Consider the following 57671-nt stretch of genomic DNA (forward strand, 5'->3'; position numbering starts at 1 on the left):
CAGACAGGAAAGGAAATCTCTACCCTGACTGGTCATAACGACTCGGTAAATGCAGTAGCGATCGCCCCAGATGGTCAAACAGCCATTTCTGGTTCATCTGACAACACCCTGAAACTGTGGGATTTGCAGACAGAAAAGGAAATCTCTACCCTGATAGGTCATAACAAAGCAGTAATAGCAGTAGCGATCACACCAGATGGTAAAAAAGCCGTTTCTGGTTCTTGGGACAACACCCTGAAGTTATGGGATTTGCAGACAGAAAAGGAAATCTCTACCCTGACTGGTCATAACTTCTCGGTAAATGCAGTAGCGATCGCACCAGATGGTAAAAAAGCCCTTTCTGCTTCTGATGACAAGACTCTGAAGCTGTGGGATTTGGAGACAGGAAAAGAAATCTCTACCCTGATAGGTCATAACGAATCGGTAAATGCAGTAGCGATGCCTAGGTTGGGCGATGCCAACACCGCAGGTGGTCAAAAAGCCATTTCTGGTTCATCTGACAACACCCTGAAACTGTGGGATTTGCAGACAGAAAGGGAAATCTCTACCCTGAGAGGTCATAACAGCCGAGTAGAAGCAGTAGCGATGCTTGCGGCGGACGGAGCGATACCTAGGTTGGGCGATGCCAACGGCCTAGATGGTCAAAAAGCTATTTCTGGTTCATCTGACAACACCCTGAAACTGTGGGATTTGCAGACAGGAAAGGCAATCTCTACTTTTACTGGTGACAGTCCTATAAATTGTTGTGCTATTTCCCCAGATGGATTCACGATTGTAGCAGGAGACACATCAGGGCGTGTTCATTTTCTACGGTTGGAAGGGGGTTCAAAAAATGAATAACATCACCCAAAATCCAATCAATATTCCCAGATATACCCTAGAATTTCAGCAAATCATTACGGCTAAAAATCACAACTTTGTCGGTCGTGAATTTGTCTTTGCTGCTATCAACAACTTTATCGATCAATATGATCGGGGCTACTTTACTATTATCGGTGAACCTGGGATTGGTAAAAGTGCTATTCTTGCCCATTATGTCAGCCAAAATCCCGGAGTTGCCTATTACAATGTGGAAATTGCGGGTAAAAATCACGTTGAGGAATTTCTAACGACGATTTGCACTCAATTAATAGAAATTGCCCAAAATCAAGGTAGTAAAAATTTAACCATTAATTTTCCTGATTCTAGCACAGAGAACAGTGGCTTTTTATCGTTGTTACTGCAACAAATCAGCGATAGATTGCATCCTGATGAACGGTTAATTATTACAATCGATGGCTGTGATAGGATTGATATCAACAATCAACCACGCGGCTCAAATATTTTCTATTTACCTCGTTATCTGCCGGAAAAAGTTTATTTTATCCTTACTCGTCGTCCTTTTTTGGCAGATAAATCAGGTTTATTAATTGAAAACCCAGTCCAATCTTTAGATTTATCAGCCTACTCGGAACAAAATCGCGCTGATATCCAGGAATATATTAAATATTATTTAAATGAATCATGTCATTCGGAGCGTAGCCTTAGCAAAGAGAAGAATCCCGGAGATGTTTGGCTCAACATGACAGAGCAAAGTTTTGATGATGATGAAACCAATTTTATGTATGTTAGGGAAATCTTAGCAGCTATTAGTGAGGATATTTACCCGCCAAATTTACAACTTTATTACCAAAATCATTTAGAAAAGATGAATTTAGCAACCAGTAAACAGCAAGCAATGGCTTTACAGGTGTTAAATATCTTAGTTCAAGAACAATCAATATCAATAGAAATAATAGCAGAAAGATTAGATGAAGATGAATATGAAATCAAGGTAATTTTAGACAAGTGGCGAGAGTTTTTACATTTAGAATCAATAGCAGCCGAAAATGCATTATAGTCTTTATCATGCTAGTTTTCGTGATTGGTTGAGGCAACAAAGTGAGTCTAAATTATGAGCTTGGCATAGTCAATACCTTTTTTTATAAATTAACCAGTAGGAGTAACAAGCAATTATGCCTAAATATGTAGTCTGGGGAAGTTACTGCGAAGACGTTCTCGAAAAACGCACCCCCCACCGTCAAGCTCATTTAGACGGATTAGCAAAGCAAAAAGAATCCGGTGTGCTGATTACCATTGGCCCCACCAAAGATGTTACAAAAGTTTTTGGGATTTACGAAGCCGAAGACGAAGCCACTGTGCGCCAGTTGATTGAAAATGATCCTTACTGGAAAAATGGCATCTGGACTGAATATTCTGTCAAAGAGTGGATTCAGGCTTTTTGAAGAAGAATTCAGAATTCAGAATTTAGGAATCAGAATCGAATAAAGCCTAAGGGCTTGTATCGCCTCGTTCCCAGTATTAAGACTGGGGATGTATTTCGAGAGGGCTGCTACCTCTGGTCAACAGGACTTATGATCACAATACGCTTGGGTTAAGGCTAAAAACTAAAACTGGCGTAGGTTGGGTTGAGGAACGAAACCCAACATTATCAAGGCTTTCTTCGGTTAGACTCGCTCTAAGCGTACCCCTTTCGAGCGCGGACAAGCCTCTCTAAGAGTTGGCTTTACGCTGCGCTATCCGTCAGTCATCAGAATTTATGCTGAATTCTGATGACTGATGCCAATATTTATGTTTTGATAAATCATTTACAGCTTCTGCCAGCAATGCTTGACTATTTCGGTCTTTATCAAGTGCAAATTCATCCCGCCTTTATACAATCTTAAAGATTGAGCGAAGGTTAAATAAAGCACAATTTTTCTCTTTAATATCAAGCACACTTGTATTTGTTAAGACAACCTATTAATAAGTGCTAGCATTTACAAGCAATGTTAAAAATAAATCGTAAGTACGTAATAGTTTTGGCAATCGTGGCATTCTCCAGTTTTCAAGCTCCAGCAAAAGCCGGTTCTCTGCTGGGAACGGCGAATGACTTCGGGGTCTTGGGTGGCTCGACGGTGACTAATACTGGCCCGTCCGTCATCATGCAATCTCTGGGTGTCAACGCAGGTTCTTCAGCCACTGGCTTTTCTCCAGGGATCGTGAACGGAACGATATTCACATCTGATGCAGTTGCGGCTCAGGCTCAACTGGATAATGCAAGTGCGTACAATTATTTAGCAAAATTGAGTCCCACTAAGGAGTTGACTGGTGTGGATCTGGGTGGACTCACGCTCACACCTGGCGTCTATTCTTTTAGCTCATCGGCTCAGTTGACAGGAAAACTCACGCTCGACAATCTAGGCGACCCCAATGCGCTCTTCGTTTTCCAGATAGCCAGCACGCTCACCACGGCAAGCAACTCGTCTGTTGTCACGACCAACGGTGAAGCTCCCAATGTGTTTTTCCAGATCGGCAGCTCCGCGACTCTCGGTACTGGCACTCAGTTCATGGGAAATATTTTAGCGCTCACGAGCATCACCCTGACTACTGGCGTAAACATTGAGTGCGGTAGAGCCTTGGCGCAAAATGGTGCCGTGACGATGGATACCAACAAGGTCTCCAGCACCTGCTATACAAAGCCACAGGAAGTAGCAGTAGAGGTTCCAGAACCTGACTTATCACTTGGTGTTATCGGCTCCGGGATGGTGGGTCTGTTGTTCGCCTTCAGAAAAAGATTTACAAAAGGGTGGTAGGTTGCAAATAGTTTTTTGAAATACTTGATTGGCAAAGAGCGTAGCAATCTATGGTAGAAAAAGATAGGCCCCGAATTGTCAATAAGACTTATCTGTTTAAAATGTTACCAGTATTTTACCAAAAGCATAATAATAATTAAATAGAGGGGGATGAGGCGAGCGACTTTGCCTTATCCCCCTCTCCTCATACCCGATTATCATTCTTATTAAGACTGTTTTAAGTATTTTAACTGATTGATAAAATGCACTTTATCTTAACCTCTCACGAATGCCCCACTCCCCTCCTATGAAAATTTGGCAGGCTGATTTTTATCGTCGTCCGTTACCAGATGCATCTGGACAAATTTTATGGGAGTTATTGATTTGTGACGCAACTCGCAGCTTTAAATATGAAGCTACCTGTCTCCAGTCAGCAGCAAATTCTAATTGGGTTGCGGCTCAATTTGAGTTAGCATCTGGCGACAAATTGCCAGATGTGGTTCAGGTATTTCGTCCTCAGTCACTAAGTTTAATTGAGGCGGCTGGACGCAATTTGGGTATTAATGTCGAACCTACGCGCCACACTTTGGCACTGAGGCAGTGGTTACAAGAAAAGCAATATCCCTCAACCCTGGATAAACCGCCCCCAGCACCATTATCAGAAAACCTCTGGGGAGAAGAATGGCGTTTTGCGACTCTAGCTGCTAGTGATGTGGAAACGAGATTTAGCGATCGCCCCATTCCCATTTTGCACATACCAGAACATCTCAAACCCATCAATTTCGGTTTGGCGTCAACAGTATCCATCCCTGGTGTGGTAATTTATGGTGGACGGCGATCGATGCTTTTAGCACGGTGGTTGCAGCAAGTTCGTCCTGTGGCGTTAAACTACATATCTGGCGCACCAGATGGCTTAATATTAGAAGCTGGCTTGGTGGATAGGTGGATTGTTGCCACTTTTGAAGATCTAGAAGTTACAACAGCAGCCCAAGCTTTTGAACAACGGAAACAGCAAAGCCGAGGATTGCATTTTTTGTTAGTCCAACCAGATGATTCTGGTATGACTTATAGCGGCTTTTGGTTGTTGCGGGCAGAAGACTGATATTGATTGCCAAAAATATTGTTCTGTTTATTCCCGCTTATTTACTTAGTTTGTTCATATTACTTTTAGCCAACAGATAAACCTCATCTATGTTGAGAACCGTAGTTTTTGCCCTCACCCTAAATCCCTTTCCCAAGTAGGGAGAGGGACTTCTTTCCGGCTCCCCTTCTCCCAAATTTGGCAGAAGGGGCTGGGGGATGAGGGTTTTTTCTTTTCATGCGGAAAGAACTACAGTTTTCAAGATGGACGCGGTTTAATACCGATTATCTATGAGGTTCCTCCCGAACAAGGGGCTTAAGCCCCTTGTTATAGTAAGATGATAAAATCATACTAAATAGTGATACTAAAGTGATACTAAAAACTAATCATAAAAATGCTCAAAGTCACAATTACTTTAGAAGAAGATATTCTGCGATTTGTAGATCAGTATGCAGAGGGAAATCGTAGTGCATATATTAATACGCTGCTGGGAGAACACCGCCGCCGAATTTTGGCAGCAGAAATGATTGCAGCCCTCAAGCAAGATGCTGAAGATCCAGAATATCAAGCTGAAATTGCTGCTTGGGATAGTGTTGTTGGGGATGGCATAAATGCCAGGGAGTAATTTAACTTATCGTCGGGGAGAAATACGTTGGGTGAATGTTGAACCAACAGTGGGGCTGAAGCAAAAAAAATCCGCGCTTGCTTAATTGTGCAAAATGACATCATGAATCAGTATGGGTTGCTAACAATTGTGATGCCATTTCGACCTGGAAGTAAACAAGCTCCCTACGTTCTGAATGTGAAGGCAACACCAAATAATGGACTAGATCAAGACCGTTTTATAGATATCGGACAAATTCGTGCTGTTGACCATAGTCGTATTTTGGGTTTAGTCGGTGTGCTGGAGTCAGAGTACTGGGAATTTATTCGTACAGGTTTAAATGTAGTTCTCGGATTTGTGGTTTAAGGGTGTTAGGGAATAAAGTAATGGCCCAGATTTATCTTTTCTTTCTTGAGTAGAATATAAGGTTTTTATAATCACTTCCTGAGCCACAGCTTTGACTACATTAATACTCACAGAATTTCCTAGTTGATGATAAGCCTTATCATCATTGGGATGAAGTATAAAGCTATCAGGAAAACCTTGCAGCCTTGCAGCTTCTCGCGGAGTTAGTCGCCGTACTCTCTGATTGTGATAAACTCCCAATCTATTAGCATCACTAGCAACCAATGTTACCGAAATCTTATTTGGATCTACAAACTTATAAACTTCAAAAGAAAAGTTACCCGACAGAGGTTTATATTTATCATTAACAATTTTTAAATATTTTTTTGTAACTAGCGAATTCAAAACTTTCCCTAAGTTTGGATGTTCAAAAAAACTAGCTATTTGCTCCTGAGTTAATAGTTTGCCATCTTGTTCTTGTCCAAATTCTTTATTCCGTCTCTTTAATATGAAACGGTTCATTAGTTCAATTTCCTCGGCACTACATTCCCCACGTAATCCTAAATCCCAGGAATGAATAGAGTTTCCACCCCGATAATCAATCAGCCTTATCCCATGTAAGCGATTTAAATCATTATTAAATATTCGTTTTAAAGCATTGACAAACTTTGGTGAGCAATTATATTTTTCATCTGGACTACTTTCCAAAATGTCGGCAACAGTCACATATTTTTGTGGTGAAGAAAACAAAGATAACTGCTGAGGATTATATGAATGCGAATCTTTAGGCCCTACGTCAGAAATCAATTTAAAAGTGGGAGAAGCATCTAAAATTCCGACTAGATAAATGCGGACACGATTTTGCGGTAAACCAAAGTTTGCACTGTTGAGTAAAAAAGCATGAAAACTATAACCTCTTTTTTGAATTTCATGCTTAATTGTTGCTAAGGTTCGTCCTTGATCATGACTATAAAGCCCCCGGACATTTTCAAAAATAAAAGCTTGTGGTTTATAGGTATCGAGTAATCTTGTTATTTCAAAAAATAGCGTGCCTCGTGTATCAATAAAGCCTTCTTTTTTGCCAGCATGAGAAAAAGACTGGCAAGGAAACCCAGCTAATAAAAATTCATGTTCTGGTAGTTGATCAATTAATCGAATGTCACCTAAAGCTTTTTGACCAAAGTTTTTTTCATAAACTAATTGAGCATCTGAATTGATTTCGCTGCTGAAAACACATTCACTTTCTATATTTAAAGAATCAGCCGCCTGTTCAAAGGCTAATCTAATTCCTCCTATTCCTGAAAATAAATCCACAAACCGAATTTTATGCATAGATAATAAGTTACTTTTATCCCAAAGTTTAATAGATTAGGTAGGCTTATATCATCTCCGCTTGATTGCTTATTAAACCCGAAGAACCCCTGCCGAAGAGCGGGGAGGGGACCCCAAGTGGAGCATCTGGCGTGTGGGGTGCAGTGACTGTGGAAATCGTAACTAATTATGCGGACATGATATTACTTGTTTTTATAAAAATATTCCTTTAAAGAACTACAAAATTCAGTATGAATTGTGTACGAGTGGGTGATAGCGGAGCGGTAGCAAGTCTGCGAGCGTCTGAATATTGCTTAAAACCTTACTTCGCCCCGCTACGCGCTTTCGTTCCTGGTTGGCGAAACTAGTATTACAGCTATTTTCAGGTAAATAAACCACGCAGTAAGGGCACAGCATTGCTGTGCCCCTACGACAGATATGGTTCAAATACTTGAATTCTGCTGTAAATATTCTTCGTGATTAAAACTCTATCCCTTTATGGGTGGAGTATTCACTAATTCTGAATTCTGACTCCTAATTTATTTTATTTGACGCGATCGCCCCATGCACAGTAGCTTCGCGCAGTTTACTGCTGGAATGCTTGTATAGCAATACTTTTAGGCTAGCGTGGCTTTGGTGTCACGAACTATCAGATTACCCGGGCGATCGCTTCCACAGTGGCATAACCGATCACATTCTTAGAAAAAAGGGTTAGGTAATAAATTATTTACTGTTCTATCAAATTAACGTTGTTAAGTGACTCAGCAGGTGTAGTTCTCACCTTCAGGCTGTGTTAGATATTGTGACGCAAAATAGGAGTATAAATACGTTGCGAAGGCTTTCTCCAGAATCTCCTCTATTTATTCTGTTAATCATTATTAGTTTTCTAGTAGTAACTTTGTCAACTTGGTTATCATCTAAACCATTCGTTTTAAAACCATTTGGGGTTAACGATATTATCCAGCTACTAACATTGCAGTTATTTATTTCTTTGTTATTAGAGCGTTCTTTAGAAGTTTTTATAACTACTTGGCGGGGTCCATTTATCGAGCAATTAGATATTAGTCTTCAGCAAGAAAAAGCTCTAATATCTGAGAAGATAAAACTTCTAGAAATCCAACAAAAACAGGTTCCCTCTTTGGAATCAAATCAAGTCAGTGGACTACCGCCTGAAGGAATGAGTTTAGAACAGCAAATCATCCAAAATTTTACACAAAATCAACAAGATTCATTAAAAATGTTCAAGCCACAAACTGATGATATAAATGAAAAAGAGCGCCAAAGAACAGCCTATAAATCTGATACGCGAACAATTGCTCTATGGACATCCCTTTTATTCGGTCTTTTAATTAGCGCAATAGGTGTTCGCTCAATAGAGCCACTTCTAGTTATTGATTTAGATAATCCCATACAAGTAGTTCTTTTCCGTTGTTTAGATGTATTTCTGACAGGAGGTTTAATTGCAGGAGGTAGCGAGGGAATCCATAAGCTCATAAAAGTTTTTCTCGACTTTATGGAAGCTACATCTAAACAAATCAAAAATCAGGGATGATCTTGATTTCAAAATCTTGAGAATTGTGACTCGATCAGCAATTTTGATCGCGATCGCACAAACAATAGCCATAAGATTAATAGCGCTAGGATCTCTCCCGAATGTCCAAGCAACGCTTAAATTTAGGTTGTACTGAAGTGCTAGGAGTAAATTTAAATTCCTGCTTTGGATAAATCACACTTAGGAAGCTGGATTAAATAAAATGCAAAACTTCATCCTGTCTCACCATCCCTCTCCAATAGCTAATTTTCATTAACTATATCTTGCGAGGGGTGACTAATCATTTTAGATATGTAATATCTGGTGAAGACTCTTGATTAAAAATTGCAATCAATTAATTACCTATAGCGGTTCTCAATTGTATGGAATACAGACCACTCGTAGGGGTACAGCAATGCTGTGCCCCTACCATGTGTTGCATCCATAGACTGCTATAGAAGTAGCTAAACACAACATTGAGTAGAAGCATCAAATAACAAAATCATACATATTATTGTAATGACAGTGTTCTCTAATGTTTTTACTGGGATTAATTATTTCAATTGGTATTAAGAATTTTACTAAGATGCTCTCTCAAAAATAGGGTGTAAAGAAATGATTTCAGCAGGAGTCGAAGTAAAGATAAATCGCTTAGAATCTATTGTTGAGCAAATTGGGGAAGCAGTACTCTCTACCACTGAGACAATTGAACGTCTTGCAGAAAGATTGGAGACTCTCAGCATTCAAGTCGAAGCACAGGGACAGCAGGTGCAACAGCAAGGCTATCAAATTGTCGCATTGTGTGATGCTGTACAGACTCTTACTGAATCTCAGCATGATTCACTGCAAAAACTCAACCAACTGACACAAAATGTAGCTCGGTTTATATCTTTAATTCAAGCATTAGATGACTAAAATAATTCGTAATTCGTAATTAATATCATGTCCGCTTGATTGCTTATTAAACCCGAAGAACCCCACCCCGCCAAAGCTACGCTTTGTCTCCCTGCCCCTAATCCCCAGAGGGGGCATCGAGTTCCCCGCAAGCAAGGAGGGGATTAAGAGGAGCCAGCGCGGTGCTTGGGGGTTTCCCCCATGAGCGACTGGCGTGTGGGGTGTAATAACTGGGGTTAGCATAACTAATTATACGGACATGATATAAGTAATGTATAGGGGATTTAGACCCCGCCACAAAACTTGCCGCTTGTTAGAAGCTCTTTACTTAAACCTCCAGAATTTGTTAACAATTCAAAATTCAAAATTCAAAAATAAATAACTCTCTACTTAGGCGTTGTCTCTTGCGTCGGTGTCGGTTCAGGTGTGGTGCTTTCTGTAGGAGTTGGTGTAGAAATTGGCGTTGGCGTGGGAGTTAGTGTAAGTGTGGGTGTTTCCGTGGGCGTTGGTGTAGGAGTTGGCGTTGGTGTGGGCGTTGGTGTTGCCAATGGGGGAGGAGTGGGGTTTTCTACTGTAATGCTGAGTTGATAATCTACTGGTTTCGATGCTGTGGAAACCAGGACAAATTCGTAAAATCCCTTTTCTGGTAATTTACTTGACAAAGTACGCTGGGTAGAATCTTCTAAAAATTGAATTTTGCCAGAAGGTGAATAGACTGATAACAAAACTTGGAAATTTGCTTCTAGTTTCAATTCTAGAGATTGCTCTTTGGCAAGTCCAGCAATAAATACTTTACCACCACCAGGTTGGAGAGTACCACTAACTGTTTTACCAGTAGCGCCAGGATCAAAGACAAGTTTCTCGAAAGCGCTACCGCCGACGATCGCACTGAGTTGATCGCTAACAAAACCGTACCAAACTTGTCCAATAATGGGCTGATCTCGGAAATTTTTACCACGCTGTTCGGGGAATACATTTAAGAAAGCAGCATCTCCCAAATCATACAAAGAACGCCTACCAACATTGATTTTGTTGACGTCTACTTTCCAGCGATCGCGTTCAGCAGTTGTGTAAGTTCCTAGTTTTTGACGTGTATTTGAACTCAGTGGCGCTAGCTTTTCCAGCAATTCTGAGGCTGTTTTATCCCATTTTGCCCGCGAATTCTCATCTTCGCTACCGTTGCTGAGAGTGCGTCCCCGTAAACTGGGATTTCTCTCCCAAAAAACTTGATTCACCAAGTTAATGTAGAACTTCTCATCAATACCCAATTGTTGACGGCGATCGCTTAATCTTTCTTTACGTTCACGTTCTGCTGGCGAGTATTGCGCTAAAGGATCAGTCGGTTGTTCACTGGTAGGAATTGGGCTGGCTGTGGAAGTAGGTTTGACTTCCCCGACATCGCGCCTACTATTCATTCCCCACCAAATTAATCCAACACTACCAGCTACTGCCGCCGCCACTAGGAAGGTTTTTATTGGTGTCCACCAGGAGGGAGGGGGAGAAGATGAGTGGGATGGCGGAGGTGGAGAGATGGCGAAGGTGGCAGATGTGGGTTGTGGTGGTGTGGGGTATTGAGTTGGGGTATAGTTAGCTGGGGGTGAGTTGATGGCTTGGAGTACTTGACGGGCTGATTGATAGCGATCGCCTGGTCTGGGAGATAACATTTTATCTAATACCTGTGCCAAAATTTGACTCAGGCTAACTTCCCGTTGCCACTGCCAGCTGAGAGTGTAGGCATCAATTAATTCTTGGGGTTGTTTTCCTGTCAGTAAAACCACCATTGTTGCGGCCATTGCATACAAGTCGCTGTGGGGAGATACTAACCCAGTTTGCATCTGTTCTGGGGGGGCAAATCCGATTTTACCTAATAGGGTTGGTGCTGGGAGAGGTGCAACTACACCGGGTTGATAATATTGGGAAGCAACGGTTGCTACTACTTGTTTGACGCCACCAAAATCAATTAATACTGGTAGTTGGTCAACAGTGCGAAGCATTAAGTTATCTGGAGAAATATCTCGGTGAATTACTCCTAGTGAGTGGATGTATTCCAACACTGGTAAAATTTGCTGCAACAATTGGCGTATTTCTACTTCTGTAAAGCGTAAACCCCGTTGTATCCGGGCATTTAACAAAGAATTGTAAGTTTCCCCTTCTACATAATCTTGCACCAAAAATAGATATTCTTTGCCCCCTAAGTTCAGGCGAAGCAGTTCCCGGAAGCGGGGAATTTGGGGATGTTGCAGTTTATAAAGAACACTCGCTTCTCTCTCAAACAGTTCTTCAGCTTTTTGGACAACGTAAGCAGTTTGAACTTGGGGGGAAAATTCTTTTAAAACACAAAGTTCGCGGAAACGGTTGACATCTTCAGCTAAATAAGTGCGTCCAAAGCCACCTTGACCAATTTGACGCACAATTAGATAGCGATCGCCTAAAGTTAGTCCCGGTTGGATACTATAACTCATGTTTGTCGTTTGTCATTTGTCATTTGTTATTAATGATTCTTCCCCAGTCCTTAGTTTCTTTACTTGTCAGATTCGACTTTACTGAGTTGATCGGCTGCGATCGCATACCAAATTTGACCAAAAGTCTGCTGATTCAGTTTCCCACGCTGCTGACCAGGAAACAACCGATCAAATTTTTCATTTGTGTCTTTATTCAGTTGATCAATTGTATAATTCCCAAACTGCCCCGATCGCGCTTGTCGTCTCCATGTTTCGTAATTTTGTGCAGTATATTTACCCAGTTTCCGACGAGCTGCTGTACTGAGATCAGCCTGTTCTAGTTTATTCAATAAATCGTCAGCGACACCAGACCATTCATCTCGTAAACCAGCATCTTCAGGTTTAGATGTCAAGCTACGTCCCTTTAATTCCGGTTTTTTTGTATAAAATAAATTATCTACCAAAGGAATAAAAAATCCTTCAGTAATTTCTAGCTGTTGACGACGACTGTTAATTTCATGGAGATCACTATTTTTTCCTTTGTCACTGACTGGTTTACCAAGCGGATTTGGAAACTGGGGAATTTGTGGTAATGAAATTGATGGGATAGTGATTGAAGATACGCTCCGAATAACTGCATTTCCCATAGCTAAAGTTAATCCAACTAAAGCTGTTCCCCCTAGACTCATCACAAAAGGGCGAATCCAAACAGGCCAAGATATCGGTTTAGCGATCGCTTGCGTTTTGCTCTGGAATCTACTCACAATAGCACTGGCGCGTTGTCTTCCTGGAGCAACTACCATCGTCTTGATCTTGGTGGTAATATAATTACCTGTGGATTTACTCGCAGTTGGCGATGGTAAATCTTTGAGGATTTGCTCGGCTCGTTGGTAGCGATCGCTCGGTTTATAAGCCAGCATCTTTTTTAACACCGCTTCCAGTTGGGGACTAACTCGGATTTCCTTTCCCCATGCCCAAATTCCCTGATAGCTGTCGTATAATTTTTGCGGTTCTTTAGCTGTGAGCAACACTAATGTCGTCACCGCTAGAGAATATAAATCACTACTTAAAAATACTTTACCCTGGCGTAGCTGTTCTTCTGGGGCGTAGCCTTTTTTACCCAGCAAAGTGTTATTTCCAACCAGCTTAGTCCGCCAAAAACCTTGAGAAGCTGGCAATTGCTTGACACCACCAAAATCAATCAGCACTGGTAGATTATCAGAACGTCGCCAAATCAAATTGTCAGGAGTGATATCACGGTGAACTACATCTCGTGAGTGGATGTAGGATAACACGGGTAAAATCTGTTGCAGTAGGGTGATTACTTCCTCTTCACTGAAAGTCTTTCCTTGACTCTCGCGTTGTTCTAATAATTGGTAGTAATTGTCACCATCCACATAATCTTGCACGAGAAAGAAAAAATCTTTAGTGCCTATCTTCACTTGTAGCGATGCGTGAAAACGCGGAATTTGTGGATGCTGGAGTGTTTTCAGAACATTTGCTTCTCGCTCAAATAACTCTTTAGCTTTTTGTAAATCTTGTTGTTCTTGTACTTGGGGTGCAAATTCCTTCAGCACACATATTTGATGGGATTTATTTATATCCTCCGCCAAATAGGTGCGTCCAAAGCCGCCCTGCCCCAGATGACGGATAATTTGATAGCGATTATCCACAACCTGCCCCACAGCAAGAGGTAATGGCTCACCGCAATGGGTACAAAAGCGGCTACTACCATTATTTGTGTGTTGTTTACTGCAATAGAGCTGCATGGTGGCCAAGGATAAATTAAGGTTTTATTGAGTAACTACGACGCGCATACCCTCATTTTCGGATATCCTACGAATTACGAATTACGAATTACGAATTATTTTAACGGTGTTGGTTCTACTTCAGGATAAAGAGCAAGCGTCATGAACTGCAAACCACGACAGCAGCGAGCAATTAAAGCATTTGAAGATTTTTTGTCTACCCCCCTAGAAACGATATTGCAACGGCATCTTAACACTCAAACTTCGGCAGCTTTGAGTTTATTTCACGATGTTGCGGCTAATGTACCTGCTTATAAGGCTTTTTTAGCAGAAAGGGAAATTAATCCCGCGACTATTCAAAGCTTAGAGGAGTTTCAGAAGTTACCAGCGATCGCTAAACAAAATTATATACTGCGTTATCCTTTAGCTGACTTGTGCCGCAACGGGCAATTAGAAGCGTGCGATATGATAGCTGCTTCTTCAGGTTCCAGTGGTAAACCGACATTTTGGCCTCGTTTTTTCACAGATGAACTTCAAATAGCCACACGCTTTGAACAGATTTTTCATGATAGTTTTCATACAGATACCAGACGTACCCTAGCAGTGATTTGTTTCACTTTAGGCACTTGGGTAGGTGGAATATTCACTACTAATTGCTGTCGTTATCTTGCTAGCAAAGGTTATCCCATCACTGTAATTACTCCTGGTAACAACAAAGAAGAAATTTTGCGAGTTGTTGAGGAACTTGGTTCAGCGTTTGAGCAAGTGGTGTTATTGGGATATCCGCCATTTTTAAAAGATGTGATTGATACTGGTATCGCTTGTGGTGTGGAGTGGCAGCAATATCAGATTAAATTAGTGATGGCGGGAGAAGTATTTAGTGAAGAATGGCGGAGTTTAGTTGGCGAAAGAGTTGGTTCACAAAATCCTTGCTATGATTTTGCATCACTTTACGGCACTGCGGATGCAGGAGTTTTGGGTAATGAAACACCGTTAAGTATCTGCATTCGCCGTTTTCTGGCAGAAAATCCCGATGCAGCTAGAGCTTTATTTGGGGAATCGCGTTTACCCACGCTAGTACAATATGATCCTTGCAGTCGCTTTTTTGAAGTTGAAGATGGCGGATTGCTGTTTTCGGGAGATAACGGTATTCCCTTAGTACGTTATGACATCTTGGATACTGGCGGGATAATTAATTATGATGCCATGCTGCAATTTTTAGCAGAATGGGGATTTAATCCGCTCGAAAATCTCCGTTCTGACACTCAACAATCACCTAGGGGTATTCATCAGCTACCTTTCGTTTATGTCTTTGGCCGTTCTAATTTTACAGTTTCCTACTTTGGTGCAAATATATATCCAGAAAATGTGACGGTGGGATTAGAACAACCAATAATTCAAGAATGGGTGACGGGTAAATTCGTATTGCAGGTACAGGAAGATGCAGATAAGAATCGATTTTTATCTGTGGTTGTGGAGTTAGCACCAGGAGTAGAGGGTAGTGAAGATCAAAGACTTGCGATCGCATCTTCTATTCTTTCACAACTGCTACGCCTCAATAGCGAGTTTGCTAATTATGTTCCCGTAGAATATCAAACACCACAAGTTACATTAGCCCCAATGGGTGATTTTGAATATTTCCCCATTGGGGTGAAACATCGTTATACGCGTCAATAGTACTAAGCGCGATGAATCCACGAACACAGGAAGACGCGATGAATCGCGTCTCTACAAGGGGTGATGGGGTGGTTGTTCGCGATCGCGTTCCCAATTGATTGGGTTATTGATAATATATTGTCTAATTTTGTCGAGGGCGAATTCATTACGAATTATATTGTCATGAAACCTTCCTTGCCATCCAAAACCTTCATATATTTGATTAATTTCAAATGTACATCGTCCTTTGTACCACCTAACAATTTTAGAAAGCGAATTTTTAGACAACATCGGATTAAATAACCCAGTAACCCCACCCCGTTCACCATCCCCCCTTGTAGAGACGCGATTCATCGCGTCTTCTTCCTGTGTTCGTGGATTCATCGCGTCTTCTTCCTGTATTCGTGGATTCATCGCGTCTCCTTCTTGTATTTGATTAATAACCAAAATTCCATGAATATGATTAGGCATGACGCAAAACGAATCTATCTGGCAATTAGAAAAATGATTAGGAATCTCATCCCACAATTTCTGAGCAATTTCTCCAATTGGCGATCGCTGCATTTCACCCTGCACAACCTTACCAAAAAAGCATTTCTTACCATCCGTGCAAATAGTAACGAAATATCCGGCTTTGCTAGCATAACTCCATGCTGGCAACCGTGTTGAATCAATTCGATATTTACCTTTGTATTTAGGTTTGTTGTTTTGTGGTTGAGGCTCATCATTATTCATAATTACATCTTTGATTGATACAAAAATTTATGCAATTATTGCTTTGCATTGATGTAATTGCCAACCCAAAAAACTCGGAATTATTCTCACGATGTAAATGATGGGAAGGAAAAAGACGCGATGAATCGCGTCTCTACAAGGGTTGCACCGATATTTTTGTTTTCTATTTTCGATTTTTCACTTTCTCTTGTTGATGCCAAACTTGATAAAAATCTGGGTAGTCCATACTTTGGGCGCACTTCCAGATAACCATGTAGCACTTATCAAATCGCTCAAAGTTATTTTTATAAGTTTCAGGTGATAAGTAATCCTTTAACCCACTGACAACACTCGGCATCTGTTCCTCTAACATAATTTTCCCTAAGCTTTCTGCCGCTTGCCATCGGGTAGAATCATGCAGTTGTAGTTTGCCGATTAACTCCACCAAAGCAGCAATCGCTTTTTGGTTGCTAGAGCCAATTTGCCCTAAACTTTCTGCCGCTTGCCATTGGGTATGATCATCCAGTTGTGGTTTGCCGATTAACTCCACCAAAGCAGCAATCGCTTTTTGGTTGCCAGAGCCAATTTTCCCTAAGCTATATGCCGCTACGATTCGGGTATAATCATCCAGTTGTGGTTTGCCGATTAACTCCACCAATGCATCAATCGCTTTTTGATTGCCAGAGTCAATTTGCCCTAAGCTAGATGCCGCTAAGAATCGGGTATAATCATCCAGTTGTGGTTTGCCGATTAACTCCACCAATGCATCAATCGCTTTTTGATTGCCAGAGCCAATTTGCCCTAAGCTTTCTGCCACTAGCAATCGGGTATCTTCATCCAGTTGTGCATTGCCGATTAACTCCACCAAAGCATCAATCGCTTTTTGATTGCCAGAGCCAATTTACCCTAAGCTTTCTGCCACTAGCAATCGGGTATCTTCATCCAGTTGTGGTTTGCCGATTAACTCCATCAAGGCATCAATCGGTTTTTGGTTGCCAGAGCCAATTTTCCCTAAGCTATCTGCCGCTAGCCTTCGGGTATAATCATCCAGTTGTGCTTTGCCAATTAACTCCACCAAAGCATCAATCGCTTTTTGGTTGCCAGAGCCAATTTTCCCTAAGCTATCTGCCGCTAGCCTTCGGGTAGAATTATCCAGTTGTGGTTTGCTGATTAACTCCACCAAAGCATCAATCGCTTTTTGATTGCCAGAGCTAATTTGTCCTAAGCTTTCTGCCGCTCGCCTTCGGGTAGAATCATCCAGTTGTGGATTGCCGATTAACTCTACCAAAGCATCAATCGCTTTTTGGTCGCCAGAGCCAATTTCCCCTAAACTATATGCCGCTTGGCTTCGGGTATAATCATCCAGTTGTGGTTTGTTGATTAACTCTACCAAAGCATCAATCGCTTTTAAGCGATTTGTCTGAGGCAGTGCTGTTTCTGCTCCTTCTGAGATTGGTGTGAGAAATTCTACCCACTCGTTTTGTTCAACTTTAAACTCGCCAAAGCGCCATTTAACGATTTCCGCCACAATAGCATCTGCGTTGTCAGAATTTTTCCACTCATCAACCCCCGCAGCAGCGAGAAAATAAGCGCGAAACTCGTAAAATCCCCTTGTAACTCTATCAATAGCTCTGAATTCTCCGCACCCATCATCAAATTTCATTAACGCCTGAATAAACTCTTCCTTCTCTTCCCTCTCCACATCTTCACGTCCCAACCACAGCAAAATTACCTCTTTCCACTGCGATGCAAAAATACGATAAACACCTAGCGCGGGGTTGTCGGGAACATTATTCAGAAACTCGTACCAATCATTGATCGCCAACGCTGCAAAATATTCCTCAAATGTGGGATGTTAGAAAGCGTAAACTTTCTCTTTCGTTGCTGATTCCGCAGCTAGTCCAACTTCATTTAGCCATCCCAACTTTAACGCTAACCAAAATAAAGAATTTTCCTGTTTTGGATCGCCTAATTCCTCACGCACTAATTTATGTCGTAGCCGAAACCGTGACGTTTCTTGATCAATTGCCCGTTTTGCCAAACGTCCCAAGGCAGCGTTTAATTCCTCTTGCTGCTGTTCAGTGGTAGGGAAGTGCTTTTCTTTCCACTTGTAAACCTCTTCCACAAACTGCTGATAAAGTCCGGCTTTAGTTTCCGGTAAACCTTGCTCAGAACCTTGCCAAGTGCTACACAACAGCGCTAACCGCAAAGGATTTTTAACTAAATCTTGGATGCGCTGACGTTCAGCTTGATTTAACTCCCTCCATAATTGTTCCCCATTGTTACTCTCCCTCTCCTTAATAAGGAGAGGGGGCTGGGGGGTGAGGTTCCGAGGTTGAAACCACTTCTCAATAAACTTTTGCACTTGTTGCGGATATTCAAAATTGAGTAACCGATACGTCTCGAAATTTTCTAAAGCGTTGGCGTTTGCTTCCCAAACATTCACCCGACAAGTCAGCACAACCCGCGCATTTTTCACCCATCCCGTCAACTGCTGGGAAATCTCAGTTAATGGTTGGGGTGAAGACATTTCATCTGCTGCATCCAACAACAACCACACACGATTATTCTTGAATAAATCTACAAAAGCCTTTTTCTGTTCTTCTGTTGCATCTTCTACTGGTTCTAAAGCATCCTCCAGCCAACAAGTCTGTTAGTTCAGAACACAAGTCTGTTGGTTCAGAACACAAGTCCGTTGGTTCAGAAAACAAGTCCGTTGGTTCAGAACACAAGTCTGTTGGTTCAGAACACAAGTCTGTTGGTTCAGAACACAAGTCTGTTGGTTCACAATACAAGTCTGTTGGTTCAGAACACAAGTCTGTTGGTTCAGAACACAAGTCTGTTCTCAACGATTTGTTGTCTAGCGAAGAACCCCTCCCCGCTCTTCGAGAGGGGGCTATGATGTATGTTATGTGATTAGAAAACGCTATAATTACTGAGCTAGCAATGCAATCTTATTAAAAAAAATATGTTTTTTGCAAGATTTACTGAACCACTATATTGTCACTTTAAGACACTCTAGAAAGATAAAGTTTAGTAAAAACTCTGCATTGATGACACGCAAAAAAAGAAGCTCTCCCGTGCTAGAAAAAACCGAAGAGAAAGTAATCGGATTTAAATCAATTAATTCCAACCTCGATTTTGGTGATTCAATCAGTTTAAACCATTTAACCCAGTTAACCGGGCAACTCCGCAACGAAATCGACGATTATAATATGATGCTAACTGCCCTTGACTCGGCAAAGGCAGAAATAGAAACCCTTGAAAAGACCATTCGGGAAACTTCAGAACGCTTAGTCAGTGGTGTGGCTTTCAAGTATGGCAAAGACAGCCGAGAATACGAAATGACGGGCGGAGTACGCAAAAGCGATCGCATCCGTAAAGCCACTATCACCCGATTAAAATCAAGCGCAGACTCAAAAGCGGCCTCTACACAGACGGCGTAACAAGCAATAATTAGGCATCATTAAGTAAGTGGGTCAAATTAAATATAAAACCTCACCCTGCCTCCGGCTTCCCTCTCCTTAATAAGGAGAGGGATTGAGGGTGAGGCTTGATCTTATATTTAATTACGCCTACCTACTTACACCGTGAATGATGCCCATTGCTTTGCGTAGGTGTAGCCCGTCGTAGACATCGCATAATTGTACCTTAGTAGTTAAGCTCGCCAACAAACAGAATGCAACGCCGAGTAGCCCGTCGTAGACATCGCGGCTCGTCTCTTTTTCGCCTAATAAGTCGCAAAGTCTAACACTATAAATCTTTGCGACACATCAATTATTCGTAAATTTCTCCGTTTTTGTATTCATTTTTATATTCAGCCTTCTCTTCTAATTCCAAATATTCTTCTGGGGTGTAGTAGCGCTTTTCTGTTTGTAAAACCATATTAATTAACTCACAAAATGGGGGATGGTTCTGTTATCAATAGCGTAACGTACCCTAAAGATAGCTAAAATAAATAGTTTTGTTATGAAAAGACGGTTGCAGACAATGTAACAATAGCGATCGCAAATACTTTTAACTATACCCACCAGTGAACGCCCCCACCAATATCTCTGCACAAACTCAGAATCGCAAAGCCGATCACATTCGGATCTGTTTAGAGGAAGATGTTCAGTGTGATCAAATCACCAATGGACTAGAACGTTATCGTTTCACCCATTCTTGTTTACCCGAACTAAACTACAACGATATTGATATCAGCACAACTTTTCTGGGGAAACACCTTAGCGCACCCTTGTTAATTTCTTCCATGACGGGCGGAACAGAACAAGCCGGAATCATTAACCAACGTTTAGCCCAAGTCGCGCAACACTACAAAATTGCAATGGGTGTCGGTTCCCAGCGAGTAGCGGTGGAAAAACCCCAGGTGGCTGATACTTTTGCTGTCCGCAAGTATGCGCCCGATGTTCTGCTATTTGCGAACTTGGGCGCTGTGCAACTTAACTATAAGTACGGCTTAGATGAATGTCTGCGGGTAGTTGATATCTTAGAGGCTGATGCCCTAATTTTACACATTAATCCTCTACAAGAGTGCATTCAATCCAAAGGTGATACTAATTTTCATGGGTTACTTGACAAGATATCTAACTTATGCATTAAGCTACCAGTGCCAGTGATTGCGAAGGAAGTTGGTAACGGCATTTCAGCAGCGATCGCCGAGAAACTCATAGCTGCTGGGGTAGCAGCAATTGATGTCGCGGGTGCGGGGGGTACTTCTTGGGCAAAAGTAGAAAGTGAACGGGCAGAAAATCCCTTGCAACGTCGCTTAGGAAGAACTTTTGCCAATTGGGGTTTACCGACAGCAGAGTGTATTACAACTATTAGAGCGATGTCTACGACGGGCTACGCCTACGCAAAAGATGTACCCTTAATTGCTTCAGGAGGTTTGCGTCATGGATTGGATGTCGCAGCTGCGATCGCCTTGGGAGCAGATATAGCCGGTTTAGCAATGCCTTTTTTGCAAGCAGCAGCAACATCAGAGACAGCAGTTTCCGAACTGGCTGAGGTATTAATCGCTGAAATCACCACAGTTTTATTTTGCACTGGCAACACCACCTTGTATCAGTTAAAGCACTCTGGCAGTTTACAGCGCATAGAATAAATTAAGTAGGTCATTAGTCATTAGTCATTTGTCATTTGTCAATGCCCCATGCCCAATTCCCAATGCCCAATGCCCAATTCCCAATACCTAATAACTAATGCGTAATTTTATCAAACAAACTTTTGCTAGTTTAGTTGGCACCTTACTAGGACTAATTATTTTCGGTGGTTTGGGAACCACTGGACTGTTCTTGCTGATATTGGCTGCTACCTCCTCTAAAGATATTGGGCCAAACGTGAAAGATAAGTCAGTGCTGGTTTTTGACTTGTCAACGAAAATTACTGATAGCGAACCTAGTTCCGGCGAACTGTTTCAAAGCACAATCTCAGGTGTGGATGACGACAGAATGGCACTCCACAAAGTTGTGGAAACTTTAGAAAAGGCGCGGCGCGATCCGCGAATTGTCGGGATCTACCTGGATGCAACCAGCACAAGCCAAGTTAGTAACGTCGGTTATGCCTCCCTGAAAGAAATTCGGAAAGCGCTGGAGGAGTTTCGCGCTTCTGGAAAAAAGATTGTGGCCTATGGCAGTGATTGGAGTAAAAAGGAATATTACCTTTGTTCAGTGGCAGATTCCATTAGAGTTAATCCTCTGGGAATGATGGAAGTCAACGGTTTGAGTTCACAACCGATGTTCTACGCGGGAGCATTGCAGAAATATGGCATTGGTGTTCAAGTCGTGCGAGTAGGGAAATTCAAAGGAGCTGTTGAACCGTTTATCCTCACAAAGTTGAGTCCAGAAAACCGCGAACAAACTCAGAAATTGTTGGATGATGTTTGGGGAGAGTGGCGCACTGCTGTGGGCGCAAGTCGGAAAATTGAACCTGGACAGTTGCAAGCGATCGCAGATAATCAGGCGCTACTAGAAGCCACACAAGCCAAAACTAGCGGTTTAATTGATCAAATACAATACCCCGATGAAGTGGTAACTGACCTCAAAAAGTTAACAGATAGCGATCAAGACGACAAAACATTCCGACAAATTAGCCTGAATAGTTACGCCCAAGTTTCCGGCAAATCTTTGGGTGTAGAACGTAACTCAAAAAATCAAATTGCCGTTGTTTATGCTGAGGGCGAAATTGTCGATGGCAAAGGAGTAGATGGACAAGTAGGAGGCGATCGCTTTGCGAAAATCTTCAGCAAACTACGACAAGATAAAGATGTGAAGGCTGTTGTATTACGGATTAATAGTCCTGGTGGTAGTGCTACCGCAGCCGAAGTCATGCAGCGAGAAATAAAATTAACTCGTGAGGTGAAACCAGTAGTGGTGTCTATGGGTGATGTCGCCGCCTCTGGTGGTTATTGGATTGCTAGCGACTCTAACCGCATTTTTGCCGAACCAAATACCATTACAGGTTCAATAGGGGTGTTTGGGTTGCTATTTAATGGTGAAAAGCTGGCTAATGATCATGGCATTACTTGGGATACGGTGAAAACCGCACGCTATGCTGATAATCAAACAGTTTCGCGTCCAAAATCGCCCCAAGAGTTGGCACTTTATCAGCGCAGTGTTAACCGCATTTATAATATGTTTCTGAATAAAGTTTCTCTAGGTCGCAAACTCCCAGAACAAAAAGTCGCAGAAATTGCCCAAGGAAGGGTTTGGTCAGGTGTGGCGGCCAAGGAAATTGGTTTGGTGGATGAAATTGGTGATTTGAATAGTGCGATCGCTTATGCTGTCAAGGAGGCGAAACTAGGAGAAGATTGGGAAGTGCAAGAATATCCTCGCACTAGCAGTTTCGGAGAACGCTTTTTTGGACGTGCAACTCAAGAGGCGCAGACTGCTTTAGGAATTGAGAAAACGCAACTCAAATCAGCCAATCCCCTCACCGATGAATTCCAGAAATTGCAACAGGAACTAGGGATTCTGCAAAAGATGAACGATCCACAGGGGGTTTACGCCCGCTTGCCATTCAACTTAAAGATTGAGTAGATATATAGGAATCCAATTTGATTTCTGAAATTATTTGCGCGAAGCGCAGCGCAAGCGCCATAGGCAGGGAGTGGGGAGTAGGCAGTGGGGAGTAGGGAAGAAGCCCCCAAGAACCTCACCCCGCGAAAGCTGTGCTTTGTCTCCCCTCCCTGCCTGCGGGGAGAGGGGTTGGGGGTGGGGTGCAATGACTGTGGGAATCGTAACTAATTATGCGGACATAATATTTAGTACTGACTTTTGAACTTTGTGAGTTAGCGATCGCCATTGTTGCTATTTTTGAGCGCATTTAACGGCTGGCAGTGCCGATATGAGGTGCAATAATCAGATTATCTAGGGTCAACAATGGGCGATCGCTGGGAATCTGTTCTGGTTCTGTAACATACACAGTCGCAGCGCCGATTTGACCATTTGCAAGGGCACAATACAGGGAATCTGGGATCTACAATAGTTCCTCGTACTGAATTGAGCTATCTGAGCCGATTGCTTCATCAACTCAAATTGGCGATCGCTAAAATGTCATTTAATATGCAACCTTCTGGAACTCTTGCTGGTTTAGATATTCTGGTAGTTGAGGATGATGATGATACTCGCTTTTTTATCACTACTGTCTTGGAAATGGATGGAGCAAAAGTGATAGCAGTGATCTCAGCACCAGAGGCACGCCAAGTATTATCCGAATTGCAACCCGATGTTTTAATTTCTGATATCGGCTTACCTGGGGAGGATGGCTACACTTTTATCTACAAAATCCGTTCCCTCAACCCAAAGAATGGTGGACGAGTCCCCGCTATTGCTTTAACAGCCTATGCTGATAGTGAGGCTCGTATCCGTGCCTTAACAGCTGGCTTTGACACTCATGTATCTAAACCGATCGCTCCAGAAGAACTAGTTGAGATAGTGGCTAGTTTGGTTGCTTCTTGTAATTGGTAATTATGAAAAACGCTTGAGAATGGGGATTGGTATTACTCTATAAGCTCGCCCATATTAAAATCTATTCTTATCCAACCTTTGAGTCTTCGTAAATTGTCGAGAATGAGTAAGGGAATCTGCCAGTGATGTACCATCAGGAAGGGTAAGGGATCGCTCACCTCAAAAATTGCTTCTTTCCCCCGGCTGATATTTCTTACCCAGGTTTGCAGTTGCTTAAACGATCTAATCTCATTTAGACGCCAAACTTCGTGGTATAGCCAATAAGTTGGCTTACTATCACCAAGAGGCTGCAAAGATTCAGCCAGAGGCTCTTTACCAAGATAGGCATCCGCTACTCCTGGATGATTGTAAAACATCGTAATGGCGGAGTGAGTACGGGGGTTACACTCAATTGCGTAAACAGTTCCGTCTTCTGCCTGGATGAAGTCAAAGGAAAGTTGTCCGGTTTTTCCCAGTTCTTTGGTAAAATGACTCGCCCATTGCAAAATTTCTCGCTGATCAACGTTTTCGTAGTTGACTTGAAAGGCGGATGACTCACAGCAGCAGTACATTCTTGACTCTCCATCTCGTGCGGTAGTGTGAGTGCAGTATTCCTTTCCAGGGATGAATTCCTGCATAATCCAGGGGTTCTGATCACTGATGGGCAAACTCTTGACAAATGCTGCTGTTTGTAATTCTGTATCGCAAGGTAGTTTGGTGAGATTTAAGCGACGCACTTGATCGTAGGGGATGCTTTTAAGAATGTATTTGCGCTTCTCCTTAGAAAAGTCGAAGTTGAGGACTTGTTCAGGATCGGTAATTTTGAAGGATTTGGGGACAGATAAACCGAACGTTCGCGCTGTTTCGGCAAAGGCAAACTTGTCATCCAGGATCTTCGTGATATCAGCATCGAAGTGGAAAAACTCTACACAGTTTGGTAATGGTGGTTTACCTTGAGAGTCATAATGGATGACGGAAAAAATCGCTACCGGGATAAAAAAGTCAATCTTTTCTGTTTTGGCGATCGCATGTAGGGTTTCAACGTAGCCTTCTAAGTCTTTGCTGGGATCGGGAACGGTATAAAAGCCTGCAACAGAGTTGGAATATTTATTACCACTTGGCCAGAATTTCTCAATGTCAATTATAATAACCCGATGCCCAGCAGCATGAAATGAACGCGCTAGCTGAAGGGTTTTAGTCATTCTCGCGCCAGCAATCAAGATATTTTTGGAATTGGGGTTGACAACAATTGACTTACTGAATGGTTGCTTAAGAAAGTTCCAAACTAGCGAAGTTAAGACGACGATGCAGTTTAAGGGAAATGCGATCGCCAGTAATACAAGAGTGCCCAAGTTTTGGAACACTACAAAAATATACTTTCTCATAATTATAATTTTGAGATGATAGGGTAATCAGTGGCTGGTGGATAGTCAGAGGTTAAGGGAGCGCAAATTATCGAGTAATAGTAAACGAATGTGCCAGCGATGTATATTAAGACCGGTAGTAGGTCGTTAACTTCAAAGATTGCATCTTTTTCTCGCCAAATATTTTTAAGCTAATGATTGCAACTGCTTTAACGATCTAATTTCATTAAGTCTCCAAAGTTTGTAATCAAGCCAAAAAGTAGGCTTACTATCACTTAGGGATTGCAGAGGTAAAGGTTTTATATTTTACGTCTTCTCCAAACTGTATGAGTTTCCCGATGCAAAAATCAATCCTCACCCAACTTTGTAAGGAGCGCAAACTATCGAGTAATAGTAAAGGAATGTGCCAGTGATGTACCATTAAGAACGGTAGTGGGTCGTTAACTTCAAATATTGCATCTTTTCCTCGCCAAATATTCTTAAGCCACTTTTGCAACTGCTTTAACGATCTAATTTCATTAAGTCTCCAAAGTTCGTGATAAAGCCAATAAGTAGGCTTACTATCACTCAGGGGTTGCAGAGGTTCAGCCGGAAGCTCTTGACTAAGATAGGCATCCGCTAAACCTGGATGGTTGTAATACATTGTAATTGCAGAGTGAGTGCGAGCATTGCACTCGATCGCATAAATCGTTCCATCTTCCGCCTGAATGAAGTCAAAAGAAATTTGTCCAGTCAGTTGTAATTCTTTGACAAAATGACTCACCCACTCCTGAATTCCTGAGTGTTCAACGTTTTCGTAATTGACTTGAAAAGCAGATGATTCGCAGCAGCAGTGTACCGTTAATTCACCATTTCTCACTGTACTGTGAGTACAGTACTCTGTTCCGGGAATAAACTCTTGCAATATCCAAGGGTTATCTTTACTAATTGGCTTACTCTTAACATGAAGCGCCATTTTTTCGTGAGACTCCATTGGTAGCTTGGTCAGATCCAAGCGTAAAACAGAGTCATAGACAATAGTTTTGAGAATATATTTGCGCTTTTCGTTGGCAAAGTCGAATTTAAGAACTTGTTCGGAATCTGTAATTAAGAAGGTTTTTGGAACAGATAGCGAGAGTGAGCGGGCAATTTCTGCAAAGGTAAACTTGTTATCCAGCATCTTCATTGTATCAGCATCGAAGTGGAAATTCTCGCAACAGCCTGATAACACTGGTTTGCGCTCGGAGTCAAAGTAGCTGCCAGCGAAAATACCTACCGGAACAAAAAAGTCTATGTTTTCTTTTTTAGCGATCGCACGCACGGCTTGAGTATAGCCTTCTAAGTCTTCTTCCGAGTCAGGAACTGTGTAAAAGCCAGCCACAGCGTTGGAAAATCGATAACCACTGAACCAGTATTTGTCGAGATCAAATAAAATGACTCGATGCCCTGCCGCGTGAAATGATCGCGCTAGCTGAAGGGTTTTGGTCATTCTACCACCACCGATCAAGATATTTTTAGGATTCTCGTTCAAAACCACTTGTTTGCTTAACCGTCGGCTGAAAAAATTCCACAGCAGCGATGCAAGTACGAGGGTGCAGTTAAAGGGAAATGCGATCGCCAGTAATGCAAGAGTGCCCAAGTTTTGGAACATTGCAAAAATCTGCTTTTTCATAGTTGCAATTGTGACATGATAGTGTAAACTGTGGCAAGCATCTTTATCAATCAAATACTCAATTACCAGTACCGAAATTGCAAGATTCTAGGCAGGGTTTTATTGTTAAAAAGGTGATTTGTCGGACATCAGATCATGTCCAACGCTTCATTGATCGCCGTCATAAATAACTCATTTAACGGAATTCCCGCAGCGTTCGCCGTATAAGAAATTACACTATTGTGGTCAAAAGTACAATACAACCCGGCTTCTAAGAACCAAGGTTGTCCCTTTGGGTCGATCCGGAAGTCAAATAAACTATAATGGCGACAGCCCAAAGCCAAATGACACTTCTTAACCTCTTGCTGAACCTTTTGGGTGATTGGGTCATTAGGATCTACAATCCAACCCGCAATATATTTCTTAGCGGTTAAACCCAAGTTGCCCTCAATCGGTTTCTTGAATTTGTCAGTATAGCTGCGGATGGGTCTTTCGTCGGGGTCTATCAAATACTCTTCAAGGGGTAAACTGACTAGCTCCCCATCTTTGACAATGATGCCGCATCTGACTTCTCGACCCGGTTCAATAAATTCTTCTACGATCACCTCATCTGAATATTCAAATGCTTTCTTCAGCGCAGCGTCATAGTCACTAGCCTCTTTGACTAAAGACACCCCTAAAGAGTTGTCAGCATTTGCGGGTTTGATGACTACTGGAGGTGTAATTGTCGGAACGTCTCCTGGGCGCAGCAGTTCTCCAAAAGGCACTTTCACCCCTGCTGCTGCGACAATTGCTTTGGTTCTGGCTTTGTGAGCCGTTATTGCCATGACATCCGCACTATTGCCGATGTAAGGGATCTTCAGCAGGTCAAATAGTGCGCGGTAGTGAGTCATTCCAGGGATACAAAACATTTGTGGCAACATCAGGTCAATGTTTTGCGCTGTTATAAATTGTACGGCATCTAACAGAGACATCGGTTTGGCGACAGTAATATCTTCAAGACTGAGAGAGGAAGGAAATCGCCACTGGCGATCGGGTGTGATGTATGCAATCTGAAAGTCATAGAGCGATGGATTTGCCGTAGCTATCAGACAGCTTTGGGCGTAATTGCGTGACAACTCACAGTAAAAATCATTGTATGGAGATCCAACTAAATGAAGGATACGAAGTACTGGCATGATTCATCTTCCTATGTACTGTTAACAACTGCAATTGTAAAAAAGAGCTTGAGGTGAGGAGATTTGGAAAACGCGATCGCAAACTCTAAAAAGAAGAGTAATTGATAAATTGCATCGCTATTTAACTATATAAATATAGTTTTATAATATATTTGCGAGTTTCTTGATTAAAATCGAAATTGATAACTTTGAGGATCAGCGTTGCATATTTGCGGGATGATTTTGCTGCTTTTGTGGGATGGGCAAGATGCGCGTCCCTTGTATTTTCGGGCGGGCATGATGCCCACCCCACAAGAATCATCCCTAGATTCAGCAATGCCTGAGGATCTGTGATTTTAAAAGACTTGGGGACAGATAAACTGAGGCAGAGATAAAGAAATTGATTGTGCCATAAGTCTTTGAAAGTATGGAAAGATCAGGGAGCAGGGGGAGATGAGGAAGCAAGCGAAAAATTATTCCTTCTTATCTTCTTCATCCCTTTGAAGTCTGAGCCAAGGCTCAGACTTCTTTGCTCATCTCTCGATTAGACAACGCGTCTAATCAAGGTAACACCATCTCGTATGGGTAACAGAACTTGCTCTACACGAGGATCGGCGGCGACAACACGGTTGAACTGAGCGATCGCTTCACCGTTAGCGGTGCGTTGTTCTGGTGGTAGATAAACTTGTCCCTGCAACAAAGTATTATCCACGCAGATTAACCCATCAAGAGTCAGCAAGTTACTATCCAAAATGACCTGGAAGTACTCTACATACTCCTTTTTATCGGCATCGATGAAGATAAAATCAAATACTTCTTTTCTCGCAGCCAGCTTGTGGAGTGTCTGTAAAGCAGGTGCTACTTCCACAACGATTTTGTCACCGTGGGGAGACTCACCAAAGCAAGCTTGAGCAAATTCAGCCACATAGGGATCTACTTCGCAACCGATGAGTTGCCCATCACTTGGTAATGCTTCTGCCATTGCCAAGGCTGAATACCCTGTGAACATTCCTACTTCTAGAATGCGCTTTGCCTTGGTGATATGAACAAACATTTTCAATGTCTGTCCTTCAAGATGTCCTGAGAGCATTTCTTGCTCTAGTTGACGCACTGTTTCACCATCGCTGAAACGCTTGCTCCAGTCTTCCTTGCTGGTTTTTTGCGCCAATGCTGCTAATGCGCTCGATTCGGGGGTGGTGTAATCATCCAAGTAGGGATCTAAACCCACTGCTAATTGAACTCCCTGCCGCAAAGAATCTAATATCTCTACGGGAATGTTGTTCTCTTGGGCTAATTTGAGGGTTTGCTGTAATTGGGCTACTAAGATGCTATGTGGCGTTATCGGTCTAGCTGTTTTGAGTCCTAAAACACTCGTCATATCTTCACACCCCCAATAGCTTGGCTTCTTGACTTTCAATGTATGCATCAACACCTTTTCCGCCACGAGGGTATTTAGCACAAAGACGTTTGTGTTCAGCTAGGGCCGCATCAAGTTCTTCACGAGTCAGATCGTTGACAAAGAAGCACTCACCAATCGGACGAGGCATGGCTGCACGTTGTTTACCATCTCGTGTCAAGCTTATAGACTGGGTAGCATACCAGAGCAAATCGCCATCTAGTAGAGGATGATCGAGTGATAAACCTATACCACTCATCAAGTCTAGAATGCGATCGCGCTCCTCTGTTGGAATATAGCCCCGTTGTGCTGCAATGGTTGCAGACAAAGCCATATCTATATTGACCGCGTGACCATGATATAGGGGTATCTGAGGTGCTAATTCTAGGGTAGGACTCCAAGTATGACCGTAAGCGATGACGCGATCAAGGTCTATTTCATGCAAGTTAGGAGTCTCTAACTCCAACATGGTTTTGATTGCCTCGTAGTTGACTTTATGGGCAATCTCTTTAATTTCCGGTGTAGCATTCACATGTCCAAAGTGAGTAGAAAGCAGTTCTTCCCCATATTCGTATAGCAGTTCAAAGACTTCAGAGTTAGAAACTACAGCAATTTTCACCAACTCTGCCATACCATTACGAACTTGAGCTGTTGGTAAAGTTTTCAAAAATGAGAAATCGAGGATCACTTTCAAAGGTGCATGATATGCTCCCAAGCGATTTTTTTCCTTACGATGATTAACTGCTACCTTAATCGCAACACCCGCATCAATTAAACCAATCAACGTGGTAGGAATGCGAATGTAGTTACTCTTGCGACGGTAAGAAGCACAAGCAAACCCAGCCACATCAGTTATTAGACCACCACCGACGACTAAGACTGGTTCCTTACGAACTAAGCCAAAGTCCGAAAAAGCGTCAACAATTTTTTCAAAAGTTGCAAGGCTTTTCGCTGTTTCAGTAATGATGATCGGAAATACTGTGAGATCAATGTCATAGTGTCTGAAATATGACCTGATCTGCTCGCCATAAAGTTCATGGACATTGGCATCAATTACAGTCAAACAGCGACCAAATTTCGCATAGCTATCTGCTATTTCTCTGTTTTTAATATCAAATGCACCATTCACATAAACAAGACTAAAATCGATTTTTTCGTAACCTTGTACGTGAAAAGCAGCTTCTGTAGCTTCAAACGATGCTTGAACTTTATTCATGTCTATTGCCCTATTCCAAATTAAAAAAGTTGTGAGATTTCGGTAATAATTCCGATTTACTCTAATGTATGCCAGCAAGCTATTCTGCTCTTTATCCTTTCAGATTAAAGACAGTAGAAAATTAGCTCTCAATAAAAAGCTAATGCTTATTGCTGACTGGCAATGTTATTAAACAACACCATTCATTTGAGTAAATTCTGTAGGTGGGTTAACCTTTAATTCGGCGTAACCTCAAACGAGTCAAATAGCCCCATTATCAAGAAATTGGCATAATACTTGCCTGTTTATTGCGTGGATTATTGACTTTAAATTTGGGAAATTCATCTTAATTCAGATTCATTCCACTACGTTTAACTTTAGTGGCTTTCCAACTGTACGATTCCGAAAAAATTCTAGCCTATAAAACTGATCGTATTGTTGATCTGCAAGCTTGAATTTGAGATTAGAACCCTGATTAATCGTTACTTGGCTGTTTTTCTGCATTAGTCTCAAACTCTAAAATGGCTAAAAACAAACATGACTCAGTACATTTTATTCAGAATCACAGTACAACTCCTGATTCAGTCAACTCACTGCTCAGTATTCAACACACATACCTCGGTAACTTCTGAAAATTCAGATTTTAAATATATCTGAGTTACTGGTAACAAAAGGTTAAGTTTATTAAGGAACCGTTGTGTGTTAAAACTTTCTAAATTTGCTTGAATTGCCTTTATACTCCTAAATTAAGCTGTTTTAGCTTAAACCAGCAAAAGTTTTACTAGTCGGTAACTTAAAAATATAATACAAATCATAACATCACAATAATATAAATCATAACATTTGTAAAGATATTGAAGTCAATCCACCATGCGAAGTCTACTGGCTAACAAGACATTTTTAAAAAACTATGTCTAAAGATAGATATTTTATACAGCCGGCATATCTAAGGCACTTAGCATAAAATGCGGCGTTGCATAATAGCAATAGGCGCGGTGAGATATGGGCAATTCAACGGATATGATATTTGTACCTTAAGTGATATCACGCAGCCAAAGTACATCAAATATCTCAGCTATTATACTGAGCCAGCCAGACAAGAAATTTTAATAATATATATAGGACTCATATTTGATTTTTGAAATACGCGTAGGGTGTGTTAGACGAGAGTACGGCACCGTCCGAAGGCTTTGGTGCGTTACGGACTCCGCCGTAACGCACCCTACATATACTTAGATTTTTCAAACATGAAATCGGATTGCTATACATAAATATTGTCAGGATGCTAAATATGTCAGATTTACCGTTTCAGTGCCAAAATTTGAAAGAACAGGTTGAGTCGATATTACAACTTTTACAGCAAGAACCAGCGTTACGTTCCCAAGATATTACACCTATAAAAACTTCCTTAAGTAAGGCAATTTCTCCCAAGTTTGAGATTGTGTTTGCGGGTGTGTTTAGTGCTGGGAAATCAATGCTAATCAATGCACTATTGGAGAGGGAATTACTCTACAGTGCAGAAGGACACGCTACAGGTACAGAATGCAAAATTGAGTATGCAGAAGTAGATAAAGAACGTGTTGTTTTGACATTTTTAAGTGAAGTAGAAATTCGAGAACAAGCAGTTTCTTTGTGTCAGCAGCTAGGATTTAAGACAGTACCTAATATCAACCAAGCTGATGTAATTAACTTGCTACGTCAAGGTTCAGAAGTTATTATTCAGCAGGAGGGTGGTGAGAGTAAATCAGAACGTGCAAAACAGGCGAAGGCGTTAATCTTTTTGCTAGAGGGATATATAGCAAACCGCGATCGCATCAACACGGTTAATAATGCTACATATTCGATGGAGCAATTTAACTTTTTTAACCTCAAGGAAGCTGCTGGATATGCCCGTCGTGGTAGTAATAGTGCAGTATTGAAGCGGATAGAATATTACTGTAATCATCCTCTGCTACAAGATGGAAATGTAATTATTGACACGCCGGGTATAGATGCACCAGTAGAAAAAGATGCACAGCTAACTTATGCCAAAATTCAACATTCTGATACTTCGGCGGTGGTATGTGTGCTAAAACCTGCTTCGGCAGGTGACATGACAAAAGAAGAAACAGAACTTTTGGAATTAATGCGGGAGAATGGGGGAGTACGCGATCGCGTCTTCTATATCTTCAATCGCATCGATGAAACTTGGTATAATACCGAACTACGACAACGATTAGATGATTTAATTAGTGGGCAATTTCACAATCCAAACAAGGTTTATAAAACGAGTGGATTATTAGGCTTTTACGGTAGTCAGATTAAACAGACAACTCAACGAGATAGATTTGGTTTAGATTCGGTTTTTGCAGAGAATCCTAAAGGTTTAGATGGTAAAGAAGAAACACCACAATTTGTCTATGCGTTTAACAACTACTGTGTAAATTCAGGAAAGTTGTCTTCCACTAAATTCCGTGTCTCTGTTAACGCCTTTGAAACTCCAAATGAAAATTATGTGCGGATTCTGGGAGATTGGGGAAATGAACTTATAGAAAAGCTAATTCAAGATAGTGGAACTGAGGAATTTCGCACAGCTATTACTCGCTATCTTGCTGAAGAAAAGCGTCCACAATTGTTTAAAAATCTTGCTGATGACTTGGAAGATGTTTGTATGAAACTGAAGAAACATTATCAGAATGTACAACGTAATTTAGATAGCCAGCCCCAAGAAATTGAGACTATGAAGGCGCAAGAGTTGCAACGCCTAAATCAGCAACTCCAGCAAATTGGTAGAGAATTTAGTGAGCATATCACAGAAGAAATTAACCAAATAATTAATAATTCATGTGATGCTTTTGAAGCAGATTTTAAGCAATTGCAATCACGAATGATTCGCCGTCTAGATGAGTTACTAGATAGTTTTTCTGTAGCTGATGCTTATCGACGTGCAACCATCAGTCATCCTCGCAACGCTACTGCGCCTTTAATTGCTATTTTAGTAGAGGCATTTTATTACTTAGCAAATCAATTAGAAGATATTTTGATTGAATCTTCTCAGCAAGTAGTTGCGAATTATTTCCAGCGATTGATTGAAAGAATTCGCAAGTCAGAATATTATCGCAAGTTGTATCGTTTATTAGATCATGATGGCGGAATTGAACAACAGATTAGAATTTCAGAAAAAGGAGTTACTCAAGCATTGGTGAGTGCAGCTAGTGTAGAGTGCGATCGTTTTGTGCGAGAAAGTCCGAGATTTTACGATGAAGGCACTTTTTCTATATATCAATTTCGCCAGACTTTGTTACAAACTTCTCAAGGTTACGACGCTGAAAGTATCGTGGAAGCAGAGCCAGCAATTAGGCAGTTATTGAAGTTAGATTTTGAGCCAAAAGTTTCTCAAACTATTCGTAAATCTTTCCGTCAAACCATCAACCAAACCCTGAAAACTCAGTTATTACCAATGGCAGATCAGCAAGCGGATGAAATTTTGCAGCTATACCCACAGGCGCGTACTTATTTAGAGAAAACATTGGAACAAGAAGCTGAAGAAAAAATTGCGAATAATCGCCGATTATTGAGTGTTCTTGCAGAAAATATGGAAGCATATAATTCAGCAGCTTCTAATATCAATAGTTGTTTACAGGCGATGCAATTATATGACCATTTTTTGCCTGTAATTGGTAATGCAGATTTTATCTATGCTATCCCTGGTTTATTAGACGCTGATGGTAAATTTGCTCCTAATGGATTTATGATTTCAGATGGGTTAGTTGATGAAGTCGCAGAGGTTTAGTATTAATGTCAGTTAAACCTTGACTTTTCACGGGATCTGGAAAACCTCACCTCTATTTATCTCTCCTAAAAGGCTACGGTGTACACACTTTGATGAGGCAATTTACGGTTAAGTCTCATAGCCTCTGAGAAACCTCACCCTGGTTTTGCTATGCAAAACCTGTCCCTCTCCTTAGTAAGGAGAGGGATTAAAGATAGGATAGGGTGAGGTTTTTCTTTTGTTTTGGGTAATTCGATGACTTGTGTGTATACCGTAGCCTTTTAGGAGAGAGACTTTGAATTTTCGCCCTTAGAGCGTCGGGAATCTTGTTGTTGACGAATGATTTACGCTTGCTATAACTACTCTATACAAAACTGGGTATTAGGAAAACAGTCTCTAGTCCCCAACTCAATGGTTATGACTATCAAGCGTCGGCAATTTCTCGCAATCTCTGGATTAGCTACCTTAGCTACCCAGATACCATCACTTAGCGCCCAAGGTAAGCTATTCCCAAACACCATCCGCAAGCCGCCCCACCTGCAAGTGGGCGATACTGTAGGATTGATTTCCCCTGCGGGTATCGTTGACGCCAAAGACATCGAAGTAGCGCAGCAGTCAATTTCACAATTAGGGTTAAAAGTCAAGCTGGGGAAGCATATTTTAGATCGTTACGGCTATTTAGCGGGTAAAGATATTGATCGCGCTGATGATCTAAACTTGATGTTTAGCGATCGCACCATAAAAGCAATTATTCCCATGCGTGGTGGTTGGGGTTGTAATCGCATTTTACCCCTATTAGACTACTCGCTGATCCGCTCCAATCCGAAAATTATCATGGGCTACAGCGATATTACTACGTTGTTGTTAGCAATTAATGCCCGTAGTCGGTTGATTACTTTTCATGGGCCAGTTGCCACGTCTACTTGGAATCAATTTACAGTCGATTACTTCAAGCGCATTCTATTTAATGGTGAAGCGGTGACTATGCAGAATCTCAACCCTAGCGAAGTGCGAGTGGAGATAATCGCACCGGGAAAGGCGAGGGGTAAACTTGTGGGTGGAAACTTATCAGTGCTATCAGCAATGGTAGGTTCACCTTACCTACCTTCATGGAATAAAAGCATTCTATTTGTGGAAGAAGTTGGCGAGGATGTTTACCGTATAGATAGGATGCTGACGCAGTTAAAAACTGCTGGGATACTTAATCAAATTACTGGCTTTATCTTTGGGCAATGCACTAAATGTAAACTTGGAGATGAACCATCATTTACATTAATGCAAGTATTGCAAGACCATATACTTCCTTTAGGTATTCCTGCTTGGTATGGTTCAATGATTGGTCATATTAAAGATAAATTTACTTTGCCAATCGGTGTGGAAGTGGAAATAGATGCTGAACTTGGGATAATACGAATGTTAGAGGCGGCTGTCAGTCTTGTTTAACGCGAGTTCGACGGGTTGTATTTTATCTGTCTAAGTAGCGATCATTAAAAGACCTCTAAGAGGATGTTTGAAAAGTCGTAAAGTATATTAAAAACCCCGCTTCCATTCCTCTGGCAACACGGCTACGGTGTACACACAAGTCTTTATGAACGTAATTTATGGTACAGCTATTTTCAGGTAAATAGACCACGCGGTAGGGGCACAGCAATGCTCATACGTGTCAACTTAACGTGAAAACCAGTCTATAACTAGCTTTTAGATTGTTTCGTTTATCTCGTTCCCAGTCTCCGACTGGGAATGCCTATGTGAGGCTCCGCCTCCCTTGCTGGCGGCTCTGCCGCCAGGAGCGGCATTTCCAGCCTCTGGCTGGAAACGAGGTTTTAAAGGGGTTTGCGCTTAAGTTGACACCAATGAGCAATGCTGTGCCCTTACGACAGATGTGGTTCAAATACTTGAATTCTGCTGTAAGTCTCACAGCCCTTGAGATACCTCACCCTGGTTTTACTACGTAAAACCTGTCCCTCTCCTTAGTAAGGAGAGGGATTAAAGATAAGACAGGGTGAGGTTTTAGAGGACTTTTGGGGAATGCAATAACTTGTGTGTACAGCGTAGCCCCGAAAGGTTGAGAGGCTTTGAAATCCCCAATGTACACATAAGTCTCTTGACCTGCAATGCCAATGCATCGACTGGCAATGCCAATGCATCGACTGGCAATGCCATTGCATCGACTGGCAATACCATTGCATTGACTGATAATGCCAATGCATTGACTGGCAATGTTAATGCATCGACTAACAATGCCAATGTAGCGACTGACAATGCCATTGCATAAGAATAAGGAAAGTCATTATCAAGCTAAATTTTTAAGCTTGTGTGTACACCGTAACCAAATCGGAGAGCGACAAACTTAAACTTTAGTTCAAGGCAGGGAGAGGTTTATCGAACTCACGTTTGTTTAAACCCTGGAAATCAGCGATACCTACGGCAAGCTACACTAACGCGCCACAGTGATTTTGATTAATATTTTAAAAGATAGTATGAATTTCTCCTCGCTATGTTACGACTAACAGAAGTAAAGCTCCCGCTTGATCATCCTGAAGATGAGATCAAGGCTGTCATCCTCAAAAAGCTGCAAATTACAGACGAAGAATTGATCAGCTATTCTATCTTCAAGCGTAGCTACGATGCCCGTAAGAAAGGAGAGATCACCTTTGTTTATATTCTGGATGTAGAAACGACTCAGGAGATTCATCTACTCAAGCGCCTGAAAAAAGATCCTCATGTAATTGCCACGCCAGACATGAGTTATCGCCCAGTAGCACAAGCACCCAGCAATTTGGCGATTCGCCCTATCATCATTGGTACAGGTCCTTGTGGCTTGTTTGCGGGTTTGATGCTCGCGCAAATGGGCTTCCGTCCAATCATTTTAGAACGTGGCAAAAAAGTTCGCGATCGCACCGTTGATACCTTTGGCTTTTGGAAGAAAAAATCAGACTTCAACCCAGAATCTAATGCCCAGTTTGGCGAAGGTGGTGCGGGTACATTCTCTGATGGCAAACTCTACAGTCAGGTTAAAGATCCTCAGCATTATGGACGCAAAGTGTTGACAGAATTGGTCAATGCGGGAGCCTCACCGGAAATTCTCTATATCAACAAACCACACATCGGCACCTTCAAACTAGTCGGAATCGTCCAAAGTATCCGCGCCCAAATCGAATCCCTCGGCGGTGAAATTCGCTTTGAAAGTCGGGTGGAAGATATCAACATCGAAAATGGGCAGGTGCGGGGAATCACCCTCGCCAGTGGGGAATATATTGCCAGCGATTATGTGGTTTTGGCGGTGGGTCACAGCGCCCGCGATACTTTCCAAATGCTATATAATCGTGGGGTTTACATCGAGGCTAAACCTTTTTCCATTGGCTTTCGGGTCGAACATCCTCAGTCTCTCATCGACCAATGCCGTTTCGGCGCTCAGGCGGGTCATAAGCTTTTAGGTGCTGCCGATTACAAACTGGTTCACCATTGCCAAAATGGTCGCTCCGTCTATAGTTTTTGTATGTGTCCGGGGGGCTTGGTGGTTGCAGCCGCATCAGAACCGGGGCGACTTGTCACCAATGGGATGAGCCAATACTCTCGAAATGAGCGCAATGCCAATAGTGCAATCGTTGTGGGCATCACCCCCGAAGATTATCCAGGTAATGCCTTGGCGGGAATTGACTTCCAACGGCGCTTAGAAGAACGGGCTTTTGAGTTGGGCGGTGGGACTTATGAAGCTCCAGGGCAGTTGGTGGGAGACTTTCTCAATCATCGTCCCTCTACAGCATTGGGCACTGTTAAGCCGTCTTATACACCTGGAGTCCATTTGGGTGATTTGAGCGAGAGTTTACCAGATTATGCGATCGCTGCCATCCGGGAAGCACTTCCCGCTTTTGACAAACAAATTAAAGGATTTGCGATGGAGGATGCTGTGTTGACTGGGGTGGAAACCCGCACTTCATCACCGATTCGGATTAAACGCAATGAGGATTATCAGAGTTTGAATACAGTCGGACTTTATCCAGCTGGTGAAGGCGCGGGATACGCAGGGGGAATTCTCTCAGCTGGTATCGATGGTATTAAGGTAGCGGAGGCGGTGGCTTTAAGTATTTTGAGGAATTGCGATCGCAGTCTCAGCATCTGATTTTACAGCTATTTTCAAGTAAATAGACCACACAGCAATGCTGTGCCCTGACGACAGATGTGGTTCAAATACTTGAATTCTGCTGTAAGTTGAGAGCGATCGCCTGTTACACCATTATCTGGTATTGCCAATGTCAATTATAATATCAAGCCCCACTTAGATGCTTTCGAGGTAGGGCTTTTGTTTTTATGGCTGGAGTCGATATGCAATCATGTATCAAGCGCGAGCGATCGCAGTGGGGAATTTATCCGATTGTTAAAGCTGGTTCTTTACAGAAGTTAAATAGGGCTGACTCAGTTTCTGATTCATCTTCAAATACAGCAGAGATGTACCATTCACAGGGTGAACCATTCGTATATTCAGCCCAAGCAATTGTTGCTGTTTCACCTGATGGAATCCCTGACTCACCCAAAGTAAATGAAGCCCACTCTTCATCATCGACAGATACCCACAATTCTGTAATTGCCAATTCGGTTTTATTGGTAACGGTAAAGGTGAATAGGTCTGACATAAATAGCCTTTTAGGAATAAATAAATTGCAGATTGTCAGTCAACGATTATACTGGCACTTTTTTAAAGCATTTGTGATCTTAACTGTCAAAATCTATGATCAGAGAAGGGCTTAAGTTTTTTTTAGCTCAAGTTAAATTTATCAAAGAGGATTAAAAATCTCACCAACTCATATGAGTCTATTGAGATAGCCAATGCTACACAACAGCTGATTTAAGTTGCGGCTCTCACAAACCCCGACAATACAGCACATCCCCAATGTCACTAAATTTTGAGGCAATGTATTTTTTACTGAGCAGAAGTAATTGAGAGCGATCGCCTTAACGGGACTTAAACAAAAAAGAAAATAAAAATACGGTACAATAATTGAAACCTTGGATTGTTAAAAGTTTTAGGGTTTTTAGTACATTTGATGAATTAATTCCCCATCAATGCTCTAGTTAAAGCAACTAATCCAGGATTTACGCACTGGCTTGCTAATTGTGTGTATACCCCTATTACTAAGTCTGGGTCAACAATGAGTAAACCGTGATTTTGCACGAAGTTATTTCTTGTAACTATCAACATAGGTTGTCCTTGATAGAAAATGACTGGTGGATTAAGGCAATTAGTGTTGTAAGGGCTGTATAAACCATATTGACCACCATACATACCATACTGATTGCTAATACTGTATAAGCCATATTGACCACCATACATCCCATATTGATTGCTAATTGAGTTTATTTCATACTGATTGGTTGATAGCAATCCCAAAAATTGTCCATCAGCACCACATAACTGAGCAACGCCGTTAACAGCAACCAGAAAATCTAAAATTTGCATTAGTTTGATAGTAAATTTCTTCTTTTTCTAGTTTCAGGGGATAACCTCACAAACTAACTCAGTAGTAATATGGAACTTTCTATTAAGATCAAGCTATTATCCCTATTGCTTCATGTCTAATGCACAGTATCCTGGATATAAAAAGTGCCTATACCCTCGCCACACGCCGCCAAACTAACCAAGTGAATTCGGACGCTAATTCATCTTACGACCCAGACACGCGAATATTTAAGCAGGACACCACGCCCAAAGTTACCTCGCTACTGCCACACAAAAAAAATCGCATCTGTTGCAGCGATCGCCCAACTAGCCTATGAAATTCCGCAGATGGAAGGGAGCGACCGTAGTCACGCCTAGATTTTAGATTGGGGATTTTGGTTTTTGGTAGTCACGTTAGTATTTTGGTAGTCATGATAATTAATATCTGCCTTTTTATATAGGCTTGACTTTTTTTATTAATCACGATACATTATTGTTCTACTTTTTAGTATTTGTGTACTATCTAGTGTTAAATGCAATTTTTTATGTAGTTGTAGAGGGTAAAAAATGGATAATTCAACATTATCAGCTTTAGCAGAAATAAGAAAACATCTAGTTACTCAAGCTAAATTTAATAATCAAACTAAGAATATTTATCCTGATTCCTATGTTTATGCTATAGGAAAATCGGTACATCCAATATTTCAAGAAGACATTTTAGATAATTTTTGTGATAATAATGAAAAATTAGCTCTTTATCCATTTACTCAGATATATAGTATTAGTTACAACCAAGTTACTGAGGTAAATTTATTTTTAAATGAGAAACGAATGGATAAAAAAGATATTAAATTTAAAGATTTAGAAGAACATTATAAAAATATTTGGAATGTCACCGATATTCAAGATTGCTTAATAAAAATATGTCGTTATTTATATTTGTCTGAGGCATTTGACAAAGCTTTTTGGAATAGTCTCATTTTAAATCATCGAGTTGAGATTTTACAAATTAATCAAGACTTTAAAATTTCAGAAGTTTTCCCATTTTTAAACCCTTAATATTAGGGAATTATCTAAGCTATCACTGAAGATTAGCTGTATTTCTGAGTGTGTTAGAACCTTGGCACGTCCGTACCGATTTATTTTCATCGCGTCTGTGTAGACCTTTCGATTCACAGCCTACAACGATTTGAACCCCCATTAGTCAGAATTTGCTTAAGCGAAGTTCTACGCTTACAATGAATTTTAATCATAAGTCAAATACTTGTAAGTATAATTAACAATATCTAACTTATCTTGAATAGACAATTTTTCTGGTATGATATCTGCAAAATCATCTTCACTTATTTTAGAGCGTTTGCCTGAAATGCTTTGCACTTCCTCCACAAAAGCAGATGCTTGCTCATGATTCATCCCAAACTCAATTAACTGATTTATTTTCTGTTGTATAATTTTTGCCGTATCAGTTTTTGTTGACTTCTGAACCTGTCCACGACTGATAACCTTTTCAACAAATGTACGTTTAACGTCATCATCCTGAAATTCACCAAACAGCAATTCCAAAATATCTAACGAAGATTGTTGCTTGGGATTAAGCTTAAGAAATTGGGCACGTTTTAAATCCCACTTTTCAACAGTTTTTGCCCGACTCAAAAGAGTCTCGGATAAGCCAGAAAGAACAGCCAATTTATGTATACATACTTGACTGCAAGCATACAGTACCAAGCAATGCCAAATCGATAAATTCATACTAGTTAATAAATAAATTAATTTTTTGATTATAAAACTATTGCCAAATTCTAGCCACAGCACTTGTAAAATATGCTACTGTACATTGTTCCCCCAAACAAAACTAACGTATAAGCTAGACAGCCCGCAAACCGCGATCGCTGCTAGAGAACAGTGCAAGTGAACCCACGCTGCTAACGGTCAAGCCAGAAAACATTCGCCGCCTACGCGAATCGATTCTACCTTAATACAACTCATATTTCATTAACTGACAAGGCAGCGCTCCGTTGTACACCGCAATCCGTTGGGATGATTTTAATCCAATTGATTGAGACAGTTCCTTGTTACCACTCAGCACAAATGCAGTCCAACCTTTGAAGCGTTGTTTTAACACATCGCCCAAAAGTTTATAGAACGCCCCCAAGTCGCTATCTCGTCCCAGCCGTTCGCCATAGGGAGGATTGCAGAATAAAATCCCACTGTCTGCGGGGGCGACAACATCGGCAAGCTCCATTTGAGAAAACCATACATGGTTATCAACGCCGCAGTTTTGGGCATTGTTAATCGCTTGCTCAATTATATTTTCATCGCGATCGCTTCCCCAAATAGCTGCGGGAAGAGTATCTAGTTGGCTGTCCTTAGCTTCTTGGAGCAGCTTTTCTAAAAGGGACAGGTCAAAATCGAGCCAATTTTCAAATCCAAAGCAATCCCGAAACAGCCCTGGTGCTATATTAAGTGCCTTCAAGCTAGCTTCCAGAGGTAAGGTGCCAGACCCACAAAGAGGATCGTAGAACATCTGATCTGGCTGCCACCCCGAAAGCTGAATCAGGGCAGCAGCCAGAGATTCTTTTAGAGGGGCTGCTCCAACCGCAGGGCGGTAGCCTCGGCGGTGTAGACTATTTCCAGAACTGTCAAGTTTGACGGTACAAAAATCGCGCTCAATATGAACATTGATCCGCACATCTGGTTCATGAAGCTCTACATTTGAACGCTCGCCCAGATTTTCTTGCTGCTGATCAACGATCGCATTTTTGATCTGGAGAGATGTGAAGTGGGTATGATTGAGGCGATCGTTTTTTCCTGTGGTATTCACCGCCAGGGTCATGTCTGGCGTTAAATAGTTTTGCCAATCGATGCTCTGGATACCGCGATAGAGATCCTCAGCATCAAGGCATGGAAAGTCATGGATATTCACCAAGATTCGGAACGGCAGCCTAGCCCAGAGGTTGACGCGATAAAGTAAAGTGCGATCGCCCTCAAAGGCTACACCGCAAAACCCTGGCTCCACCGAATGGGCACCTAGTTGCTCTAACTCCTGAGCCGCAAGGGTTTCTAATCCACGAGCAACTGTTGCAAAATAATTCATAATTCGTAATTCGTAATTCGTAATTAATGGCTACTAGCAACTCAATTACTCTTAGTCCACGGAAGAAGACGAGAGCTTGTGTAGTCGCCCAATACTTTTTTGTCTCGTTCCCAGTGTCTGACTGGGAATGCCGTTCTAGAGGCTCCGCCTCCCTTGCTGGCGGCAGAGCCGCAATTGATCTGCATTTCCAGACAGAGGCTCTTAACGAGGTTTTAAAGGGGTTTGCGCTTAAGTTGACACCAATGCTTCTAGTCGCCCAATACTTTTTTAACTAAGATTAATCTAGAAATTTCTAAAATCAATCATTGTCTGACGATAAGCATCTGGTAATCCTGTATCAAAACACTTACCTTTAACAACATATCCTGTCATTCCCTCTTGCTGACGCAATTTTTCAAGACAGGATGTTAACTGAAATTCACCTCGTTCTCGGAAGTTTTGGTTTATATGTTCTGCCAGAAAGTCAAAAATTTTCGGCGTAAGTAAATACAAACCAAATATACATAAAAACTCATTTTCTGCAATTCCGTCTACACGCAAATGTTGTTTTGCATATTCAATTGTAGGTTTTTCATAGAGTTGTGTAACTTCTAAAATCGAGTTTACCTCTTGCCAAAGTCCTGTGACACACCCAGCTTTATAAATAATTTCTGCTGGCATTGTAGTTAAGCCAACAACGCTTTGATTAACTTGTTCGTAAACATCTAAAAGTTGACTAGCACAAGATTTTTCAGTGTCAGATGCATAAATGTGGTCGCCCAACAATAGCAAAAATGGCTCATCTTGCACCCAATGCTTGGCACAAAATACCGCATGACCATAGCCTAATTGCTCCTCTTGCAATAAAATGGTAATTCTCTTGCCTAAATTTTCGAGATATCGGCTATATTCTTGATTTTGCGGTGAAAGTTTATCTAAAAGTTCTTTTTTGGGTGGGTTTTTTAATAAATTTTCAAATATTTCTTGATCATCTGGCTGCGCCACGATCGCTACTTCTGTAATTCCAGCACTAATTGCCTCTTCAATAATTGCGAGAATAACAGGTTTTGCCCTACCATCTCGATCAATAATCGGGAAAAGTTCTTTTTTGACAACTTTGGTAGCTGGAAACAAACGAGTGCCAAAACCAGCTACCGGAATCACAGCTTTTCTAACTTTATTTTTCTGCATAAGCAGTTAATCACCCCAACTTTTCAAACAATTCAGCCAATACCACATTAGAAAACAAAAACCCTTGGGGATCAATCAAACGCAACCTTCCCTCTGCAACTTCTACCCAACCTTTATCAAAATACGATCGCAAACATCGACAAATTTCCTCTACCTTCTCTTCCCCAAACGCCTCCACCAACGCCGCCAAACTCAAACCCTCCGCCAAACGCAACCCCAACATTAACGTTTCTAACAATACTTCATTTGGGGGAGTCAGTTCGCAATCAATCACACCGCCAGCTTGCACCCAGTGGTAATACTCCCTAGTTTTACGTGGACGAGTGAACCGCTTTCCCTCAACATAACTCGCCGCACCCATCCCAAAGCCATAATAAGGGCGGTTTTCCCAATAAACTCGATTATGCCGACACTGATGACCACGTTGGGCATAATTGGAAATTTCATAATGCTCATAACCTGCACTAGTCAAAACCTGCTGCGCCATTTGGTACATTTTGACTGTGGCTTCATCCGTAGGCAAAGGAGTATCACCAGGTTTGTAGTAACGACCAAAGGCTGTACCTGGCTCGATGGTAAGATCGTAAATGGAAATGTGAGTAGGTACAAGCGCCACCGCTTTTGTTAGAGAATCCTGCCATTGATCCAAAGACTGATGCGGCAACCCAGAGATTAAGTCTAAGCTAAATTCGGGAATCTGGATTTGGTGGATTAGTTCCACAGCTGCAAAAATATCCTCAACTGAGTGCGATCGCCCCGCCGTTTGCAATAATTCTGATTGAAAGGCTTGTACACCCAAACTTACCCGGTTCACGCCCGCACTGCGATAGCCAGCTATATTTGCTAATTCAAAGGTGCCTGGGTCAATTTCCATAGAAATCTCTGCCCCAGACGCAATACCAAAATGCTTCTCTAACTCTGTTACTATCCGTTGTAACTGCTCTATTGATAGCAGCGAAGGAGTACCACCACCAAAGAAAATTGTCTTCAGGGGTTGACCAAAGGCTGGTGTAATGGCAATTTCTTGACATAGCACCTCAACATATTGGGAAATAGTACCAGATGTTTCGCCCCGCAAGCGATCGCCCACAACAGACACCGGGAAATCACAATAAAAACACCGTCGTCTGCAAAAGGGAATATGCACATAAGCAGAACTCGCAATTTCAGAAATACTAAACTTTTGACTCATTTTGATAAAAGTTTTAAGTTAACCCAACTGCAAATTAGAGACAATGGAAATAAGTAGTTTATTTACAAGTTTTTGTCGTTTTACAACAAAACAATGAAAAATATTAAGATATAAAGCCTTTCGTTATAATAATTGCAGATATTGCCCTACTAAACCCTTAGTCTAAGTCAATATTGATGAGTTTATCTTACCGATGAAATAAAAAATACTTAACTTTATCGGGTAACACAGTTGCAGGAAAACAAGACAACCATGCTTGATGCCATTATTATTTTCTCATTTATCCTCGCAGCGTCGGGAATAGGGTTCTACAGCATTGAACTACTACCCAATAGCACGCTAGATCAGGTAACAAATATTGAAGCTTTACGCTTAGTTGTTGCCGTCTTTGGCGCTATTATTGGTGGTGCGATCGGGCTGAGTTTCCAGACGACATATCGTCGCCTAGAATCACAAATCAAAGAAATGCCTCTGGAAGTAATTTTAACTCGTGCGATCGGCTTAGTGATTGGGCTATTACTAGCTAACCTCATGCTAGCCCCACTATTTTTGCTACCTATCCCGGCGGATTTTGGATTTATTAAGCCACTGGTGGCAGTTGTCGGCAGTATTATCCTCTCCGTCACTGGCATGAATTTGGCAGACACCCACGGGCGAGGCTTATTGCGGTTCATTAATCCCAACACCGTTGAATCGATGGTAGCGGAAGGGACGCTAAAACCCGCCAATACCAAAGTTTTAGACACCAGTTGCATTATCGATGGTCGCATTGAAGCCCTACTAGAGACAGGCTTTCTGGAAGGGCAAATTATCGTACCACAGTTTGTTTTGCAAGAACTGCAACAAGTAGCCGATGCTAGCAAAGACCAAAAGCGGGTGCGGGGAAGGCGGGGACTAGAAATTCTTAACCGCATTAAAGAAGATTACCCCGATCGTATCTTAATCAATGCACTTGATTACGAAGATATTGCCACAGTGGATGCGAAGTTAGTGCGCTTCGCCCAAGAAATTAGCGGCACACTACTAACCAATGACTACAACTTGTCTAAAGTTGCCAGTGTTCAGAAAGTACCTGTTTTGAATGTGAATGATTTAGTGAATGCCGTCCGTCCCAGTTATTTACCTGGTGACAACCTTGATTTGAAAATTCTCAAGGAAGGCAAAGAACCCAGCCAAGGTATTGGCTATCTAGATGACGGGACAATGGTAGTTGTTGAAGAAGGTAGCAATTATGTGGGTGGTGAATTGCGAGTAGTAGTCACTAGTGCTTTGCAAACCACAGCAGGAAGAATGATTTTTGCTAAACCCCAAGCTTCAGCATTGGCGTGAGGGAAATGTCAGGTGCAATTAAATATAAATTGTGCAATCGGTGCAGTCAACCTGCACCGATTATTTATTTGGACTCACCAGACTCAGTTACCTGTAAATACTGTAACTGCTCAATTGATAACCCTGTCAATCTTGCTATCTGTTCTAATGGCATACCAGTATTAAAAAGATTGCTTGCCACTTCAAGTAAAGCTTCAGCTTTGCCTTCTTCTAAAATATCTTGATAAATGACTGACTCGCGCATAATATCTGACCTCAAAACTCGTCTGATAACCTCTTTGTCCAATACTAAACCAGCTAAAATCGCTGTGGAAGCAGCAATATTACTTTGATTTCTTAATTGTGTCATACTATTAATTTCCCGTGCCACTTGGTTAAGCACGGCTTCTGGATCAATTGTACTACTCAAAACCGCAAATGGTAACAGTCCAGGTGTTCTCAGAAATAATTCGGTTGGTTGTTCCCAAAGTCTGATAACTGAAAATTCATGGCGTGTCCTAGCAATTGTAAATGTATTTTGTTGCACCAAATCTGAATTTGTCTGCTTGAGGTAAATTACGACTTGATGCATTGCTTTATCTGGAAAACGGCGATATACTCGCAACCGATAGTCAATCATCCGAAAAGGAATTTCAGCATCAACTTGGGTTTGAAATTCCAAATGTAATATACTTTGCTCTGACTGTAGCAGAATTAGGGCATCAGCACGGCAGTCGCCTCAACGGGGGGAACCCCCGCACGGCGCTGCCTTACGAATGGGTTCTAAAGATAATTCTTTTGGACTTAATTCGGTTAAAGTGATGGGTTCGCCTAATAACCAAGTTGCGAAGTCGCTGGAGAAGTTTTCAGCTAAGAATTTGCAGATATTATCAAAATTCACAGGTATTTTTCCATTATATAGTTTTGAAACCAAACTCCCCGTAGTTCTACTTGCTGTTGCCTGACTACGCTAAATCCCTTATTTTCAAAAAATGGCTTTGCAGTAATACTCGCTTCTGTATATAGCCGTTTAATTCCTTGTAATTGTGCAGTATCTTTTATATGACTTAAGAGTTTTGAGCCAATACCCTTTCTTTGATATTTGCTATGGCAATAAAAACAATCAATATGACCATCGGGTTCTAATTCTCCAAATCCAACTATTTCACCATTATTTTCTGCGATGTAAGGAAGCTTGGCTTGTAATCTTTTGTGCCAAACTTCATAATTCATAGTTTCCAGTGCCCAAGCATTGACTTGTTCCTGAGTATAATCGCAAATATTGATTTCATGAATTGTATCGTAAAACAGTTTCATTATTATCTTAGTATCAGATAGTCTATATTCTCTGATGATCATATTGAAGCCTAATGTTCATAAATCTCTAATGGCAAATTATCAGGGTCTTTAAAGAAAGTGAATTTTTTACCTGTAATTTCATCAACTCTGATATTTTCTACCTCTAACCCTTTTGATTTTAAATAACAAACGGTTTGCTCAACATCATCAACTTGAAAAGCAATATGCCTTAAACCACAAGCCTCTGGTTTACTAGCCCGTTCTGGAGGAGTGGGGAAAGAGAATAGCTCTATTTGAGTATTTTCTGCAACTTTTAAATCTAATTTATAAGAATTTCTTTCAGTACGAAAAGTCTCTTGAATAATCGGAAAACCTAAAACTTCTACATAAAAATTTTTAGAGCGATCGTAGTTAGAACAAATAATAGCTACATGATGAATACCAGTGGTTTTCATGTGTACTTCTCAAGCTACCAACCATTTACCTTTAGCACTTTTACCATAACTTTACTAGTACACTGTGGCGGAAATTTGCCCACTTTTAAAACCAAAGTATAACTTGACAAATGACACTATGATATGCGTAGTGATGCACTTAAGGATTTTATTGCTCTAAGTTCATTAAGCACCTATGTTGTAGCCTGACGAATAGAAATGATAGCGATCGCTACTCCCAACTCAGGCATCGCATATTTAACTTAAATTCATATTCAATCAGCAAAATGGCATTTGACTTACTCATTTTGGTGTTTTCCGCAAGCAAAATGACATTTGACTTACTAAATTCGCTTGTTTACTTGTTTATTTAAGTAATTCACGCATTGATTTTGATATATCATTGAGTCGAAAGCTAGCGCTCGCATTATTATATAGTGCTAATCTTGAGGCAGCTAGAGCAGCAGGCGCTGACTTCTGTAGAGCAATATTCATCACTAATGATCAAGTTTGAGAGGTGGAAATGACGCAAGATGCAATCTTCAGCCCCTTCTTTGCGACAGTGTTTCTAACACTTATTGTCTGGGTGTATATGTACATCCGTCGTATCAGTTTCATCACAAGTACAAAGATCAGCCCGAAAGACCTTGCTGTACCTGGCACACTAGCGCAACTCTCGCCACCAAACGTATCCAATCCATCAGATAACCTAAAGAATCTGTTCGAGATTCCGGTACTTTTCTATGCGCTTGTACTATATCTTTTTATCACGAATCAGGTGGATTCGGTGTATGTGAATGCTGCATGGATCTTTGTTGTGTTTCGCGCATTACATAGCGTTGTCCATTGCACATTCAATCTGATCATGCTTCGGTTCTACCTCTACCTATTTGCCACGCTTGCGGTGTGGTTTATTGCCATCCGCGCAGCCTTTATCCACTTCAGTGCGTAAGTATGCTGATTTAAGAAACGCTAATCTTCAAAGTGCTAATCTTGAAAATGCAAACATTAGACCTCTTGCAAAAGTCCCTAACACCCCATCCCCAGCTAGTTATCCGATTACCCAAAAGTCCTCTAAAACCTCACTCTGTCCTATCTTTAATCCCTCTCCTTAATAAGGAGAGGGACAGGTTTTACGTAGTAAAACCAGGGTGAGGTATCTCAGTGGCTATAAGAGGGTGTTTGAAAAGTCCGAGAAGGTATAATCTAGCCCTTCTGATGGGCTTAACTGCAACGAAAAATTAAGGTTCTAGACCTATACTGAGATACTTACCTGTGCTAACTGTGAGGTCAAACGACCCTTTTCAAACATCCTCTAAGACTTAACCGGAAATTATGTTCAGAAAAACTTGTATCTACACTGTAGCCTCGCTCTTCGGGAAGGGAGACAAAGCTACGCTTTGACGGGGTGGGGTTCAAATTTATTGATTTATGCAAGAGGTCTATTGATTAGAAGAAAAGCAGGATGCAGAGGGCAGTTATTGCGGGAGGAGGAAAGGTACAAACCTCTATCCTTCTGGTGCGATGAAACTAAGTATTTCTATACAGGCATTACAGAAATTTGACATTTGTATTACCTTTTCGGCAACGCTACGATTGGCTACATAGCAACTGTTGGGAATAGAAATTTTCAAAACCTCAATCTGTCCCTGCTCAAAATGCATGATTGATTCTACTTGCGGATACTCAATGGCATTCACCATTGTGGAAACTGCGAGTTCAACGGTACTAATAATATGGTTGGCTCCTGCTATACGCAGTGGCTCGGCAAAATCGGGGTGGCGCATTCGACTCAGAGTATGGCTAACACCGTAGTGTTTAGCGAGAGTTACCATTGCTAAGTTGAGGGCATCACTTCTGAGGACAGCTGCTAGAGCGTTGGCTTTACGAATTCCAGCTTCTAATAATACTTCTGTACTCACAGCACTGCCTTCAAAAGCCATTGCTCCAACTTGTTCACGGGCATATCGGCAAGCAGTAGGGTCAATATCAATGACGGCAACCGTATGCCCTAGTTCTACCAATTTTTGAGCCAAAGTCAGTCCCACTAAGCCTGCTCCACCAATTAGCACGTACATGGCTGCTCCTAATAGTCAAAGACTTCTTATTTTACTTTAATTAACAAGTTAGCAAGTTGGTGAAGGGGTAGCTTAACAGGCTTGTTTGATATGGCAATCCGATTTGATTCCTGAAATTACTTGCGTAGGCAGGAAACTCTTAACTGGAAAGAAGGGGGTAGAGGTGGACTCAATACTATTCGGTTAAGGCAAGAGACGCGATAAATCGCCGTCTTTACAATAATCAGTCCTTCGTAAAGACGGGATTTATCGCGTCTTTGGGATCTATTATTTTCATCAAATAACCTTAACCCAAGCGTATTGGAGGAAGACGAGAGTTTGTATAGTAGCGTTCGCATCAGCGTGCCGGAGGCTCTATTCTATTCACCCAATACTTTTTAAATATCTTCTTAAACTACTGTTAACTTGACAAAGACAGCATGATATGCAAAGTAAGACTTTTGAGAATTTTATGGCTCTGATTTCATCAAACACCTGTGTTGTAGGCTAACAGATAGAAGCGATGGCGATCGCTACCCCCAACCCAGGCATCGCATATTTAACTTAAATTCATATTCAATCAGCAAAAAGGCATATTACCTTACCCAGGCGAGAACCACTATAATACCTAAATAATCTTAATCAGGCATTTGCTTATAAAATTGGGCGCAAGTAAGAAACTAAAATAAGCAAGAACAGTTTTGAGACTTTAACTATCCTTATCGATTCCATATAGGTTAATTCGTCGCAAAAATGCATTTGTTTTGATTAAATTAGCGGCTTTTTGCTCTGAATTTTGTGCCATAAAGCGTAGCTCTCCTGCAACAATGACACTAGTTGCTAATTGTACTTGACCAAGCGATCGCAAGTGATTGGCGACATTTGGCACACCTTCCATCAAGAAGGAACAGTGATTAGTATCAAGTAGGTACATGATTAAAATTCTAGTGGCATCCGACTAGAATGAACCAGTTGCAGGCATTCTTTAATGTCCGAACCTGACCAACTTCCCACAAACTCTAATAAATCTTCGGCAGTGGAACCTGTTAAAGTATGCTCTGCTATAAGTGATTGCTCTGGTTGGTTATTTGCAGATATGCCGATTTGTTGATGTTTGATTTGTAACAGCTGAACAAAGTCTAAAATTTCCTGTAATAGCGGTTCGGGTAATTTTTCTAGTTCTTGGGTAATCTGTTCTTTAATTGTCATTTTTACCTCTGTATTTACAGAATTGTCCAGCCGGAAATTACTTGAGCAATTTTTTCCATTAATTTAATTATCGCTTGCCTATCGTTGCCGCTAGGCTGGTATTGAAGTCAGCAATCACCCTCAGATTGATTATTTTTCTTTATGAGTGTGCCGATTTTCGTAGGAATTAAAGAAAAATTAGGTTTGATATTACTTCACATCTTTGTTGTGAGATAATGGTATCTCAATTGCACGTGTGTCTGGTTGCCGATGTAGATATTACCGAACTGAGATTATTAATGAAACTGAGGCAGGATCAAGCCACTCATTTCCTTCGTAGTAGTCAAAGTGGTTATGATATCCTGATTCTGTACTATCGCCAAAATTAAACCAGTCTGCAAACACTTCCAGTTTTTCTGGTATTCCTTCAATCTTTAAAGAACTGCCAGCAACCATAACTTTGACAGAACAATCACTCTTACGAATGAGCAACAAATTTAAACAAGAATCATAAGGTGCTGGATCAACTTCATTGGCAGGAATACAAACTTGCACATCCTGAGCTTCAATCAATTGAAGAATCGATTGGCGAATGTTTCTCAAATCTCCCGGTGTACCTGACAGATGAATCTCACCGCCATAATGGTTCTTACTAAAACGGATATGAATCATACTTGTCCATCTCAACCATCCATCACCTTACGCTAGATTTTTACTATTCCTGTAAGACGGTTTTTGATACAATCCTAGTTTTCTTGAGGTCTGCTTCCGAAAGTTCTTCTCCAGCTTGCAGACGAGTCGCGGAAGTTTGCAACACTGTCGCTGCCCCTTTATCTCCGATTTGTAAAGCGGTTTTAGCTGCTGTTTGTAGCATTGTAGCTGCACCAGTGCGATCGCCTTGTTGCAATTTCGCCTCAGCTAACTGGGTTTGGCGATACTTTGCTTTACTTGAGGTCAGGAATTACCTGAATCAGTCCAGTCTGGAAGGCTTTGTCGTAGGTGATGACAAGTAAATTTTCGAGTTCAGCCTGAGCCATAATCATGCGATCAAAGGGATCTCGGTGGGCAATCGGTAGGCTTCCTGCTCTGAGGGCATGGACTGTGGTGATGGCAAGTTCGATAAATTTAGCCTGATGCAATATCTGTGAATATTGCTCAACAAGTTGTTTGGCTTCGGGTAGTTTACCCATGCGGTATTTCGTGGCGATTTCCCAAGCAGAACCACTGCTCACAATAATACGATGATCTGGGTTGCGAATGATGTCTCGGCAATCAGTATGGAGTTTTGGGTCGTCAAAGAGCCACCACAGCAGGATATGGGTGTCGATGAGGTAGCTCATTCCCATTGCTGGAGTTCATCTTCTGGCAGTGCTTCAAAGAAAGCATCGCCGATCTGTCCTTGCAATAAACCAGGGGTGCGAGGTTGTGTACGTTCTTGACTTAAACCTAGTCGAAAGTAGTGAATTAGATCATAAAGTTCTGCTAGTTTGTCTTCAGGGATGTCTTGCAATTCTTGGACAATCTTCTGGATCAGCATAAGTCAAACTCTTCGGTGGTTGTTAATCAATAAGTTAGGAATATGCGACTACTTTGTTGCTCAATTGAGGAATCAAATATTTTTTCTCGCTTTGCACCTTGGCACGAAACTTTCATACCGTTAATCAGCAAGGCTGAATTTTTACTATTGCTGTAAAACGGTCTTTGATACAATCCTAGTTTTCTTGAGGTCTGCTTCGGAAAGTTCTTCTCCAGCTTGCAGGCGAGTGGCGGAAGTTTGTAACACTGTCGCCGCCCCTTTATCTCCTATTTGTAAAGCGGTTTTGGCTGCTGTTTGTAGCATCGTTGCGGCACCAGCGCGATCGCCTTGTTGCAATTTCACCTCGGCTAACTGGGTTTGGCGATACTTCGCTAATGCTAAAATACACTGCTGTACTTGTGGATTGGACGCTGGTTGATATGCCCGCACTACATCTGCATACACTGGCACGAGGGGCGAAAGTAAACCTTGTTCATTAACCAAGGGGTCATCATAACGGATTTGCAGATGTGCGATCGCTTGTTTACCTTCTGGCAATTGTCCCAGATAAATGTTCGCCAAAACTACCCGTTCTACATCTTGCATCAAATCTCCTAAACGTACAGCAAAGCTACCATCAGCTTCTGGTTCCACTGGTAACTCGATTGTGTCTGGGGCAACTTGAGCAATGGGTTTCAATTCTGCTAATCGGACATTGGGCACTAAAGATAATAGCAAGTAAGCATTAGTTAGCCCAATCGACTCAATCCGTCCAAACAGTCGGCTAAACTGCTCCACAGCTTGTTCAGGACGCTCAATATGGGCTAAAGTCCCACCACCGACATCAGCGATTTTTTCCAGCAAATCCTGATTCCAGCTATTGCCAAATCCAAAAGTGTTGATAGTTAAGTTCAGCTTGGCAGCCTTTTGCGCGAGTTGAAGACAGCGCTTGTTGTCATCTCGCCCAATATCCCACTTCCAAATCCGCAAACCGCTATCACCATGCCCATCTGTAAGCAGAAACGCCTGAGAAACAGCGCCTCTTGTACCCTTCATCAGTTCTGTAATTCCCAATTCCAAACCCTCAGCGATCACTGTACCGCCGCTAGCGCTGAGTTTGCTTTTTATTTGAGATTTGATGCTTTCGGGGTCTTGGATGACTTGGTTGGGGATAATGACTTCCGCAGAACCGGAAAAAGCCACAACTGAGATCCGATCGCCTACTTTCAACCGATCTATTAACCCTTCCACTGCCTGAATCACGGTTTTAATTGGTTGTCCATGCATGGAACCACTTCTATCCAGAATCAAGCAGAGGTTAAGGGGCAGATTTTGCTCAAACTCACCAGCGATTGCAAAAATCGTCATTGCCAATTGACGTTGATTACTTGTTTGAGCCACATCAACATTATTGTCATTTAACGCCGATAGCAATTTAACTTTCATCTAAACCTGAGTTTACTGCGGAGGGGTATCTTGCAAAACTGTTTTGGAAACCATTCTAGTTTTCTTGCGATCGCTTTCGGATAAATCTTGTCCAGCTTGCAACTGGGTAGCAGAAGTTTGTAACACCGTCGCCGCACTTTTATCTCCCATTTGCAGGGCAGTTTTAGCAGCCGTTTGTAACATCGTCGCTGCACCAGAGCGATCGCCCTGTTGCAATTTCGTCTCGGCTAGCTGGGTTTGGCGATACTTAGCTAATGCTAAAATAGAGTGTTGTACTTGGGGATTGGGGTCTGCTTGATAATTTTTGACTACATGGGCGTAAACTGGGATATTTGGTGTAAATAAACCTACCTGGTTAGCGGCTGGATCATCGTAGCGGACTTGCACATTAGCGATCGTTTGTTCACCGGTTGGCAATTGTCCCAAATAAATATTAGCTAAGATTACCCGTTCTGCATCTTTCATTAAATCTCCCAACCGCACAGCAAAACGTCCATCAGCTTCTTGTTGCAGTGGTAACTCAATTGTGTCTGGAGAAACTTGAGCAATGGGTTTAAGTTCTGCTAGCCGGACATTGGGCATCAGGGACAATAACAAATAAGCGTTAGTCAATCCTACTGTTTGAATGCGGCTGAACAGACGATTAAACTCATCTACTGCCTCTTCTGGTTTTTGAATGTAAGATAAAGTACCCAAACCAGCATCAGCAATTTTTTCTAAAACATCTTGGTTCCAATTGTCACCAAATCCCAAAGTGTTCAAAGTCAAATTATAGCTAGCAGCCAATTGGGCGAATTTCAAACAGCGATTGTTATCACCGTGTTCATTTTCCCCATCGGTTAACAGGAAGGCTTGGGAAACAGTATCTTTTTTTCCCTTCGCCAACTCCTCAATCCCCAAGCGCAGTCCTTCATCAATCGCAGTTCCACCATCGGCAGATAGGCGATTAATTTGCTGCTTGATTTTCTCTGGATCTTCGACACTTTGACTAGGTATTAAGACTTTGGCACGGTGATCGAAAACTACAACACTGAGGCGATCGCTAGGATTAAGTCTATCTACCAGACGATTTGCTGCTTTTTTGACCGTTTCTAGCGATCGCCCATTCATCGAACCACTATGATCGAGAATTAAGCATAAATTCAGTGGTACATTGCGGTCTTGAGCCTCTGCGATCGCTGAAATCGAAATTCCCAACTGACGTTGACTATTCAGTTGATTCGCGTCCAAATTACCATCATTCAAGGCAGGCTGCAAACTAACCTTCATAACTCAAAGTCCTTATTACGGATATACATTTTTATAAATAACTTCAAAGCACTACTTTAACTATACGGAAAACCTATCCAACACAAATACACTAATTTGACACTCCCCTGGCTGAATAAGTATCGCTACGCTCACTTATTCGGAATCATGGGGATTCTACATTCACAGACTCGCCGTTAGACGGCAGGCATGCGCCAACCGCCCAAGAGGGCAAATCTCCTGTAGCGTAAATTCCGGTATGCCCTACCGTACTCAATCCTAATCTTAAAATATTGATGCTAGCATTCAAATCTCTATCCTCCACGTAGTCACAATGAGGGCAAACATCGGTTCTCGTGGACAAAGATTTTTTCACTTTCTCGCCACAGTTAGAACAATTTTGGCTTTAAACGCCTTAAATCGTTTTCATCCCTGGCGTGTTCACGCTCTTTCTTTTTTAGGACTTACGCATTTATAGATCCCCCAACCCCCTTAAAAAGTTGGCTCGTTGATTAAAGAATCTCAGTGTCTTTAGACCTAAGAGTGTCAAAATCAGAATATCTTAGAAGCGAAGCATTGGCAGATGCGAAGCCGCCTTAAGCATTAGGGAGAAATCCGCACCTTGAGTCAAGCGTGCATCGCGCTAGGATGTATTACAGTTAACGGCATAGTTTCAGGCGATCAGTTGCTATGGACATTTCCCCAATTAAGGCTGTTCAAGCCCCATATTACGGCGATAACTTCTACCGGACACCACCGCCAGATTTACCTTCCCTCTTGTTGAAGGAGCGAATTGTCTATATTGGGATGCCACTGGTGCCTGCTGTCACCGAATTAATAGTGGCTGAATTGCTGTTTTTGCAGTCCGACGACCCCGAAAAGCCGATTAAAATCTATATCAACTCCACCGGCACTTCCGGTTACAGTGGCGAACCCATTGGCTTTGAAACCGAAGCCTTCGCCATCTTTGATACCATGAAATATATCAAACCTCCTATCCACACCATCTGCGTCGGTTCCGCGATGGGCATGGCAGCAATGCTCCTCAGTGCTGGTACAAAAGGTTGTCGCGCTAGTTTACCTCACTCCTCGATTATCCTGCATCAGCCCAAGAGCTACGCCCAAGGTCAAGCAACGGATATTCAAATTCGCGCTAGGGAAGTTTTGGTAAACAAAGGGGCGTTAGTTGATATCTTGCATCGCACTACCGGACAGCCTCCAGAAAAAATTATTAAAGATATGGATCGGCTGTTATATCTAACACCTTACCAAGCGAAAGAATATGGACTGATTGACCGAGTTTTTGAGAAAGAAGAACTCGCCAATCCCCCACTCCCTGCCGGTGTCCTCTAGTGAGTGCTGAGTGCTGAGAGACGCGATTAATCGCGTCTGTACAGGAGTTATGAGTTATTCCTAACTCTCCCATCCCCCCCAAACTATTAAAAACGGAGTAAATTATGCCTATAGGCGTTCCTAAAGTTCCTTACCGGATGCCCGGAGGACAATATACAGATTGGATTAGCATCTACGATCGCCTTTACCGAGAACGGATTATATTCTTGGGGCGAGATATTGATGATGAAATTGCCAATCAAATTATCGCTGTAATGCTGTATCTGGACTCAGATGATCCAGGTAAAGATATTTACATCTACATCAATTCCCCTGGTGGAATGGTTACATCTGGCATGGCTATTTTTGACACCATGCAACATATCAAATCAGATGTAGTGACTATTTGCGTGGGTTTAGCGGCGTCAATGGGGTCTTTCCTGCTAGCAGCTGGCACCAAAGGCAAACGGCTAGCATTGCCTCACTCACGGATTATGATTCACCAGCCTTCAGGTGGCACCCGTGGACAAGCAAGCGATATCGAAATTGAAGCTAGAGAGATTCTGCGGATTCGTCACCAGCTCAATGGGATT

At 41.7% G+C, this 57671-nt stretch carries 56 protein-coding genes and 5 pseudogenes (1 of these 61 running past the window's edge); 27 read left to right on the forward strand and 34 right to left on the reverse strand.

The annotated features are described in order from the left end of the window. The 7 genes from V7K31_RS17450 to V7K31_RS17480 all read left to right on the forward strand — a co-directional run. A partial coding sequence (locus V7K31_RS17450; RefSeq protein ID WP_335095636.1) for a WD40 repeat domain-containing protein occupies positions 1 to 840 on the forward strand: 840 nt, incomplete at its 5' end. After that, entirely contained in the window at positions 833 to 1879 is a 1047-nt protein-coding gene (locus tag V7K31_RS17455) for an ATP-binding protein (protein ID WP_335095637.1), read from the forward strand. The genes V7K31_RS17450 and V7K31_RS17455, both read left to right, overlap by 8 nt. A 115-nt stretch (positions 1880 to 1994) precedes the next feature. Beyond that, positions 1995 to 2264 carry a YciI family protein gene (locus V7K31_RS17460; RefSeq protein ID WP_334828820.1) on the forward strand — a complete coding sequence of 90 codons (270 nt, stop codon included), beginning with the start codon at positions 1995 to 1997 and terminating at the stop codon, positions 2262 to 2264. Positions 2265 to 2807: 543 nt separating this feature from the next. Further along, complete coding sequence (locus V7K31_RS17465) at positions 2808 to 3614, forward strand: ice-binding family protein (RefSeq protein WP_335095638.1); 807 nt, start codon at positions 2808 to 2810, stop codon at positions 3612 to 3614. Between the two features lie 286 nt (positions 3615 to 3900). Then, positions 3901 to 4695, forward strand: a complete 795-nt coding sequence (locus V7K31_RS17470) for a Tab2/Atab2 family RNA-binding protein (protein ID WP_335095640.1) — start codon at positions 3901 to 3903, stop codon at positions 4693 to 4695. Positions 4696 to 5068: 373 nt separating this feature from the next. Then, positions 5069 to 5299: a type II toxin-antitoxin system MazE family antitoxin gene (mazE, locus tag V7K31_RS17475; protein WP_335095642.1), complete on the forward strand. Its 231-nt coding sequence runs from the start codon at positions 5069 to 5071 to the stop codon at positions 5297 to 5299. 102 nt (positions 5300 to 5401) lie between these two features. Beyond that, the gene (locus V7K31_RS17480) at positions 5402 to 5644 is read left to right on the forward strand and encodes a type II toxin-antitoxin system PemK/MazF family toxin (RefSeq protein WP_335095643.1); all 243 of its coding nucleotides are present in this window, start codon (positions 5402 to 5404) and stop codon (positions 5642 to 5644) included. Here the strand turns inward: V7K31_RS17480 and dcm are convergent. Beyond that, complete coding sequence (gene dcm, locus V7K31_RS17485) at positions 5615 to 6955, reverse strand: DNA (cytosine-5-)-methyltransferase (protein WP_335095645.1); 1341 nt, start codon at positions 6953 to 6955, stop codon at positions 5615 to 5617. The genes V7K31_RS17480 and dcm overlap by 30 nt on opposite strands. An 808-nt stretch (positions 6956 to 7763) precedes the next feature. Here dcm and V7K31_RS17490 point away from each other — a divergent pair. Together V7K31_RS17490 and V7K31_RS17495 are read left to right on the forward strand one after the other, a co-directional pair. After that, a complete protein-coding gene (locus tag V7K31_RS17490; protein ID WP_335095647.1) occupies positions 7764 to 8486 on the forward strand; it encodes a hypothetical protein in 723 nt (240 codons plus the stop codon). Between the two features lie 594 nt (positions 8487 to 9080). After that, entirely contained in the window at positions 9081 to 9380 is a 300-nt protein-coding gene (locus tag V7K31_RS17495) for a hypothetical protein (RefSeq protein ID WP_335095649.1), read from the forward strand. 365 nt (positions 9381 to 9745) lie between these two features. Here the strand turns inward: V7K31_RS17495 and V7K31_RS17500 are convergent, their stop codons facing one another. Beyond that, on the reverse strand, positions 9746 to 11821 hold the full coding sequence (locus tag V7K31_RS17500) for a serine/threonine-protein kinase (RefSeq protein WP_335095651.1): 2076 nt from the start codon (positions 11819 to 11821) through the stop codon (positions 9746 to 9748). Between the two features lie 59 nt (positions 11822 to 11880). Continuing rightward, positions 11881 to 13569 (reverse strand): serine/threonine-protein kinase, encoded by a 1689-nt coding sequence (locus V7K31_RS17505; RefSeq protein ID WP_335095652.1) that lies wholly within the window; start codon positions 13567 to 13569, stop codon positions 11881 to 11883. Between the two features lie 141 nt (positions 13570 to 13710). On the opposite strand from V7K31_RS17505, the gene V7K31_RS17510 reads away from it, so the two are divergent. Next, positions 13711 to 15225 (forward strand): phenylacetate--CoA ligase family protein, encoded by a 1515-nt coding sequence (locus tag V7K31_RS17510; protein WP_335095653.1) that lies wholly within the window; start codon positions 13711 to 13713, stop codon positions 15223 to 15225. A gap of 51 nt (positions 15226 to 15276) precedes the next feature. On the opposite strand, the gene V7K31_RS17515 is transcribed toward V7K31_RS17510, so the two are convergent. The 4 genes from V7K31_RS17515 to V7K31_RS17530 form a co-directional block, all read right to left on the reverse strand. After that, positions 15277 to 15939 (reverse strand): transposase, encoded by a 663-nt coding sequence (locus V7K31_RS17515; RefSeq protein ID WP_335095656.1) that lies wholly within the window; start codon positions 15937 to 15939, stop codon positions 15277 to 15279. Between the two features lie 163 nt (positions 15940 to 16102). Continuing rightward, positions 16103 to 16819, reverse strand: a complete 717-nt coding sequence (locus V7K31_RS17520) for a HEAT repeat domain-containing protein (RefSeq protein WP_335095767.1) — start codon at positions 16817 to 16819, stop codon at positions 16103 to 16105. Continuing rightward, the gene (locus V7K31_RS17525) at positions 16820 to 17743 is read right to left on the reverse strand and encodes a HEAT repeat domain-containing protein (RefSeq protein WP_335095657.1); all 924 of its coding nucleotides are present in this window, start codon (positions 17741 to 17743) and stop codon (positions 16820 to 16822) included. It abuts the gene before it with no gap. A 30-nt stretch (positions 17744 to 17773) separates the two neighbouring features. Beyond that, a complete protein-coding gene (locus V7K31_RS17530) occupies positions 17774 to 18478 on the reverse strand; it encodes an NACHT domain-containing protein (RefSeq protein WP_335095658.1) in 705 nt (234 codons plus the stop codon). Between the two features lie 47 nt (positions 18479 to 18525). Here V7K31_RS17530 and V7K31_RS17535 point away from each other — a divergent pair, with 47 nt between their 5' ends. Continuing rightward, positions 18526 to 18834: a hypothetical protein gene (locus tag V7K31_RS17535; RefSeq protein WP_335095660.1), complete on the forward strand. Its 309-nt coding sequence runs from the start codon at positions 18526 to 18528 to the stop codon at positions 18832 to 18834. Positions 18835 to 18971: 137 nt separating this feature from the next. Continuing rightward, on the forward strand, positions 18972 to 19364 hold the full coding sequence (locus V7K31_RS17540; protein WP_335095662.1) for a hypothetical protein: 393 nt from the start codon (positions 18972 to 18974) through the stop codon (positions 19362 to 19364). A gap of 340 nt (positions 19365 to 19704) precedes the next feature. Here the strand turns inward: V7K31_RS17540 and V7K31_RS17545 are convergent. After that, positions 19705 to 19803: pseudogene (locus V7K31_RS17545) on the reverse strand (Uma2 family endonuclease); the annotation flags it as partial. 148 nt (positions 19804 to 19951) lie between these two features. Between V7K31_RS17545 and fni the strand changes: the two are divergent. Together fni and sppA are read left to right on the forward strand one after the other, a co-directional pair. Further along, positions 19952 to 21022, forward strand: coding sequence for a type 2 isopentenyl-diphosphate Delta-isomerase (fni, locus tag V7K31_RS17550; RefSeq protein WP_335095664.1), 1071 nt, complete (start codon positions 19952 to 19954; stop codon positions 21020 to 21022). Between the two features lie 97 nt (positions 21023 to 21119). Next, positions 21120 to 22955: a signal peptide peptidase SppA gene (sppA, locus tag V7K31_RS17555; protein ID WP_335095665.1), complete on the forward strand. Its 1836-nt coding sequence runs from the start codon at positions 21120 to 21122 to the stop codon at positions 22953 to 22955. Positions 22956 to 23241: 286 nt separating this feature from the next. On the opposite strand, the gene V7K31_RS17560 is transcribed toward sppA, so the two are convergent. After that, positions 23242 to 23340, reverse strand: a complete 99-nt coding sequence (locus V7K31_RS17560) for a hypothetical protein (protein ID WP_335095666.1) — start codon at positions 23338 to 23340, stop codon at positions 23242 to 23244. A 140-nt stretch (positions 23341 to 23480) separates the two neighbouring features. Here V7K31_RS17560 and V7K31_RS17565 point away from each other — a divergent pair, with 140 nt between their 5' ends. Beyond that, positions 23481 to 23885 (forward strand): response regulator, encoded by a 405-nt coding sequence (locus tag V7K31_RS17565; RefSeq protein WP_335095768.1) that lies wholly within the window; start codon positions 23481 to 23483, stop codon positions 23883 to 23885. Positions 23886 to 23917: 32 nt separating this feature from the next. On the opposite strand, the gene V7K31_RS17570 is transcribed toward V7K31_RS17565, so the two are convergent. The 3 genes from V7K31_RS17570 to V7K31_RS17580 all read right to left on the reverse strand — a co-directional run bounded on the left by V7K31_RS17570 (position 23918) and on the right by V7K31_RS17580 (position 28036). Next, positions 23918 to 25249: an ATP-grasp domain-containing protein gene (locus tag V7K31_RS17570; protein ID WP_335095668.1), complete on the reverse strand. Its 1332-nt coding sequence runs from the start codon at positions 25247 to 25249 to the stop codon at positions 23918 to 23920. Between the two features lie 250 nt (positions 25250 to 25499). Then, positions 25500 to 26879, reverse strand: coding sequence for an ATP-grasp enzyme (locus tag V7K31_RS17575; RefSeq protein ID WP_335095669.1), 1380 nt, complete (start codon positions 26877 to 26879; stop codon positions 25500 to 25502). 128 nt (positions 26880 to 27007) lie between these two features. Then, the gene (locus V7K31_RS17580) at positions 27008 to 28036 is read right to left on the reverse strand and encodes a D-alanine--D-alanine ligase family protein (protein ID WP_335095671.1); all 1029 of its coding nucleotides are present in this window, start codon (positions 28034 to 28036) and stop codon (positions 27008 to 27010) included. A gap of 201 nt (positions 28037 to 28237) precedes the next feature. Here V7K31_RS17580 and V7K31_RS17585 point away from each other — a divergent pair, with 201 nt between their 5' ends. Further along, positions 28238 to 28369: a hypothetical protein gene (locus V7K31_RS17585; RefSeq protein ID WP_335095672.1), complete on the forward strand. Its 132-nt coding sequence runs from the start codon at positions 28238 to 28240 to the stop codon at positions 28367 to 28369. Positions 28370 to 28559: 190 nt separating this feature from the next. On the opposite strand, the gene V7K31_RS17590 is transcribed toward V7K31_RS17585, so the two are convergent. Together V7K31_RS17590 and V7K31_RS17595 are read right to left on the reverse strand one after the other, a co-directional pair. Then, positions 28560 to 29393 (reverse strand): O-methyltransferase, encoded by an 834-nt coding sequence (locus V7K31_RS17590; RefSeq protein ID WP_335095674.1) that lies wholly within the window; start codon positions 29391 to 29393, stop codon positions 28560 to 28562. 4 nt (positions 29394 to 29397) lie between these two features. Then, positions 29398 to 30627 carry a sedoheptulose 7-phosphate cyclase gene (locus V7K31_RS17595; RefSeq protein ID WP_335095676.1) on the reverse strand — a complete coding sequence of 410 codons (1230 nt, stop codon included), beginning with the start codon at positions 30625 to 30627 and terminating at the stop codon, positions 29398 to 29400. Between the two features lie 1270 nt (positions 30628 to 31897). On the opposite strand from V7K31_RS17595, the gene V7K31_RS17600 reads away from it, so the two are divergent. From V7K31_RS17600 to V7K31_RS17615, 4 genes are all read left to right on the forward strand, one after another. Beyond that, positions 31898 to 34378 carry a dynamin-like GTPase family protein gene (locus tag V7K31_RS17600; protein WP_335095678.1) on the forward strand — a complete coding sequence of 827 codons (2481 nt, stop codon included), beginning with the start codon at positions 31898 to 31900 and terminating at the stop codon, positions 34376 to 34378. 396 nt (positions 34379 to 34774) lie between these two features. Beyond that, positions 34775 to 35800, forward strand: a complete 1026-nt coding sequence (locus tag V7K31_RS17605; protein ID WP_335095679.1) for a S66 peptidase family protein — start codon at positions 34775 to 34777, stop codon at positions 35798 to 35800. A 661-nt stretch (positions 35801 to 36461) separates the two neighbouring features. Continuing rightward, positions 36462 to 36632, forward strand: coding sequence for a hypothetical protein (locus V7K31_RS17610; RefSeq protein WP_335095681.1), 171 nt, complete (start codon positions 36462 to 36464; stop codon positions 36630 to 36632). Between the two features lie 222 nt (positions 36633 to 36854). Then, complete coding sequence (locus V7K31_RS17615) at positions 36855 to 38480, forward strand: NAD(P)/FAD-dependent oxidoreductase (protein WP_335095682.1); 1626 nt, start codon at positions 36855 to 36857, stop codon at positions 38478 to 38480. Between the two features lie 14 nt (positions 38481 to 38494). On the opposite strand, the gene V7K31_RS17620 is transcribed toward V7K31_RS17615, so the two are convergent. The 3 genes from V7K31_RS17620 to V7K31_RS17630 all read right to left on the reverse strand — a co-directional run bounded on the left by V7K31_RS17620 (position 38495) and on the right by V7K31_RS17630 (position 39815). Then, positions 38495 to 38617 carry a hypothetical protein gene (locus tag V7K31_RS17620; RefSeq protein WP_335095683.1) on the reverse strand — a complete coding sequence of 41 codons (123 nt, stop codon included), beginning with the start codon at positions 38615 to 38617 and terminating at the stop codon, positions 38495 to 38497. A 107-nt stretch (positions 38618 to 38724) separates the two neighbouring features. Then, the gene (locus tag V7K31_RS17625; protein WP_334823446.1) at positions 38725 to 38991 is read right to left on the reverse strand and encodes a hypothetical protein; all 267 of its coding nucleotides are present in this window, start codon (positions 38989 to 38991) and stop codon (positions 38725 to 38727) included. Positions 38992 to 39407: 416 nt separating this feature from the next. Further along, positions 39408 to 39815, reverse strand: a complete 408-nt coding sequence (locus tag V7K31_RS17630; RefSeq protein WP_335095685.1) for a hypothetical protein — start codon at positions 39813 to 39815, stop codon at positions 39408 to 39410. A 119-nt stretch (positions 39816 to 39934) separates the two neighbouring features. Between V7K31_RS17630 and V7K31_RS17635 the strand changes: the two genes are divergently transcribed. Together V7K31_RS17635 and V7K31_RS17640 are read left to right on the forward strand one after the other, a co-directional pair. After that, positions 39935 to 40132 carry a hypothetical protein gene (locus tag V7K31_RS17635; protein ID WP_335095687.1) on the forward strand — a complete coding sequence of 66 codons (198 nt, stop codon included), beginning with the start codon at positions 39935 to 39937 and terminating at the stop codon, positions 40130 to 40132. Positions 40133 to 40361: 229 nt separating this feature from the next. Next, a complete protein-coding gene (locus V7K31_RS17640) occupies positions 40362 to 40853 on the forward strand; it encodes a hypothetical protein (protein ID WP_335095688.1) in 492 nt (163 codons plus the stop codon). 186 nt (positions 40854 to 41039) lie between these two features. Here V7K31_RS17640 and V7K31_RS17645 read toward each other — a convergent pair whose 3' ends face one another. From V7K31_RS17645 to hemW, 4 genes are all read right to left on the reverse strand, one after another. Next, positions 41040 to 41606, reverse strand: a complete 567-nt coding sequence (locus V7K31_RS17645) for a hypothetical protein (RefSeq protein ID WP_335095689.1) — start codon at positions 41604 to 41606, stop codon at positions 41040 to 41042. 160 nt (positions 41607 to 41766) lie between these two features. Further along, on the reverse strand, positions 41767 to 42888 hold the full coding sequence (locus V7K31_RS17650) for a THUMP domain-containing class I SAM-dependent RNA methyltransferase (RefSeq protein WP_335095691.1): 1122 nt from the start codon (positions 42886 to 42888) through the stop codon (positions 41767 to 41769). A 282-nt stretch (positions 42889 to 43170) separates the two neighbouring features. Continuing rightward, the gene (locus V7K31_RS17655; RefSeq protein ID WP_335095693.1) at positions 43171 to 44058 is read right to left on the reverse strand and encodes a UTP--glucose-1-phosphate uridylyltransferase; all 888 of its coding nucleotides are present in this window, start codon (positions 44056 to 44058) and stop codon (positions 43171 to 43173) included. A 10-nt stretch (positions 44059 to 44068) separates the two neighbouring features. After that, positions 44069 to 45250: a radical SAM family heme chaperone HemW gene (gene hemW / locus V7K31_RS17660; RefSeq protein ID WP_335095695.1), complete on the reverse strand. Its 1182-nt coding sequence runs from the start codon at positions 45248 to 45250 to the stop codon at positions 44069 to 44071. Positions 45251 to 45502: 252 nt separating this feature from the next. Here hemW and V7K31_RS17665 point away from each other — a divergent pair, with 252 nt between their 5' ends. After that, positions 45503 to 46579 carry a PIN/TRAM domain-containing protein gene (locus V7K31_RS17665; RefSeq protein WP_335095697.1) on the forward strand — a complete coding sequence of 359 codons (1077 nt, stop codon included), beginning with the start codon at positions 45503 to 45505 and terminating at the stop codon, positions 46577 to 46579. Between the two features lie 64 nt (positions 46580 to 46643). On the opposite strand, the pseudogene V7K31_RS17670 reads toward V7K31_RS17665, so the two are convergent. The 3 genes and pseudogenes from V7K31_RS17670 to gloA2 all read right to left on the reverse strand — a co-directional run bounded on the left by V7K31_RS17670 (position 46644) and on the right by gloA2 (position 48312). Beyond that, positions 46644 to 47459: pseudogene (locus V7K31_RS17670) on the reverse strand (Rpn family recombination-promoting nuclease/putative transposase). After that, a complete protein-coding gene (locus V7K31_RS17675) occupies positions 47456 to 47875 on the reverse strand; it encodes a GNAT family N-acetyltransferase (RefSeq protein WP_335095699.1) in 420 nt (139 codons plus the stop codon). The pseudogene V7K31_RS17670 and the gene V7K31_RS17675 overlap by 4 nt, the downstream one beginning before the upstream one ends. 50 nt (positions 47876 to 47925) lie before the next feature. Then, entirely contained in the window at positions 47926 to 48312 is a 387-nt protein-coding gene (gloA2, locus tag V7K31_RS17680; protein ID WP_335095700.1) for an SMU1112c/YaeR family gloxylase I-like metalloprotein, read from the reverse strand. A gap of 502 nt (positions 48313 to 48814) precedes the next feature. On the opposite strand from gloA2, the gene V7K31_RS17685 reads away from it, so the two are divergent. Both V7K31_RS17685 and V7K31_RS31910 read left to right on the forward strand, forming a co-directional pair. After that, the gene (locus V7K31_RS17685) at positions 48815 to 49243 is read left to right on the forward strand and encodes an MAPEG family protein (protein ID WP_335095701.1); all 429 of its coding nucleotides are present in this window, start codon (positions 48815 to 48817) and stop codon (positions 49241 to 49243) included. Beyond that, complete coding sequence (locus V7K31_RS31910; RefSeq protein ID WP_442941306.1) at positions 49236 to 49406, forward strand: pentapeptide repeat-containing protein; 171 nt, start codon at positions 49236 to 49238, stop codon at positions 49404 to 49406. Before V7K31_RS17685 ends, V7K31_RS31910 begins: the two co-directional genes overlap by 8 nt. A 441-nt stretch (positions 49407 to 49847) precedes the next feature. Here V7K31_RS31910 and V7K31_RS17690 read toward each other — a convergent pair. From V7K31_RS17690 to V7K31_RS17735, 10 genes and pseudogenes are all read right to left on the reverse strand, one after another. Then, positions 49848 to 50369, reverse strand: a pseudogene (locus V7K31_RS17690) (potassium channel family protein); the annotation flags it as partial. 688 nt (positions 50370 to 51057) lie between these two features. Next, positions 51058 to 51282 (reverse strand): type II toxin-antitoxin system VapC family toxin, encoded by a 225-nt coding sequence (locus V7K31_RS17695; RefSeq protein WP_335095703.1) that lies wholly within the window; start codon positions 51280 to 51282, stop codon positions 51058 to 51060. A 2-nt stretch (positions 51283 to 51284) separates the two neighbouring features. Then, complete coding sequence (locus V7K31_RS17700; RefSeq protein ID WP_335095704.1) at positions 51285 to 51557, reverse strand: DUF2281 domain-containing protein; 273 nt, start codon at positions 51555 to 51557, stop codon at positions 51285 to 51287. A gap of 258 nt (positions 51558 to 51815) precedes the next feature. Beyond that, positions 51816 to 52208, reverse strand: a complete 393-nt coding sequence (locus V7K31_RS17705; protein ID WP_335095705.1) for an Imm32 family immunity protein — start codon at positions 52206 to 52208, stop codon at positions 51816 to 51818. A 43-nt stretch (positions 52209 to 52251) separates the two neighbouring features. Further along, positions 52252 to 52479: pseudogene (locus V7K31_RS17710) on the reverse strand (hypothetical protein); the annotation flags it as partial. A 1-nt stretch (position 52480) separates the two neighbouring features. Beyond that, positions 52481 to 52876, reverse strand: coding sequence for a type II toxin-antitoxin system VapC family toxin (locus tag V7K31_RS17715; protein WP_335095706.1), 396 nt, complete (start codon positions 52874 to 52876; stop codon positions 52481 to 52483). After that, complete coding sequence (locus tag V7K31_RS17720) at positions 52873 to 53073, reverse strand: hypothetical protein (RefSeq protein WP_334943457.1); 201 nt, start codon at positions 53071 to 53073, stop codon at positions 52873 to 52875. The genes V7K31_RS17715 and V7K31_RS17720 overlap by 4 nt, the downstream gene beginning before the upstream one ends. A 144-nt stretch (positions 53074 to 53217) precedes the next feature. Continuing rightward, positions 53218 to 54498, reverse strand: coding sequence for a vWA domain-containing protein (locus tag V7K31_RS17725; protein ID WP_335095708.1), 1281 nt, complete (start codon positions 54496 to 54498; stop codon positions 53218 to 53220). Positions 54499 to 54510: 12 nt separating this feature from the next. Continuing rightward, positions 54511 to 55767 (reverse strand): vWA domain-containing protein, encoded by a 1257-nt coding sequence (locus V7K31_RS17730; protein ID WP_335095709.1) that lies wholly within the window; start codon positions 55765 to 55767, stop codon positions 54511 to 54513. 145 nt (positions 55768 to 55912) lie between these two features. Further along, positions 55913 to 56152: pseudogene (locus tag V7K31_RS17735) on the reverse strand (zinc ribbon domain-containing protein); the annotation flags it as partial. A 284-nt stretch (positions 56153 to 56436) separates the two neighbouring features. Here V7K31_RS17735 and V7K31_RS17740 point away from each other — a divergent pair. Further along, positions 56437 to 57099 (forward strand): ATP-dependent Clp protease proteolytic subunit, encoded by a 663-nt coding sequence (locus V7K31_RS17740; protein WP_196517261.1) that lies wholly within the window; start codon positions 56437 to 56439, stop codon positions 57097 to 57099. 104 nt (positions 57100 to 57203) lie between these two features. Further along, on the forward strand, positions 57204 to 57671 hold the 5' portion of the coding sequence (locus V7K31_RS17745; RefSeq protein WP_335095711.1) for an ATP-dependent Clp protease proteolytic subunit. It continues 144 nt past the right edge of the window; 468 of the gene's 612 nt are visible here — the first part of the coding sequence; its start codon is at positions 57204 to 57206; its stop codon lies beyond the right edge, outside the window.

Origin of the sequence: Nostoc sp. (assembly GCF_036917675.1) — a bacterium.
GTDB lineage: Bacteria > Cyanobacteriota > Cyanobacteriia > Cyanobacteriales > Nostocaceae > Nostoc.

Excerpts from the sequence above, each read along its gene's own strand:
- V7K31_RS17455 (WP_335095637.1), top strand. The coding sequence starts at position 833 with ATGAATAACATCACCCAAAATCCAATCAATATTCCCAGATATACCCTA.
- V7K31_RS17460 (WP_334828820.1), top strand. The coding sequence starts at position 1,995 with ATGCCTAAATATGTAGTCTGGGGAAGTTACTGCGAAGACGTTCTCGAA.
- V7K31_RS17465 (WP_335095638.1), top strand. The coding sequence starts at position 2,808 with ATGTTAAAAATAAATCGTAAGTACGTAATAGTTTTGGCAATCGTGGCA.
- V7K31_RS17470 (WP_335095640.1), top strand. The coding sequence starts at position 3,901 with ATGAAAATTTGGCAGGCTGATTTTTATCGTCGTCCGTTACCAGATGCA.
- mazE (WP_335095642.1), top strand. The coding sequence starts at position 5,069 with ATGCTCAAAGTCACAATTACTTTAGAAGAAGATATTCTGCGATTTGTA.
- V7K31_RS17480 (WP_335095643.1), top strand. The coding sequence starts at position 5,402 with ATGAATCAGTATGGGTTGCTAACAATTGTGATGCCATTTCGACCTGGA.
- dcm (WP_335095645.1), bottom strand. The coding sequence starts at position 6,955 with ATGCATAAAATTCGGTTTGTGGATTTATTTTCAGGAATAGGAGGAATT.
- V7K31_RS17495 (WP_335095649.1), top strand. The coding sequence starts at position 9,081 with ATGATTTCAGCAGGAGTCGAAGTAAAGATAAATCGCTTAGAATCTATT.
- V7K31_RS17500 (WP_335095651.1), bottom strand. The coding sequence starts at position 11,821 with ATGAGTTATAGTATCCAACCGGGACTAACTTTAGGCGATCGCTATCTA.
- V7K31_RS17505 (WP_335095652.1), bottom strand. The coding sequence starts at position 13,569 with ATGCAGCTCTATTGCAGTAAACAACACACAAATAATGGTAGTAGCCGC.
- V7K31_RS17510 (WP_335095653.1), top strand. The coding sequence starts at position 13,711 with ATGAACTGCAAACCACGACAGCAGCGAGCAATTAAAGCATTTGAAGAT.
- V7K31_RS17515 (WP_335095656.1), bottom strand. The coding sequence starts at position 15,939 with ATGAATAATGATGAGCCTCAACCACAAAACAACAAACCTAAATACAAA.
- V7K31_RS17540 (WP_335095662.1), top strand. The coding sequence starts at position 18,972 with ATGACACGCAAAAAAAGAAGCTCTCCCGTGCTAGAAAAAACCGAAGAG.
- sppA (WP_335095665.1), top strand. The coding sequence starts at position 21,120 with ATGCGTAATTTTATCAAACAAACTTTTGCTAGTTTAGTTGGCACCTTA.
- V7K31_RS17565 (WP_335095768.1), top strand. The coding sequence starts at position 23,481 with ATGCAACCTTCTGGAACTCTTGCTGGTTTAGATATTCTGGTAGTTGAG.
- V7K31_RS17570 (WP_335095668.1), bottom strand. The coding sequence starts at position 25,249 with ATGAGAAAGTATATTTTTGTAGTGTTCCAAAACTTGGGCACTCTTGTA.
- V7K31_RS17575 (WP_335095669.1), bottom strand. The coding sequence starts at position 26,879 with ATGAAAAAGCAGATTTTTGCAATGTTCCAAAACTTGGGCACTCTTGCA.
- V7K31_RS17580 (WP_335095671.1), bottom strand. The coding sequence starts at position 28,036 with ATGCCAGTACTTCGTATCCTTCATTTAGTTGGATCTCCATACAATGAT.
- V7K31_RS17590 (WP_335095674.1), bottom strand. The coding sequence starts at position 29,393 with ATGACGAGTGTTTTAGGACTCAAAACAGCTAGACCGATAACGCCACAT.
- V7K31_RS17595 (WP_335095676.1), bottom strand. The coding sequence starts at position 30,627 with ATGAATAAAGTTCAAGCATCGTTTGAAGCTACAGAAGCTGCTTTTCAC.
- V7K31_RS17600 (WP_335095678.1), top strand. The coding sequence starts at position 31,898 with ATGTCAGATTTACCGTTTCAGTGCCAAAATTTGAAAGAACAGGTTGAG.
- V7K31_RS17605 (WP_335095679.1), top strand. The coding sequence starts at position 34,775 with ATGACTATCAAGCGTCGGCAATTTCTCGCAATCTCTGGATTAGCTACC.
- V7K31_RS17615 (WP_335095682.1), top strand. The coding sequence starts at position 36,855 with ATGTTACGACTAACAGAAGTAAAGCTCCCGCTTGATCATCCTGAAGAT.
- V7K31_RS17625 (WP_334823446.1), bottom strand. The coding sequence starts at position 38,991 with ATGTCAGACCTATTCACCTTTACCGTTACCAATAAAACCGAATTGGCA.
- V7K31_RS17630 (WP_335095685.1), bottom strand. The coding sequence starts at position 39,815 with ATGCAAATTTTAGATTTTCTGGTTGCTGTTAACGGCGTTGCTCAGTTA.
- V7K31_RS17635 (WP_335095687.1), top strand. The coding sequence starts at position 39,935 with ATGCACAGTATCCTGGATATAAAAAGTGCCTATACCCTCGCCACACGC.
- V7K31_RS17640 (WP_335095688.1), top strand. The coding sequence starts at position 40,362 with ATGGATAATTCAACATTATCAGCTTTAGCAGAAATAAGAAAACATCTA.
- V7K31_RS17650 (WP_335095691.1), bottom strand. The coding sequence starts at position 42,888 with ATGAATTATTTTGCAACAGTTGCTCGTGGATTAGAAACCCTTGCGGCT.
- V7K31_RS17655 (WP_335095693.1), bottom strand. The coding sequence starts at position 44,058 with ATGCAGAAAAATAAAGTTAGAAAAGCTGTGATTCCGGTAGCTGGTTTT.
- hemW (WP_335095695.1), bottom strand. The coding sequence starts at position 45,250 with ATGAGTCAAAAGTTTAGTATTTCTGAAATTGCGAGTTCTGCTTATGTG.
- V7K31_RS17665 (WP_335095697.1), top strand. The coding sequence starts at position 45,503 with ATGCTTGATGCCATTATTATTTTCTCATTTATCCTCGCAGCGTCGGGA.
- V7K31_RS17675 (WP_335095699.1), bottom strand. The coding sequence starts at position 47,875 with ATGAAACTGTTTTACGATACAATTCATGAAATCAATATTTGCGATTAT.
- gloA2 (WP_335095700.1), bottom strand. The coding sequence starts at position 48,312 with ATGAAAACCACTGGTATTCATCATGTAGCTATTATTTGTTCTAACTAC.
- V7K31_RS17685 (WP_335095701.1), top strand. The coding sequence starts at position 48,815 with ATGACGCAAGATGCAATCTTCAGCCCCTTCTTTGCGACAGTGTTTCTA.
- V7K31_RS17695 (WP_335095703.1), bottom strand. The coding sequence starts at position 51,282 with ATGTACCTACTTGATACTAATCACTGTTCCTTCTTGATGGAAGGTGTG.
- V7K31_RS17700 (WP_335095704.1), bottom strand. The coding sequence starts at position 51,557 with ATGACAATTAAAGAACAGATTACCCAAGAACTAGAAAAATTACCCGAA.
- V7K31_RS17705 (WP_335095705.1), bottom strand. The coding sequence starts at position 52,208 with ATGATTCATATCCGTTTTAGTAAGAACCATTATGGCGGTGAGATTCAT.
- V7K31_RS17715 (WP_335095706.1), bottom strand. The coding sequence starts at position 52,876 with ATGAGCTACCTCATCGACACCCATATCCTGCTGTGGTGGCTCTTTGAC.
- V7K31_RS17720 (WP_334943457.1), bottom strand. The coding sequence starts at position 53,073 with ATGCTGATCCAGAAGATTGTCCAAGAATTGCAAGACATCCCTGAAGAC.
- V7K31_RS17725 (WP_335095708.1), bottom strand. The coding sequence starts at position 54,498 with ATGAAAGTTAAATTGCTATCGGCGTTAAATGACAATAATGTTGATGTG.
- V7K31_RS17730 (WP_335095709.1), bottom strand. The coding sequence starts at position 55,767 with ATGAAGGTTAGTTTGCAGCCTGCCTTGAATGATGGTAATTTGGACGCG.
- V7K31_RS17740 (WP_196517261.1), top strand. The coding sequence starts at position 56,437 with ATGGACATTTCCCCAATTAAGGCTGTTCAAGCCCCATATTACGGCGAT.